This window comes from Paraburkholderia sp. BL10I2N1, from assembly GCF_004361815.1.
Lineage (GTDB): Bacteria > Pseudomonadota > Gammaproteobacteria > Burkholderiales > Burkholderiaceae > Paraburkholderia.
The window spans coordinates 2,005,816-2,062,425 of sequence record NZ_SNWA01000002.1 but is presented as its reverse complement, the minus strand read 5'-3'; the positions used below and the strand labels follow the sequence as shown (position 1 = coordinate 2,062,425).

Here is a 56,610-nt window from a genome sequence, read left to right as displayed (position 1 = left end):
CACCCCAGGTTACCAAACGACATGTCGGTCTCTGCTTGCGCAGACTCGTTGGCGTTCTGCTGCATCCTCGCATGAGCGGACCACTGCGAATCCGGCTGAAGTCCCTGCCCATTCACCTGCCCGGCCATCGCAAACAGCAAAACGCTTGCGAACGGCAATGCCAGATATGATTTCATGTCATGACTCCTTGAATCTGATGCCAGTTGCGCGGGTCCTCTTCCCGGCAATTCGCAAACCTGGATACCCGCCGTAGTACTCGCTCTGAAATGGACAGGCATGCGGCCGCGGCGAGCGGAACAGCCAGACTGGCCGTGTATAAGCGGCATCTGGCCTACCTGGTAATTAGTATGAGTAGGCACACGCCCCATCGATTTTGGGCGGGCGCTGGCGGCGCAGCGAAGGATTGCTCAGGCTGTCGCGTGGCGCCTCAGAGCAGATAACGTGTCGCGCTGCAACCTCTGTTATAGGTCGCGTGCGTGAGACTTCAACGAACTCCCGTGGGGTCGTATCGAACCGGTGAATTGACTGCCTGTGCTGCGTGGAACGTCAGAAATTCATCGCGGCAGATCAAAGCGCGATCGTCGTCCGCGTCTTCACATGGCGCCCGCGAAAGTCTGTTTCAAAGATCGCGCCTCCCACCGCTTGCCGCGTTTCGCGGCCTAAACAACAGCTTTCCACGGCCAGGACGGGTAGATCCGATCGCTGGTTTCAACGCTGTCCCGGGCGACGGCGGCCTGGCCGTCGGTACGCTCGACATCGGCAACGCTGGACACCTCGCTCGCCAGTTGGACTCCAGACTCTTCGGCCATCGAGTCGGCGCGCGCGTCTTCAGCGGATTGGGCCGGTGACAAGCCGACACCGAACCACACCACTTCCCTTCTCATATCTGCCACGTACGCCCGCCATCCTGCTGGATTGCCGGCATATAGATTCCTCTGGACTGCGGAGGCAAGAGCCTCGCGATCCAGTTCGAATTCGAGCAAGTCTTGCGGCCACGTCAGAAAAGCGTCGGCAGCGCGCTGTGCAAACTCTGTCGGCATCATGTGCCGCGAAATCTGGGTCAGTAACCGAAAGCTTCCCAGCGAATCGTTCGCCGCCAAAAGTTCGTGCACAGTTTTACGGGTATCGCCGTATTTCAGCAGACGGCTGACTGCCTGGATTACCTCTCCGAGGTGCAACAGCAACGCGCGGCGTTCAAATGCATCTTTCATCGGCTCAGTTCTCCGCGTAGTTCGAGCCGCAATTCTATCCCTCGCACGGGTCGCGACTCTGACCCCTTCCACACCATGCCGCCGCGATGTATCTGTGAACCGTTCAGACCGCATATGAAGAGCCACCATGAGGTGGCCACATCCCGACGGCCTAAGTTCAGGTACACAACCGGTTTGCGCCAACCGCGTCATGTATTTGACTTCGCACAAGCCTAATCTTCGCTAAAGGAATCGTGCGCTCTGCCAGCCGGGGTGCGTCTCGCGCTGACCGTCTGCGCTTACCGGGATGTCAGGTTTGCTGATTGACAGCGATCGTCGCCGCTTCGGTATCTTGATGAAATAGATTGACTTCCGGGGATTCGCCCGTAGAATGGGTTTTGTTGCAATGCAGCAATTGGCCCGTTTGGCCCTCGCGGCGCGTGTCTTCTGTCTTCGTCAGAGTCCTCTCGCACCCGCCGCTTCACCCCCTACCGGAGCAGTGATGAGCACTCTTACCCCCCAACAGTTGGTCGCCGCGCAGCAAGCAGGCGTGGAAACTTTTTTTGGCTTTGCGAACAAGGCCTTCGAAGGCGTTGAAAAGCTGGTCGCGCTCAACATGCAAGCTGGCAAGGCCACCCTGGCTGAAAATCAGGAAATCCTGACGAAAGCGTTCTCCGCCGGCAACCCGTCTGAACTGTTTGCGCTCCCCGCAAGCCTGTCGCAACCCGTAGCGGAAAAAGTGACTGCGTATGGCCGTCAGGTTCACGAAATCGTGTCGGGCGTGCAGGGCGAATTCCTGAAGTCCGCCACGGAGATGTTCCAGCAATCCCAACGGGATGGGCAGGCTTTCGTCGAGAACCTCGCGAAAAACGCTCCGGCTGGAAGCGAAGGGGCAATTGCAGCGTGGAATTCCGCCTTCTCCGCCATGAATGCGACCTACGAGTCAGCGAACAAGGCCGCAAAGCAGCTCGTGGCGACTGCATCGGCTGCCTGATAGAGATTCTTCGCCGGGCCGCGGCGTTTGGCGCCGCGCCTGGTAGCCGGTTTTCCACCCGGCTTTGTTATGTCTCAAATGCGAACTTCGGTTCGCATTTTTTTACCGGCCGCAAAAGCGCTCACGTCCGGAAATGCCGGCTTTTGTCACGTCGGCGCAAATACGACGGCCTGGCAGTCCCCAATATACCTGTGCGTTCGCTTGAAGCGATAAGTCTGGCCGTCGGCGGTTATCCGGTTTACACCCGGTTGCGTCAGCATAAGCATCTCGTCCGCGAGCGAGGCGGCGACCGTGCCGCTGCCGGACAATTCGTCCAGCGAGCCCTCAGGGTTGCCGATGTACACGAGGCGCTCACTCTCCCCGTACCGCATCACGAAGACGGCCTGGCCGGCGTCCAGCGCCAGTTCGAGATAGCTGGCCAGCTCTCGCAGTGATGCCGGCGTGTGTGACTGCGTCGCGTAAGCTGAACCCTGCGCTGCTGCCATAGCAACATCCCCCGTCAAATTCGTTCGTCCTGACGCAGAAGGCTCGCGTCACCGCTGACACGCCGCGCTTCTACTATAAGCTGCTGCCAGGGAATGCGAAACTCGCAAGGCGGCCTCTTTGTGCGCAAATCACGTGATGACAGGGCTCTGGTAGCGAGCGCCGAGTCGCCAGAAAGGATTGAACGCATAGAGACCGCCCGCATGGCTCTTTGCGTGGTCGCGATGGTCGACGCCGCGCGCGAGCAACGGTTCGAGCGCATTGAAGGGATGGTTGAAGCAGGCGATCAGTAAGGCGGGCGGAAGGCCGCTTCAAGCCCTGAAGCAATCAGCGCGAAGAGAACAAGGCGTCGGCACGCTGACTCGTCGACGAGGTCAGGCGAGCCTGATCTTTCCGGGCGAGGGATGCAGTCCCGCAGCGTGAAGTGTCCGCCAGCGTAGAAACATGCTGGCGGATATCCGCACCCCTACGCCGCCGCACTTAGTGTGGAGTAGCAGGTTTCGCTTTGTGCGCCTGCCGGGACTTCGTCGCGTGCTTCGCCGCCGGCTGCTCCGAAGGACGAGGCGCGACAGCAGGAGCCGGAGCCGGAGCCGCCGGCGAAGGCGGTGCAATTGCAGGTCCGCTGAACGTCGCCGAATCGGTGTCGAGAAGGGTCGACAACGTGGCTTGCTGGTTCAGCATCATCTGCTCGATGCGTTGCTGCTGCGCAGTGGTTTCGCGAGTGAGACGCATCAGAAGCATCGTTTGCGTGATGCCGATCGCGACCGTCACAAGCAGCGCCCCCACGACGATCGACAGCATCCACTTCATCCGCCGCGAGTGATCGGTCGCCGCGCGACGCTGGTCGGAAATCACGCCGTAAAGCGCATCGACGGTATCAGCGAAGGCCGTCGCCCGCGCACGGTCGAGTTCCGGAGCCGCGTGCGTCGCCGGCTGCGGTTGCGAAGCAACATAAGGGCGCGCCGACGTGCCGTCCGATGCGACCGACGAGTCAGGCATGTCAGTCGATAGCGCAGCAGACGCGCGTCCTGCAAATGGCGACCCCTTCGAGGTCACATCGCCAGCGGCCATTGCGTCTCCAGACGCGGTCGCTTCGCGCAAGGCCGTAGCCGTCTTTGCGACGCTCGTTGCAGAACGCTGCTGTGATGTGGCGGATTGCGCCGAGGCGGCCGCGTCGCTGGCGCGGGCAGCCGCGACACCGCGCAGCACCGAAGACGACATCGAAGGCGCAGCGGGCAAGACCGAAGCCACCCGCGAGACCGCCACACTCGAAGCGGAAGCGTCAACTGGCTCCGCTACAGCGGCTTCCTGCCCGGCCGCTGCCGTGTTCGCCGGTGCACTGTCCGCACCTTGCGCTGCATCTGCCGCCTTCGCCGCGACGTCATCGGTTGCCGGCATGGCCGTCGCAGCCGTCGCGCCCATTCCAGCGCCTGGGCCGTTCGCTACGCTCAGTGTCGGTTCCTCACGCTCATCCAGCACGCTCGTCTGCACCGAGGCCGAAGCCGTCTCGCCTGCTTTTGCCGCACGCGTCACGCGTCGCGCAGGCTTCGCGTCCTGCCCCTCCAGCAGTGGCTCGCCTCCGTCCGACAGCCCCACCGCCGCCAGCACTTCCGCGGGCAATTCGAAGCCCCTCAGCGTGCCTTGCCGCACGTCGATGGTCATGGCTTCCAGCGTCGCGCGCGTGGGATCGTCGGGGAACAGGTCGAGCGTGCTGCCGTCGCGCGCCACATCGCTCAGCTGCGCGAGCCGCTGCGCGGAGCGCGCGGCGCGGGCCAACTTGTTTTCAGTTTCGGTGGAGACGGTGGCCGTGCGCTGCTTCGTCGAACGGGAGCGGGGCACGCGGGTATTCGGGGATGCTGCGGAATCTGCCATAGGGAAAGGAGCGGTCGTCGTAGTCGTCAGACAGCGGTCGCCTGCCGCGGGTCGCCGCTGCAAAATGCCATCTTCGTTTTTCGAGACATCATTGTCTCATGGCCACACCCAGCCGCCGACGGGAATTCATGTAAGCGCCTACGCTGCTCGTGCTCCAGCGCCGTCAGGTCGATAACGTCCGGTCGGCCTGGCGATGTCCTCGTGCGCCCAGCAGAACCGCCGCAACGAATTCCGGCTTGCGGCTTGCGACGCATTCCGTGGTCGACGCCTGGCGCAACGCAAACGTCACGTTGTCCGACTTTGATGAGCCATCGAGCAACTGCATGACAGAACGCCTGGCTCACCCGCGGTCAAAATCCCGTGCGGCCGACAAAATCTGGTTTATCCTTGGACGCGCACAGGAACCCGCTATCGCTCCAGGCCGCCCGTCGTTGCCGTCTGGCCGCGTCGTCGCCCTGTCCGATGACCTTTTCTATCAGTAAGTACACGCAGCATGAATACATCCGCTTCCACGGCCACCCTCGCCGCCGAGCTACGTGAACACTTCACGCAGGTTGTTCTGCCGCTATGGCGAGGGCCGGGTTTCAACGCCGCGTTAAATCTGCCGTATGAAGCCGTGGACAGCGTGCATCGGCCGCTCCCAGTTGTGCGCTATCGGGCGATGGCCTGCGCTCGACAATTGTTCGTTTTCTCGCGGGCGGGCGATGCCGCCCATGCCGATACGCTGTTCGATGCACTACTCAGCCACTTTCACGACACGCTGAACGGCGGGTGGTTCTTTAGCGTCAATGCGGAAGGCGCGCCGCTCGATACCTCAAAGGATCTGTACACGCATGCGTTCATCGTGTTTGCCTGCGCGGAATATTTCGCGCGCTCGGGCAATCAGGATGCACTCGACGTGATGTACGACACGTCCGCGCTCATCACCGAACGCTTTGCGAACGCGCGCGACGGCTTGCTCAACGCGTCGCTCGATGCGGATTTCTCCACGGTCACCGGCACGCCTCTGCAAAACCCGCTGATGCATCTGACCGAAGCGTGGCTCGCCGCGCGCGAGGCGACGCAGGATGGTGCATTCGGCGACGCACTCACGCGCCTCGTTGAAGTGGTCGCGCGCAACTTCATGCATCAGCCGACAGGCTGTATTGCCGAGTTGCCGCTCGGCTCGGACGACAATCGCCTCGAACCAGGTCACCAGTTCGAATGGTTCTACCTGGTGCGCCGTGCGGCCGGCCTGCTGGGAACGTCAGGCCTCGACGAAGCGCTGACGCGCGCGTTCAGCTTCGCGCAGCAGCATGGTATCGACCCGACGACGGGCGGCGTGGCGGCCGCGCTCGACGAGGCTGGAACCATCAAGGACAGCGCCCAGCGCATCTGGGCTCAGACCGAATATCTGCGCGCGCTCGCCACACACGCCAGCGAAGCCGCACGCATCGCCTTGCCGCAGCAGATCGAGCGTTTTCGCGCGCGCTTCCTGCGCCCGCATGGATGGATCGAAAGCATGACGGCCACTGGCGAGATTACGCGTGCCGAGATGCCTTCGACCACGCCCTACCATCTCGCTACGGCATACGCGTCGTTACCGGCATAGACGCGCGCCGACGCTCGCGACAGATAACAAAAAGCCCGCGCAAGCGGGCTTTTCTGCATTCCAGCGAATCGCAACGCGTCAAAGCGCGGACATCCCAGCGAACGCTCCCGAAGCATGCTGGCCGGAATACACTCCGCCACGCAGCCCGGCCACGAGCACGGCATCCGAAATCTCGAAAGAGGAAACCGCCTGCTTCAGCTGCTGCGTCTGTTCGTGGAGCGAAGCCGCAGCGGCCGCAGCCTCTTCAACCAGCGCCGCGTTCTGCTGCGTCATCTGATCCATCTGCACCACGGCCTGATTGACCTGCTCGATACCCGTGCTCTGCTCCGACGACGATGCACTGATCTCCGCCATCATCTGGGTGACGCGCGAAATCGACCCGGACACATTGCGCATCGCGTCGCCTGCACGTTCAACGAGTTCCGAGCCGCCCTGAATCTCCGCGACCGACTCGCTGATGAGCGTCTTGATCTCCTTCGCCGACTGCGCGCTGCGCTGGGCGAGACCGCGCACTTCGCCCGCCACCACCGCAAATCCGCGCCCCTGCTCGCCGGCGCGCGCCGCTTCAACGGCAGCGTTCAACGCGAGGATGTTGGTCTGGAACGCGATGCCGTCGATCACGCTGATAATTTCCGCGATCTTGTCCGAGCTTTGCGCGATACCGCGCATCTTCTCGACCACTTCGTTCACCACGTCGCTGCCACGGGAAGTCGCATCGAGCGCCGTTTCCGCCAGGGCGTTCGCTTCGCGTGCGTGCCCGGCGTTCTGACGGACGGCAGCGGTCAGCTCTTCCATGCTCGAAGCGGTTTCCTCAAGTGAGGCGGCCTGATTTTCGGTGCGCGCTGACAGATCCGCATTGCCCGTCGCAATTTCGTCGGCGCCGATGTAGATCGAATCGGCGGACTCGCGCACGGTCTTGACGGTACGTGCGACGCTCGCCTGCATCCTGGCCAGGCCAGAAAACAGATGGCCGATCTCGTTCGTGCCGCGTTCGGCGATCGGCTGGTCGAGACGTCCTTGCGCGATGCGATCGAAGTGGCGCCCCGCTTCTTCGAGCGGCGCAACCACACCTCGCTTCAACGCGACGTACACCGCGATCGTCCCAGCCAGCAGCAGCACGATGATGGCAATCCCTACGCTGCGAAAAAGCGCGAGGCGGCCGTCGATCGAATCGAGCGAAGCGCGACTTGCGGCATCACCGAACTGCACGAAATTGCGCTGTTCCGCGAGATAGGCGTCCTGGAGAGATTGGGTCGGCTGGTCGAGAAAGGCCTGAATGTTGCCGGCGTCGAGGTATTGCACGAGTTCGCCGAGCGCTGTGTGCAGCTTGCGATATCGCTCGGTGAGCGCCGCCGCGCGGGCGCTGTTTTCGTCGTTCATCTTCGGCGCGTTCGTGAACACCTCGAATGAATGTTCCGCCGCCGTCAGTTGCTCGCGCGCGTGCTGAACGATGTCGGCCGGCTCGGCGCCGCCGCGCACCATCCGCGTGCCGGCACGCGACAGGTTGATGCGCGCGTCCATCAGATGCTGCGTCGTTTCGCTGACCGCGTCGACCTGCTTCAGCGCGACGTTCGACAGATCGCCGACGTCGTCATGCGTGCGGGTCAACGACCAGAATCCCAGGCCCGCCGTCACCAGTTGGAACACGCAGAAAGCGATGAGAACACACAACAGGCCGGAAGCGACCTTGATCTTGCTGAACATCGAAAACACCTGAATTGCTGAGAAGGGCAGGAACTACGTTCGGGTTAACGGCAGGTTCCGTCAGCCCTTGAGTCGAATTGAGTGAAAAAGCCCGACATCCGCGCCCTACAGCGCCTAACCCGCAAATTGCCGCTGTTTTTCACAATAATTAGAAGACAATCTTTCGAATTCACCTTGACGCGACGCACAGGCTCTTCCTAGAGTGGACAGGAACCAGTGCGGGTAACGCCCGAAGGAACCGAGATGACAGATCTACTGGATCGCGCACGCGGGGCCTTGCACGCCCAGCCGTTCAGCATGCTGCTTGGCGCCGAACTCATGAGTACGGGCACGCACGAACTCGCGCTGTGCCTGCCGATTCGGGACGAACTGAGGCAGCAACACGGCTTTGTACACGGCGGCGTCATCAGCTATCTGGCGGACAACGCGCTGACCTTCGCAGGTGCACTGGCGCTCGGGCCGCGCGTCGTGACCGGCGAATACAAGATCAACTTCCTGCGGCCAGCGATAAACGGCACGCTGATGGCGCGCGCCCAGGTCGTGCACGCTGGACGCAGCCAGGCGACGTGCCAGTGCAATATCTTCGTGATGGACGACGGCAAGGAAAAACTCGTCGCGGTGGCGCAGGGCACCATCAACCGCGTAGGAGAGGGCGCGGAAGGCGCGGCGCCGCCGGCCTGAGGAATGAAGCGAGATGACTTGAAGATGACGCACGCGACTGAAGAGCCGCGCGCGCCGCTCACTGCCTTGATCCAGCGTTATTCCGCTGCGTAAGTCTTCTGCTGCTGCTCGCCGAGACCCTGAATGCCGAGGCGCATCGTCTGACCCGGCTTCAGGAACACCGGGTTCGGCTTCACGCCCATGCCGACGCCCGGCGGCGTGCCGGTCGAGATCACGTCGCCCGGTTGCAGGCTCATGCACTGCGACAGATACGAGATCAGCTTCGCGACGGTGAACACCATCGTCTTCGTATTGCCGTTCTGGTAGCGATGGCCGTCCACTTCGAGCCACAGGCCGAGTTTCTGCGGATCGGCGACTTCATCGCGCGTGACGAGCCAGGGGCCGATCGGGCCGAACGTGTCGAAACCCTTGCCCTTGTCCCACGTGCCGCCGCGCTCGATCTGCCATTCACGTTCGGACACGTCGTTAATCACGCAATAGCCCGCGACGTAATCCAGCGCGTTGGCTTCGTCGATGTATTTGGCCGACTTGCCGATCACCACGCCCAGTTCGACTTCCCAGTCGCACTTCTTCGAGCCGCGCGGAATTTCTACATTATCGTTCGGGCCAACCACGGCGCTCGTCCACTTGTTGAAGACCACCGGCTCGCTCGGCACCGGCAGGTTCGATTCCGCCGCGTGGTCCGCGTAATTCAAGCCGATACAGACGAACTTGCCGATGTTGCCCACACACGGACCGATACGCGGATTGCCTTCGACCACCGGCAGCGAGGCCGGATCGACCGCGCGCAGTTTCGCGAGACCCGCGTCGGTGAGCACATCGCCGCCGATATCGGCGACCACCTTTGACAGATCGCGAATCTTGCCTTGCGCATCGAGCAAGCCCGGCTTTTCCTGACCTTTCGGCCCATAACGAAGCAGTTTCATCGTGGCACTTCCCAAATGTTCAGTGAAAAAAATGCTGCACTCAGTTCGACCAGCCGCCGTCGATCACATGCGCCTGGCCTGTCGTGAACGCCGATTCGTCCGACGCCAGATAGAGCGCAAGCGCGGCGATCTCTTCCGGCTTGCCGACACGGCCCATCGGCTGGCGCGCGACAAAGGCCGCCTGCACCGCATCGAGCGACGCGCCTTGCGCCTGCGCCTGCGCGGCGATCCGCTGTTCGAGCGACGGCGAGGCCACCGTCCCCGGACAGATCGCGTTGCAACGGATACCGCGCGTCACGAAGTCTGCCGCAACCGCCTTCGTCAGTCCAATCACCGCAGCCTTCGACGCACCATACACGAACCGGTTCGGCACACCCTTGATGCTCGACGCCGCCGACGACATGTTGATGATAGAGCCTGCGCCATTCTCCAGCATTGCGGGCAGAAACGCGCGAATCGTCCGGTACATCGCCTTCGCGTTCAGGTCGAAGGCAAAGTCCCAGTCTTCTTCGCTCGCTTCGAGAATCGAGCCCGCGTGCACGTAGCCCGCGCAGTTGAACAGCACGTCGATCGCACCGACTTCGGCAGCAAGCGCCTTGATCGCGGCATCGTCACGCACATCGAGCACACGCGCCTCGACGGGCTTGCTGGCGAGCGCATCGATGCGGATGTCCGTCGCGATCACGCGTGCGCCTTCGCGCGCGAAGAGCTCCGCGGTCGCAAGGCCGATGCCTTGTCCGGCAGCAGTGATCAGGGCCGTCTTGCCGGCCAGTCTTTGTATCATCTACGGCTCCAGTTGAAATGGCGTTTGAGTCATAACGGGTATTGCAGCGCCTGTTGAGTCAGTCGGATCAGCGCGCGAGGCGCATCGATCTTTCAGCGGCGTTACAGCCGGTAGAAGGCCGCAGCGTTGCCGCCGAAAACCGCCGCACGCTCCGCATCGGACAGTGACGCGAGCAACGCGTTCGCCACGGCGTGCCACAGGAGATAGTCACCGTTCAGGTTGAGCACCGGCCAGTCGCTACCCCACATCAGCCGGCGCGGTCCAAAGCAGGCCAGCAGATGATCGACATACGGCCGCAACGTGGCTTCGGTCCAGCCGGGTGCGGCCTCCGTCGCGAGCCCAGATAGTTTGCAGTGAATGTGCGGCAAGCGGGAGAGCCGCTCGATACCGTCAGCCCACAGTTGCCAGCCGGCAGCGCCATCGTGGATCGGCGGCTTGGCGCCATGGTCGACGACAATGCGCAGCCGTGGAAAGCGCTGCGCGAAGATTTCGAGCGCGTCGACGTGACGCGCGTAGATCAGCGCATCGAATGCGAGGTCGTGCGCGATGACCGCTTCGACAGCCGGCGCGAGTGCGGGATTCGCGATCCAGTTGTCGTCCGCGAGATCCTGAAGCATCGGACGCACGCCCTTGAATTTCGGATCGCGGGCAAGCTCGGCGATCAGCGCGGGCGCATCGTCATCGAGCATCGGCACCCAGCCGACCACGCCAGCAATCGATACCTCGCCGCGTGCGATATCCAGCAGATAGCGGGTTTCTTCGACCGTCGGCGCGGCCTGCACGACCACCGTGCGGTCGATTCCGGCGGCCGACCGAAGCGGCGCCAGATCGCCCGGACCGAACGTGCGGTAGAGCGACGTCATCTCCGGCGTGAGCCAGTCGTAGTCGCCCCGCTCAGGATTCCAGTAGTGCTGGTGTGCATCGATGCGCTGTGTCACGTCAATCCTTCGGCACGGGTGCGCGCGGGTCGAGCAAGCCTTCTCGCAGGGCCTTCCACAGCGCGGCCGGCAGCTTGCGTTCGAAAGACGCGACGTTCTCGCGCAACTCTGTGGCGCTACGTGCGCCTGTCAGCACCGACGCGACGGCCGGATGCGCATACGGAAACTGCAGCGCTGCCGCGGCAAGCGGCGCTTCGTGCACGCGGCAGATCGCCTCGAGCCGCGCGACGCGGTCGATGATTTCCTGTGGCGCGTCGGCGTAGTTGAACTTCAGATCGCCCTGCACGCCGCGTGCAAGAATGCCCGAATTGAACGCGCCGCCGAGCAGGATGCTCACGTGACGCCCTTCGCATTCAGGCAACAGGTCGTTCAATGTCTGCTGCTCCAGCAACGTGTAACGGCCCGCGAGCAACGCGCAGTCGATATCGAATTCCGCCATCGCTTCGAGAATCGCCGCACTCTCGTTCACACCCAGGCCCACTGCTTTCACCGCGCCGCTCGAACGCAGTTCGTCGAGCGCGCGAAACCCGCCGCCCTCGGTCAACTGCTTCCAGTAGTGCGCGTTGCGATCGCCATGCGTATAGCGGCCGATGTCGTGCACCAGCAGGATATCGATGTCGATCAAGCCGAGCCGTTGCTGGCTGTCTTCGAAGGAACGCAGGATGCCGTCGCGCGTGTAGTCGAAGATCGCTTCGAAAGGCAGCGGGTTCTGCCAGCCTTCGCTGCCGTCGTACGGATGGGTGCGCGGCACGAAATGGCGGCCGACTTTGGTCGACAGCACATACTCATTGCGCGGATAGCGGCGCAGCGCGTGACCTAACCGATGCTCGGCCTTTGTGTGACCATAGTGCGGCGCGGTATCGAAGTAACGGATGCCGGCGTCCCACGCGGCATCGATCGTCGCCTGCGCTTCCTCATCGGATAGATCGCGATACAGACCGGCGATTGGCGCCGTGCCGAGCCCCAGGCCGGTCACCTTCAGTTCGCGCCCGCCAATGCCACGTTGCAGGCTGACCTTCGGATTCACCGCTTCTGTCATCACACGTCTCCTTTTTTATCCGCGCTTCAAAGCAACGCGATTTCCATGACGCCACGCGGTATCGCGCTTGACGGCAGGCACGCCGGTCCGACCGGCTCGAAGCTCTTGTAGGTCAGGATGAACTCCTGGTGCCCAAGTGCCTCTGACTTCGACGCCGTGCCTTGCGCCACCGCCACCGTCTGCTCGAACACTTCGCGGCCGACATCGTCGAGTGTGGCGCGGCCTTCCAGAATACGTCCGGCATCGACGTCCATGTCGCCGGCAAGATTGCGATACGTCGCCGGATTGGCACATACCTTGATCACCGGGGAGATCGCCGAGCCGACCACCGAGCCGCGCCCCGTCGTGAACAGGATCACATGCGCGCCGCACGCGATCAGTTCGCCGATTTCCGCGTTGTCGCTGATATTCGGAAAGCCGAAGCGCGGTTCGCCATCGGGCACGACGTCGAGCAGATACAAACCGCCGGTAGGCGGAACATCGCCCGGTTTGATGATCCCGACTATCGGCGATGCGCCGCTTTTCGCATATGCGCCGAGCGACTTCTCCTCCTGCGTCGTCAGGCCGCCGTCCGCATTGCCGACGGCGAAACTGCCGTGTCCGAGAATGGAATAGTAGCGCGCCGCCTTCATGACGCAAGCGACGATTTCGTCGCCGAGGTCAGCGCTCGCCGCGCGGCTCTTCATATGGTATTCGCACCCGACCAGTTCGCCGGTTTCCTCGAAGATGCACGTCGCGCCCGCGTCGATCAGGTGATCGAACGCACGCCCCACGGCTGGATTCGCGGTGATGCCGCTCGTGCCGTCCGAGCCGCCGCAGATCGTTCCGATCACGAGTTCGTCGAGCGCCATCGGCACCTTTTGCTGCGCTGCAAGCTGCTTTCGCGCATCGCGCACCCAGTCGACACCGTATTGAATCGTGCTGCGCGTGCCGCCCTTCTCCTGGATGGTGAGCACCTCGACGGGACGGCCGCTCGCGCGCACGACCTCCACGAGGTAATGCTTGTTCATGCTCTCGCAGCCGAGCGACACGAACAGCACCGCGCCCACGTTCGGATGCGTGGTGAGCTGCTGCATCATTCTCTCGGCGTAGCTATTCGGGTAGCAGCCGGGAAAGCCGATCAGATGGACGGGCGGCTCGCGTTCGGCGGATGGATCATCGAAGGCGTCGAGCGGCTCGCGAAACTGCGTGACGATTTCGCGTGCGACGTGATGCGCACATTCGACGAGATACGCGACCGCAACGACATTGCGGATGCCCTTGCGGCCATCGCTGCGCAGATAGCCGTGAAGCATGGACCGCGCAGCGGCGGGTGCAACGGAAGATTCAGTCATGATCGTTGGTTCCAGCGCGGCGCGCGGGCCGCCTCAATGGTGCACAAATCAGTGGTGCACAAATTCGTGGCCGGCATCGTGCGTATAGGTCGGCAGATAGTCGCTTTCGAGGTTATGCGTGTGCAGGTGCGCGCCGCGGGCAACCGCTTCGGTTACGTGACCGATCGCGGCGCCGTAGCGCAGCACCTTTTCGTCCTTCACGAGCGCACGGCGCGCGACCTTGTGGCCGAGTTCGATGGTCTTCGCGAGCGTCACCTGCTCGCCTTCGATCTCGACCTGCGAACCCGACTCGAGCCGCGCCGCCGCGATCAGGCAGTTGTCCTGCGGACCCAGCAGGATCAGGCGCGGGTCTGTCTGAAGTGAACTGCTCAAAATGGGTCTCCGTAAAAGCGCAGATTCTTGTGGATGGCAACAGCGATCAGTTCTGGCCTTCGCCGCTCGCGAGCCGCGCCACCATCAGCGAGCCGAGAATGATCGCGCCGTAGATCGCCTGAATCCAGAATGACGGCACCTGGGCAAGCGTCAGCAGGTTCTGCACGACGCCGAGCAACAACACCCCGGACAGCGCGCCGAGCATCGTGCCCTTGCCGCCGTCGAGCGAAATGCCGCCAATCACCGCCGCCGCGAATACCGTGAAGATCATCCCGTTGCCCTGATTGGCATTGATCGCGCCCACGTAGCCGGTGACGATCAGCCCGCCAATCGAAGCAAGGATGCTGCCGAGCACGAACACGCCCCACGTGATGCGCTCCACGCGAATACCCGCCGCACGCGCCGCTTCCGGATTGCCGCCGATCGCGTACAACGCGCGGCCGATACGGTGATAGCGCAGCATGAATGCCGCCACGGCGAACGCGGCGGCCGCGAGCCACACGGAGATGGGCAGGCCGAGCACGATGGTGGTCGCGAGCGTGAAGAATGCCGGCGGCATGTCGAACAGCGTGCCGCCCTTTGTCGCGCCGACCAGCATGCCGCGCAGCACGATCAACATGGCCAGCGTGACGATGAACGCGTTCAGACGCAGCCGCACCACCAGAAAGCCGTTGATGAACCCGATCAGCGCACCGACGACGACGATCGCCAGTAAGCCCGCCGCTGTCGGCCATTGCAGCCCGAAGCCGGCGGACGCAGCCGGCATCACGAGCATCGCGCCGACCGCAGGAGCGATGCCCACCGTCGACTCCAGCGACAGATCGAACTTGCCGGTCAGCACGATCAGCGATTCGGCGAGCACGACGAGCGCGAGGGCCGCCGACGCGCCCAGCACGCTGATCAGATTCGCCTTCGTCAGAAAGCTCGGGCTGACGAACGCGCCGATCACCAGCAGAAGCACGAGCGCCGGCAACAGTGCGAGATCGCGCAGGCGGGCGAATTCGATGCGCGGGCGGCCACGCTGCGCGGCGGCGACGTTGGCCTGTCCCTGGTTCGTCGCGAACGCGGGGGTGGGCGCACTATTCTTCATGAAGACTGACTCCTTCAACTGAGGCGATGAGGTCGTGGTCCTGCCAGCCGGCCGGCAATTCGGCGGCGATGCGGCCACGGAACATGACGAGGACGCGGTCACAGGTACGCAGATCGTCGAGTTCCCCGGAAACGACGAGCACGGCCTTGCCGTCCTCGCGCACGCGATCCACGACGGACAACAGGGCTTCCTTCGATTTCACGTCGACGCCCGCCGTGGGGTCGATCAGAACCAGCACGTTCGGGTCGGTGGCGAGCGCGCGCGCCATGACGACCTTCTGCTGGTTGCCGCCGGAAAGCCCCGAAACGATATGCTCGGGACCCTGGGCGACGATGCCGAGCGCGGCGATCATCTTCTGCCCGAAGGCGTTTTTCTTCGCGGGCGGTGCAATTCCGAACCTGCCGAGCAGGCGCGCGATCGTCATCGACGCGTTTTCCGCTACCGACTGCGTGAGCACCAGCCCTTCATGATGGCGATCCTTCGGCACACAGCCGATGCCCGCAGCCAGCGCAGCGGGTACATCGCCGTGCGGCAAGCCGACACCTTCGACGCGGATCTCGCCACGCGCCGGCGAGCGAAGTCCTGCAATGGCCTCGGCAACGCTCGTGCGACCGCTGCTCGTCGCGCCCGTGAGGCCGATCACTTCGCCGCGCTTCACCGCGAACGACACCGCTTCGTAGTCTGCCCCCGCGAGATCCGAAACTTCGAGCGCGACCTTCGTATCCGCCGGAAGCGCGGCGCGCGCTGCGGCGTCAGCGACATTCAGACCGCCGCGCTCGCCGGTCATGGCTTCGATCAGTTGCTCGCGAGGCAAGGCGGAAACCGGCGCGCTGACGATATGCCGCGCGTCGCGCAACACCGTCACCGCCTGGCAGATCTCATACACCTCCTGCAGGTGATGCGAGATGAAGAGGAACGTCACGCCTTCGCGCTGCAGTTCCTGAATGCGTTTGAATAGACGCTTGATTTCGTCGCCGTCGAGTTGCGCGGTCGGCTCATCGAGAATGATGAAGCGCGCGCCGTACGACAGCGCCCGGGCGATTTCCACCAGCTGGCGCGCTTCCACGCTCAGGTCGCCAGCGCGCGCGTCCTCGCGCACATCGATCTTCCAGTGGTCGAGCAACGCGCGTGCGTCGCGCCGCATCGCGCGCCAGTCGATGACGCCGTGCCTGCCAGGCTGACGGTTGATGAACAGGTTCTCCGCGACACTGAGGTCACGGATGATCGTCGAATGCTGATAAACGCACGCGACGCGTTCGCGCCACGCGTCGCGGTCCGCGATCGGCGGTGCAGCTGCGCCGCCGAAGCGCACCTCGCCGGCATCCGGCTTGCGCAGGCCAGTGAGAATCGACACCAACGTCGATTTCCCGGCCCCGTTACGCCCGACGAGTGCATGCGACTCGCCGGGCATCACGCGGATGCTCAAGTCTTTCAGCGCGGCCGTCGAGCCGTAGCGCTTCGTGACTTCAAGCGCCTCCACGACCGAAGGAAGTCCCTGTGGGACGACCGAAGGAAGTCCCTGTGGGACGACCGAAGGAACGCCCTGCGGACCGACGGGCACGGCAGAAGACGTCACATCGCTCATTTGAGAGTGTTGCCCCAGAGGTTCTTGTCGTCGACATTGGCCTTCGTCACGAGCGGCGCAGGCAACTGGTCTTCGAGAATCCCCGGCGACAGCTGGATGATCGTGCTGTCGTGGTCCGTCGGGCCTGGCTTGAAGGTCTGCCCGGCAAGCGCGGCCTTGACGTAGTACAGGCCGTACTTCGCATACAGGTCGGCTGGCTGCGAAATGGTTGCGTCGATATCGCCGCGGCGGATCGCGTCGTATTCCTGCGGGATGCCGTCATTGCTGACGATCACGACATGCTTCGCGTCGCCCGTCGGATACAGCATCTGCTTGCGCCGCAGCGTCTGCAGCGTCGGCGACAGATACACGCCGCCCGCCTGCATGTAGATGCCCTTCACGTCCGGGTTCGCCGTCAGCAGGCTGTCGAGCGCCGTGGCCGCGACGTCGCCCTTCCAGCTCGCCGGAATTTCCAGCAGCGTCAGACCCGGGTACTTCTTCAGGCACGAACGGAACGCTTCCGAACGATCGCGGCCGTTCACCGAAGCCAGATCGCCCATGATCTGCACGACCTTGCCCGACTTCACATGCTCGCCGATATACGTGCACGCCTTCGCGCCGTACGCGTGATTGTCGGCGCGCACCACCATCGCGACCTTGCCCTGTGTCGGCGCGACGTCTACCGCGACGACCGGCACGTTCTTCGCCGCGGCGGCATCGAGGGCGCGGCTGATCGCAGCCGAATCGAGCGGCCCGACGACGATGCCCTTTGAACCCAGGTTCAGGAGGTTGTTCATGTCGGTGATCTGCTGGGCAGGATCGCCGTTCGAATTGACCGGCGCGAGGATATCGATGCCCATGTCCTTCGCGTACTTCGGCAGGTAGTTGTTGTACGACTGCCAGAACGGCGAAGTCAGTAGCGGCAGGCCGAGGCCGACCTTGCCGGCTTCCGCCGCCTGCGCGGTGCCGGCCAGCGCCGCCCCCGCCACGCATGCAACCGCGACGCCGGCGGATAAGCTCTTCTGGATGAAACGGCGAGCCGCGTGCGGCCGCTGTGCGAACGTCATGTCTGTCTCCTGGTCTGCGTTGTTGAATCAACCGAAACCGGTCTCAACGGTGTTGGCGACCGGAACGTCGTCCTGCGCTCCTCATTCTTATGAATTGGTGTGCGGTAATTCACCAATGAACGTATTATTCATATACGGATATTTCTAAGTCAAGGAATGTGCACTGCACCAACCGTCCGTGTTTTCCCTGGCCGATCGCGAGAAGGAACCCACTACACTCACCCGCCGGGCAAGATGAGAACTGAACAAGGGGACCCAACACCATGCCAATCGATCTGGAAGACAAGGACGACGCCGATCGCTACCGCGCGCCCGCGCTCGACAAGGGCCTCGACATCCTCGAACTGCTGGCCGAGCAGAAGGCAGGGTTGACGCGTGCGGAAATCACGAAGCTGCTTGGCCGCAACGCGAGCGAGATGTACCGGATGCTGGAGCGGCTGGTGGCGCGTCAGTATGTCGTGCGCTCAGCGGCCGGCGACCGTTATTCGTTGAGTCTCAAGCTGTATGCGCTCAGCCATCGCCATCCGCCGATGAACCGACTCATCTCCGAAGCGCTGCCGCTCATGCAGCGTTTTGCCGATACGGCCGAGCAATCGTGTCATCTGGCCGTGTACGACCGCGGCAATCTGCTCGTGATCGCCCAGGTCGACGGCCCGGGCACGTGGGGTATTTCGGTGCGGCTCGGCTCGCGCGTCGGCCTGATCGATACCGGCTCCGGGCGCGTGATGCTGGCGTTTCAAACACCCGAGCAGCGCGCGCACATGCTCGCGGAACATACGAAGGTGAAGGGCGAAGTGACGATCGACCGTGACGCACTCGAAGCCGTCTGCGAACAGACGCGCGCCGCAGGCTACTCGCAGAAGGACAGCCAGCAGACATTTGGCGTCACCGACCTGACGTTCCCGCTTCTTGGACCGTCGGGTCAGGCGATTGCGGCGATGACGTGCCCGTATATGCGACGTATCGACGAATACGTCGCGCCGACGCTCGAAGCCGTGACCGCGCTGTTGCGCGAGACGGTGGACGCGCTATCGATGTTTCGCGAACGGGCGGCATGATCAGGCGCGATAAGACGGAATCTGGAGCGGGGTCGCGCGAGGCGTTAGAATAGCGGCCCTTCCAAAAACCGCCGCACGGTTGATGCCGTGTGTGCTCTTCGTACACGTAATGGCGAAACTTCTGAACGACCACGAATTCCAGCGTTTTTCCGAACTTCAGCAGAAGCAGTCGAGCTTCACGATCACCAGCGAGGAAGCCGACGAGTTGCGCGATATCGTCGCCCGCGCGCAGAAAAAACGCGACGACCGCTCGGCTGCCATGCAGGCCATCGAAGCGCATATCCAGCAGTTCGAGATCACCCCGGACGAACTCTTCTCGCCCGAACAGATCGCCGACGCCGCACGTACCTACGGCCTGATTCCGGCTGCAAAGAAGGAACGCGTGCTGCCGCCGTCGTTCACGTTCAACGGCAAGCCGTATCAGTGGACCCGCACGCTGCCCGATGAAGTGCGCGTGCCGTTGTTCGAGGCATTCTCGAGTGGTCAGTCGGTGAAGAGCTTCATCGCCACGCCGAAGGACGCCGTGCGTTGCGCGGCGACGATCGCACGTCTGGAGAAGGAAACCGGCGCGGTGTATGCGGAGTCCTGGCTCGAGGAGCTGGCGGTTTCGCGCGCGCAGGTGGATGAACAGGCCTCGAAGCTGGCTGCCTGATTTTTCTGTCGGGCTGGGAGCGATGGCGCACCGTCGCTCTCAGGTGCGCGCTGCGTCATCCAGCGCGAGCCTGAACCCCACGACGGCGGGATCCTCCGTCCGCGCCGCGGTAAAGCCACATGCCTGCGCAAGCCGGATCATCGGTGCATTCTCGCGCAGCGCTTCACCCACCAGCCAATGTGTGCCGCGCGCCCGCGCGTAGGCAATGATCCGCTCCATCAGCAGGCGCCCGAGCTTGTGCCCCTTCTGATCCGAGCGCACCGCCACCGCGAATTCGGCCGTCTCGTTGTCCGGGTCTGAAATTGCGCGCACCACGCCCAGCGTGTGCTCCGAGCCATGTTCATCGGTGATCGTCGCGATCAGGGCCATTTCACGGTCGTAGTCGATCTGCGTCATCCGCGCGAGCTGGGAATGATCGAAGCCGCGCACCGCGCCAAAGAAACGCAACCGCAGATCGTCGGGCGTCATCGCTTTCACCAATTCGCTGTGCGCCGCCTCGTCCTCCGGGCGGATCGGGCGGATCGTCACATGCAGGCCGTTCCAGTCGAGCGTTTCTTCGAAGCGGCGCGGATACGGCATGATCGCGAGGCGGCTGCGCTTGCGTGCGAGCCGGATACAGGGCGCAACGACGACCGTTCGCGTCCGAAACACGCGCAGCGCAAGCGACAGGCCCACGATCTCGCGAACGTCGCAAACCGCCTGCGACAGCGCCGTCAGCGCAACGAGCGACGGCTCGGCAGGTACGCGTCGCGCGTACGGCGAGCGCGAGACGATGTCGCGCGCGAGGATCGGATTGAGGGGCGGCAAACCATAGGCGCGCATCGGCGGCGATACGTCGTCAGGCGACGGCGCGGTAAACAGGAAGACCGGGCCGAAGTTATCGTCGTCGTGCAGTTCCACCGTGATATCGACAACGATTTCCTCCGCCGTCTCCTTTGGCTCGACGGCCAGGCCGAAGTGACCGAAGAGGCGTGCGGCGGCTTCGCCCGTTAGCCGTACCGGGGGCGCCTCGCTTTTTGCTTCGGTTATGGCTTCGTTGCTGATGCCACTCGTCGCCTGATTGGACAACTCGCCCTCTGCCGCCGCGAGCGCCCCCTGCGCCTCTGCCTGCGCCGCCCCTATCGAACCCGGCAACTGCGCGGGCAAACCTTCCGGCGTCTGCATCAGCAGTTCGCGGCCCAGCCTGTAATCGACGAGACGCGCGAACGCGCTGGCAAGCCGTTGTGGCGTCGTGTGAACCGGAATGCCCTGCGCGTGCAGCGCATCGCGAGTCGCCGTGTCGACGCCGCCAAAGAAGCACGCCAGCAGCCCACGATAAGCGAACTTCTGATGCGCGATCAGCGCCTGCGCCACCTCGGCCACCGGCGCGCCATGCGTCGACGTATGAACCACGAACGCCGTCCCGGTCGCACGATGCGGCGCGAGCACTTCGAGCGCTTTGCCGAAGTGCTCAGGCCGCGCGTTGTCGCCGAGCAGCAGGGGATTGCCGGACACGGCTTGCGGCAACGCCTGTGCTAGCGCTTCGGTCACCTGCTCCGGCCAATGTGCGAGCGTGTCGCCGGCAGCGGTGAAGGCGTCACACGAGAGCAGCGCCACGCCCCGGTCGCTGGTGATGATCGTCGCGGTATCGCTGGCGGCAACGCGGCCTACGCCGAGCGTTTCGATTTCATCGAGCAGATCGTCGAGCGAATCGACACGCACCATCCCGGCACGACGGAAAGCCGCCGTGTAGAGCGCATCGGCGGGATCGGAGCGGCCGGCCCGCAAGGCAAGCACCGGCTTGTTGCGCGCAGCCGCGCGCGCCGCCGACATGAACTTGCGCGCAGCGCGCACCGAATCGAGTTCGAGCAGGATCGCGCGCGTACCGGGATCGCTCGCCAGATAGTCGAGCACGTCGCCGGCATCGACGTCCGCTTCATCGCCCAGCGCAACCGCGTGCGAGAAACCGAGTCCACGTGCATGCGCCCAGCCAAGCACGGCGTTCGTCAGCGCATTCGACTGCGACACCCACGCGACACCGCCTGCCTTCACCGTGCACAACGGCGCGCCAAGATGCGCCCGCAATGCAGGGCTGACGACGCCGAGACTGCCCGGCCCGACGATACGCAGCAGATGCGGCCGCGCCGCTGCAAGTGCATGACGCAGCCCGGTGCGATCGTCGTCCGTGCGCGCTTGACCGACGATGATCGCCGCGCGCGTCCCCATGCCGCCAAGACGGTGCACGATTGCCGCCCATGTGGCGGGCGGCGTGCAGATGAGCGCGACCGTCGGCGCTTCGGGCAGATCACCGGCATCGGCGAACACCGGGCGGCCGTCGAGTTCGTGGTGTTTTGGATTGACCGGCCACAGCGGGCCTTCGAAACCGCCTTCCAGCACGCGCGTCCAGACCATCGCGCCGATGCTGCCGGCCCGCTTCGAGGCGCCGATCACGGCGACAGACTTCGGTTGAAACAAGGCGTCGAGATTGCGAACGGTCACAGGCGCTCCGCGAGGCGAGGTCAGGTGGCGCGTTTCGGGAAACGGCAAACGGTAAACGCGCGCGCCATCATCAGGATAGGCGAAGTCTGGGGGATACGGGAGGGCGCAAACCGGCTTCATTGCGAGCACTTCACGCCCGGCAAGCTTGTTGAAAGCGCTGACTGTCGCTAGAATCGCCCGGTCACTGGGGAGTAGCCTTCCTCCTGCCCCGGAGGAGAACGCGTCAACACACCTGGCCTGGCGCCATGGCGCATTCGACCGAACGGTTTGGCGAGACCACTGGCGCACAGCTTCGTCCGGGTCGGACGGGAAGCGGCGCGTCATGGTTCGTATTCGTCCGACCCCGGAGACTCCCTTGAAGCTATACCGCTGCCTGCATCCCGCCGCTATGCCATTCCACTCACGCAGTGCAAAGGGGTGCGCATGACCTCGCTGCTCCTCGAACTTGCCGTCATGCTGCTCGTCATTCTCGTGGCGGCCGAACTCTTCACCAACGCGCTCGAACACCTCGGTGAACGGCTGAAAATCTCGGAAGGCGTCACCGGATCGCTGTTTGCTGCCGTCGGCACTGCATTGCCCGAAACCATCGTCCCCTTGCTGGCTATTGCTGGCGGCGCGACAAGCGGCAACGTCAACCAGGAGATCGGGGTCGGTGCAATTCTGGGGGCGCCGCTCATGCTGTCAACGCTTTCAACCTTTCTGATGACGCTCGCCGTGCTGCGTTCACGCGGCATCGCCGGACGGGTGACGCCGGAACGCACGGGATTTACACGCGACCTGAACTATTTCCTCTGCGCATTTTTCCTCGCCGCCGCTGCGATGTACGTACCGCATGAGCGGATGGCCGTACGGGTGCTGTTCAGCCTTGCGATGGTGGGTGTCTACGCTACCTATGTGGTGATGACGTTCCGCGCGTCGGACAAACTGGTCGCGGGTGGTCACGGCACCGAGGCGCCCGGCACCATGCTGCTGTCGCGCATCGGGCTGCCGACCCATCTCGCTACCATCGTCATCCAGCTGCTGCTTGCCGTGGCGCTGCTGGTCTGGGGCGCGGAGGGCTTCATTCACGGTGTGCGCGGGGTCTCGCAAGGACTCGGTGTTTCGCCGTTGCTGCTGTCGCTCCTGATCATCCCGATCGCGACCGAACTGCCCGAAAAGGTCAACAGCATCCTGTGGATCCGCCGCGGCAAGGACACGCTGGCATTCGGCAATATCACCGGCGCGATGGTCTTTCAGGGCACGCTGCTGCCCGCCATCGGTATTCTGCTGACGCCGTGGGAGCCGCGCGTCGAGGTCGTTACCGGGATCGTCGTCACGCTCGCAGCCGGCGCATGGATGCGCGTGAATGCGCGGGCGCAGGGGCTCCCGGTCTGGGCGCTGCTGATCAACGGCCTGCTCTACCTGGGCTATCTGATCGTCACCTTGAAGCGCTAGGTGCCAGGAATCAAAGGTATTCGTCGCACTGCGTCATGAAAAGTCAGCGCGCAGCGCTGAAACTTGCACGGACTGGCGGTAACATTCGCCCCGTGACCCGCTCTGCCTGCGTAACGCCTGCGGCATCGCAGGTCTACGCGACGGAAGGCCGCCGAACCATCGGGGCACACGCGGGTAGCGGAGACAAACCCATGCGGCGCGCCGCCGAAACTTCAGAAAATACAGAAGGACCAGAACATGCGGCGCTTGCCATCGCTGATCGCGTTGCGCTTCTTCGAGGAGACGGCTCGTCACCTGAGCTTCAACCGGGCTGCCACGGCGCTGTGCGTCACCCAGGGCGCGGTGAGCCGGCAGATCAAGATTCTCGAGGAGTCGCTCGGCGCGAAACTCTTCGAACGTGACCACAAAGGCATCAAACTGACCGCGGCGGGCCTGCAACTGCTGCCGTGCGTATCGGAGGCGTTCGACACGATCGAGCGCGGCACGCGGCAGCTCACCACCGGGCGCGGACGACGCCGGCTCGTGCTGTCGGTGCCACCCACGTTCGCCACGCAGTGGTTCTCGCCACGGCTCGGGTCGCTCGCCGTCGAGCTACCCGATGTGGAACTGTCGGTGCGCACCGAACCTACCGACGACTGTCACTGCAACATCCGCTTCGGTCGCGAAGGGTTACCTGACGCGCAGTCCGAGCTGCTGATGATCGAGCGCCACACGCTCGTCGGGGCGCCGAAACTCGCTGGGGAACCGCTGGAAGCACTGCTCGGCAAAATGCCGGCGCTGCACGTACTGCACAACGAAGCGCGACTCAACCTGTGGCCGGCGTGGCTCCAGACCGCTGGACTCCCGGCGCACTACGCGGAAGAAGGCATCGAGTTTTCGAACCTGCAGCAGGCGATCAACGCAGCACGCAAGGGCGTCGGCCTTGCGATCGTCGATCGCAACATGATCGTCGATGAGCTGGCGGATGAAAGTCTCGTGCGGATGTCGGAGATCGAGGTCAGCGGCCCGTTTGGCTACTGGCTCGATGTCGTGCAGCGGCATGCGGCGCTCGAACACGTGCAGGCGTTCGCTGGCTGGCTGCGCGAGGAAGTGCTGAAGATGGGTTGAAGCCGCCGGGCCGACCCGCGCCCGGCGTGGTACAGCGAGCGTCTACCTTACATCGCCTTCTTGAACGGCGCGCCGGAGTGCTCGCGCAATTCGTTGAAGACGATTTTCGGCCAGGCTTTCTGTGCAACCTCGATTTCGGAGATGTGCGAGGCGAGATACGTCGGCGCGTTGGATGCGTCGAGCGCGATCCGGGCGGCGTACGAATCCGTGAAGCGACGCAGTTCCGCGGCATCGTCGCAGGTGACCCAACGCGACATCCGGTAGCGTGCAGGCATGATCCGCACGTCCACCTTGTATTCCGTCGACAGCCGGTGCGACACCACCTCGAACTGCAGCTGACCGACCGCGCCGAGAATCATCGAGCCGCCGTGCGCCGGGCGGAACACCTGGATCGCCCCTTCTTCGCCGAGCTGCTTGAGCGCCTCGCCGAGTTGCTTGGCGCGCATCGGATCGACCACTTCGACGGTCTGGAAGATTTCCGGCGCGAAGAACGGCAAACCGACGAACTGCAGCATTTCGCCTTCAGTCAGCGTATCGCCGAGGCTCAGCGTGCCGTGGTTCGGAATGCCGATGATGTCGCCCGGATACGCTTCGCTGACCGTCTCGCGACGCTGCGACAGAAACGTCACAACGTTGTTCGCACGGAACGTCTTGCCGGAGCGTGTGACCTTCAGCGCCATGCCACGCTCGAAATGCCCCGAACACACGCGGATGAACGCCACCCGGTCGCGGTGCGCCAGATCCATGTTCGCCTGCACCTTGAACACCACGCCGGTGAACTTCGGCTCGTCCGGCTGCACCGGACGCTGGACCGTCATGCGCATCGACGGGGGGGGCGCCAGGTCGACCAGCGCATCGAGAATTTCCTTCACGCCGAAGTTGTTGATCGCCGAACCGAACAGCACGGGCGACTGCTCGCCAGCCAGGAACGCGTCGCGATCGAATGTCGGCGAGGCGCCCGTGATCAGCTCGACTTCATCCTTGGCGCGCGTCCACGCCATGCCGAAGCGCTTCTCGCCTGCTTCGTCGGTGATGTGCTGCAGCGTTTCCACCGCGCCGCCCGCCGTGTCCTGGCCCGCGCGGAACACACGGACCTGGTCGCGCTGGATATCGTAGACGCCCTGAAAGTCCTTGCCCATCCCGATCGGCCACGTGAACGGCACTGCCGCCACGCCGAGGTGCTGCTCGATTTCATCGAGCAGCTCGAGCGGCTCGCGCACTTCGCGGTCCAGCTTGTTGATGAACGTGACGATCGGCGTCTTGCGGCTGCGGCACACTTCCAGCAGCTTGAGCGTCTGCGCTTCGACGCCGTTTGCGCCGTCGATCACCATCACGGCCGCGTCGACCGCGGTCAGCACCCGATACGTATCTTCAGAGAAATCCTCGTGGCCCGGTGTGTCGAGCAGGTTGATCACGGCGTCGCCGTACTCGAACTGCATCACCGAACTCGCCACCGAAATACCGCGCTGCTTTTCGATTTCCATCCAGTCGGACGTCGCGTAGCGATTGCTCTTGCGGCCCTTCACGGTGCCCGCGATCTGGATCGCGCCCGAAAACAGCAGCAGCTTTTCAGTAAGCGTGGTCTTCCCTGCGTCGGGGTGGGAAATGACCGCAAAGGTACGGCGGCGTTTGAGTTCGGAGACTGACATCGGTGCTGGGAATCACGGTAGGGGTTCGAGCGCGCGCAAAGGCGGGCTGGTGCGTCGGCTCAGCCTGACGCGGGCGGCGAAGTGCGGGGGAATTCGGGGTCGACAGGGTCGAACCAGGTGGGAATTCCCGGCACAGAACAGCGCCGGGACGAATGATACACGTCATGGGCGCCCGCGTCGGGAAACGGGCGCCGGATTTCGGGCCGGCGCGGGGTTCGCACGGGGCGAGGGCGACGGCAGATCAACCTCGGCTGGCGTCGTTCAGCTCCTGTGTTTCGCCACTTTTGCTGACCTCTCAGACGGTCGAACGCGGCCGGTACAAGGCGACCGCCTGACGAGGCGCCGGCTTCGACCGCCCCTGAAGCCGACGCCTGTCCAGCGCGGGTCAGCGGCCAAGGCCACCCATCATCATGTACTTCAGTTCCGTGTACTCGTCGAGACCGTACTTTGACCCTTCGCGGCCGAGCCCCGATTCCTTCACGCCACCGAAGGGCGCCACTTCGGTCGACAGAATACCCTCATTGATACCGACCATGCCGCTTTCAAGCGCCTCCGCGACGCGCCACGCACGACCCAGATCACGCGTGTAGAAATACGCGGACAGGCCAAACGGCGTGTCGTTGGCGGCGGCGATCGCCTCTTCTTCAGTATGGAAGCGGAAGCACGCCGCGACCGGTCCGAACGTCTCTTCCGCGGCAATCAACATCGACTTCGATGCGTCCACCAGCACCGTCGGCTCGTAGAACGTGCCGCCGAGCGCGTGGCGTTTGCCGCCTGTCAACGTTTTCGCGCCTTTCTGCAAGGCATCGGCCACATGCGTTTCTACCTTTTTCAGCGCGGCCTCGTTGATGAGCGGGCCCTGCTCGACTTCGCCTTCCAGCGCATTGCCCACTCGCATCGCCTGCACGGCCTTCGTGAGCGCCTGCGTAAACGCATCGTAGATACCGTCCTGCACGTAGAAACGGTTGACGCATATGCACGTCTGGCCGGTATTGCGGAACTTCGAGGCCATCGCGCCCTGCACGGCGGCGTCAATATCCGCGTCATCGAACACGATGAACGGCGCGTTCCCGCCGAGTTCGAGCGACAGCTTCTTCAGCGTATCTGCCGACTGTTTCGCGAGCAGCTTGCCGACCCGCGTCGAGCCGGTAAACGACAGCTTGCGCACCACGGGCGATGCGGTCAGCACACCGCCGATCGCGACCGCGTCGCCCGATACGATGTTGAACACGCCCGCCGGAATGCCGGCCTGCTCGGCCAGCACTGCCAGCGCAAACGCGGACAGCGGCGTTTCTTCCGACGGCTTGAGCACCATCGTGCAGCCGGCCGCAATCGCCGGCCCTGCCTTGCGCGTGATCATGGCCAGCGGGAAATTCCACGGCGTGATCGCGGCGACCACGCCGACCGGCTCGCGCGTCACAATGATCTTCGCCTTCGGATTCGGGCTCGGGATCACATCGCCATAGCTTCGTTTGGCTTCTTCGGCAAACCATTCGAAGAAGCTTGCCGCGTAGCCCACCTCGCCGCGCGCCTCAGCGAGCGGCTTGCCCTGCTCGCGCGTCATGAGTTCGGCAAGCGCGTCGCGGTGTTCGAGCATCAGCTCGCCCCAGCGTTTCACGCGTGCCGAGCGTTCTTTCGCGGTCAGCGCACGCCACGCCGGCAATGCCTTCGCTGCCTCGGCAATGGCCTGCGCCGTTTCGGCCGCGCCGCCTTTCGCGACGTCCGCGATCAGCTCGCCGGTCGCCGGGTTGCGAACCGCATACGTGTTGCCCGGGGCGGCCTCATACCACTCGCCGCCGATGTAATGCCCAGTACGAAGAAATTGACTCATGCTGCCCTTCCCAATGTGTCGACAAACGCGCCCTGCGCGGCGCGCGGCTCACGCTCGATGCGCCGGCCTGCCGTGTAATCGTTGATCAGATCGCACGGCGTGTAGTTGCGTTCGAGTTCATGGAGTTCGTCGGCATCGAACTTCGTGTCGAGTGCCGCAAGCGCGCTGTCGAACTGCGCCGGCGTATCCGCGCCGACCAGCATGCTCGATACGCCGCCGTGATTCAGCACCCAGGCCTGCGCGATCTGCGCGGCGCTCACGCCACGCCGTGCCGCCACATGCGCCACCGACGCCGCGATTTCGCGCGATGTCGCATCGCCATACATCTGCGCGGTGAAAAAATCGGTCTGGTTGCGCGTGGAGTTCGGGTCGCTCGTCAGGAGGCCACGCGCAAGCGGGCTGAACACCGACACGCCGACGCCCTGATCGACACAGTACGGAATCATCTCGCGCTCTTCCTCGCGATAGGCAAGGTTCAGCTGCAGTTGCATGTTGATCGGCTTGTGCCAGCCGTTGCGCTCGCAGACCTGCATGATCCTGGCGAACTGCCACGTGTACATCGTCGACACGCCGATGTAGCGCGCCTTGCCCGCCCGCACGATGTCATTCAGCGCGCCCATCGTTTCTTCGACCGGCGTGTTCACGTCGAAGAAATGCAGCATGTAGATGTCGACGTAATCCATGCCCAGACGCGTGAGCGAGCCGTCGATGCCATCCATGATGTGCTTGCGCGAATGGCCGCCGGCATTCTGGTAGGTGCCCATGTCGTAACCGACCTTGGTCGTCACGACGATTTCCTCACGGCGCGCCAGCCGCTTGAGAATCCGGCCGACCACCTCTTCGCCCACGCCTGTCGAATAGAAGTCCGCGAGGTCGATAAAGTTGACGCCCGCTTCGAGCGCGTGACGCACGATCGGCTCGCTTTGCGCTTCGTCGAAAATCCAGGGCTTCCATTGCGGCGTGCCCATGTTCATCGTGCCGAGGCACAGACGCGAAACTTTGAGGCCCGACTGGCCCAGACGAATGTATTCCATGAAGCTGTCTCCTGTGTCCGCGACCGCGCTGCCGTTGCTACCCGCCTTGCACAGTGGCCGGGTAAGGCGCGCGATTCGCGCCGTGTCTGTTAGCGTTGTTTGGGGGTGTAGAACGGGTTCGACACTTCGCGTGCGGCGGCAAACACTTCGTCGCGATGCGGCAGGCCCTTCAGCGCGGCGAGAATCGCGTTCTTGCAGGCGCGGTAGTTGTTCTCGTAGACGGCGTCGAGATCGTCTGTCTTCGGATTGACCCAGTTCGCCGACACGACCACCCAGTCGTTTTCCGCTTCCGGCGGCAACGTGCCGTTTTCCAGCGACTCGGCGACCGCCTTTGCAATACCCGCCTGCGACGCGCCCCACGTTGCGTTGCCGTGGAAGTCGCCGTCAATCTGTGCCTTGTTCACATACAGCGTGAGCGGCTTGGTCGGCACACCCGGACGGGCGATCACGGCGAACGGCGCATGTCCGGCCGAAGGCGTCGCGAGCGCGGTCGCGAAGGCCTGGCCCGCCGGGCCGCTACGCGGGCCGACCAGCACGTTGATGTGCGCGAGGTTCACGCCCGGGCCTTCGAACCCTTCGCCGATATAGAGTTGCTTTTCCGTTGATGCGCTCATGTCTGTCCCGTCTTTGGGGGTGGTGGATGGCCGGATTGTGCTGCGCGCCATTCGGGACCATGAATCGATGTTTTGTGATCCGGGGTATGAGACGGGCTCATTTCCGGGTTTCCACTGAGTGCAGCGAAGGGCTCGTGGCGCGGGTGAGCGCAAAGGTGAGCGTTTTCGGGACCTTCAGGCCGACAGGCGTGCCAAGGTGCTTCAAAGGCAAAAAGTCATCGCGCTTTTCGGAACTGCCGCACGCGCATTTCAGCCGGGTACACCACGCTTCGCGACATTGCCGATGCCCGCCTTCGAGTCGCAGAACGTCATCGAACACACCCGGAAAGCCTTGTTTTATCAGGCTCTGCGGGTGTCACAAACTGAATGGAACCGTCATGCGCAGCGAAGGAATGCCATCCAGCGAGGTCGCTCGTTGCGACTACGGAGCTTTCCTTCGCCTTCGCGCAAATCATCAGGAATGCGTCGCGACGCGCGCTCGATGCGCGGATGCGCCGGACGAAAGGTGAGAGTTTTCGGGACTTCGGGAAGAGGTGCGGTAGAGCGCGTGTGAAGACTCACCCCGCACACAGGGGAAAAACGGCCGTTAGCCGCAGCCGCTCCATGAGAGATATCAGGTTTCGACCAGAAAGCGCTCGCGATTCTTGCCCGCGAGCCAGCCTGGCGCGCGCCCGCGTCCGCTCCATGTCTCGCCCGTCTTGGGGTTGCGGTATTTCGCCGGCAGCCCGGACTTGCGCGCCTTGCCTCTCGCGCCCTTCGTGCCTGCGGCCGGAAAACCCAGCTCTTCGGCGGTGATTTCGTAGTCGGCGATCAGTTGCTTGATCTCGGCGACTGCCTGCGCGACTTCCTTCTCCCGCGCGAGGGCAACCTCCTTGTGCAGCTTTTCGAGTTGCGCCGTCAATTGCTTGTAGCTGGCCATGAAGAAGAGCCTCCGTTCCGTTTCGATGACGACGGTGTGACTCTAACAGGCCTAAAAAGTGCCGGACAACTCCTGCGTCGCGGCGCGCGGAACCGGTGGATCCTCTCGGGATCAGTCATCGATGGCGTCGTACACGCGGCGCTCGAAGTCGACCACCATCGGAAACGGCTCGATCGAACGCCGCTGGATCAGCATGATCGCAATCATGTCCTCGACCGGATCGGCTAGCCAGCTGGTGCCGTACGCTCCCGGCCAGCTGAACGAGCCGACTGACCGGTAGCCGAGCGGAAGCTGCTGCGCGGCATCGTCGACGATGGAAAGACCGAGGCCGAAGCCCTGCCCCGCCCACAGGACGTGCCCGAAGGCCGGCTGCCGGCGCTGGTCACGGCTCAGAAAATTCGAGCGCATCAGGTCGACCGAGCGGTGCGACAGCAGCCGCGTGTCGTCCAGTCGCCCGCGCGCCAGCAGCAGCCGGGCGAACTGCAGATAGTCTTGCGCCGTCGACACCAGCCCGCCGCCGCCGCCCTGGAAACGCCGGGAATTGGCCCAGCGGCTGTTCGCCGGATGATCCTCGACGACGCGCTGCTTCGTCGCCGGATCGATCCCGTAAGCGGTGGCAAAGCGCCCAAGCTGCGCTTCGGGTACCCAGAAAGCCGTGTCCCGCATGCCTAGCGGCTCGAAGATGCGGGTGCGGAAAAAGTCGCCCAGCGACTGGCCCGTGATGCGCTGGATCAGCACGCCGAGGATGTCGGTTGCAATCCCGTAGTGCCAGCGCGAACCCGGCTGGAACATCAGCGGCAGCGTCGCGACGCGCGAGAGCCACGTGTCTGTGCTCACCTGCGATTCAAAGCCGTTGAAAACCGCCGAGTAGGCGTCGGCAAGCGGCCCCAGCGCGGTGAAGTGATAACAGAAGCCCGCGCGATGCGTGAGCAGATCGAGGACCGTGATCGGCGCGCGCGCCTCCACGGTCTCGTCGAGGGGTCCCGCGGGGTCGCGCAGCACCCGTGGTGCGGCCAGTTCCGGCAGCCAGCGGGCGACAGGCGCATCGAGCGCCAGCAAGTCTTCTTCGATCAGCATCATGATCGCCGCGGTGGTAACCGGCTTGGTCATCGATGCGATGCGAAACAGCGTGTCGCGCGCCATGGGCAACCTGTCGGCGTCGTCGCGATAGCCGAGGGCGTCGATCTGCGCAATTTCCCCGCGCCGCCAGACGAGCGTCACCACGCCTGACACTTCGCCTCGCTCGACATAGCCCTGCATGGCCGCCGTCACCTTCGCGAGCCGTGCGGCCGAAAATCCTGCGTGCTGCATGGGTCGTCCTCATTGGACGGCGTGTGCGTGGAGACACGACGGGCAATGCGGCACCGTCGTGACCCGGCTCGCGCCAGTGAACGGCGCCCGCGCGCCGCATGCCGGATTGTCACACGAGGAATACGTCGGGATGGGTGCGCCCGCGCGCATCGCCCGGAGCGTCGTCACTTCACCTGAATGCCGGTTTCCAGGACGCGCAGCGCTTCATTCAGGCGCCTCATCCGGCTCGCCTGCGACGGCACCAGCGACGCACTCAGCACGCGATCGATACGGTCGCGCCAGTACGACAGCGGAATGCGGTCTTCCCCTGAAAGCCGGGCAATGACATGCTCCAGATGTTCGATGTCTTTTTCAAGCTGGTGGTGATTCATTGTTTTTCCCCGGAAATGCGAACAAGACCATGTGTAGCGCATGAAACGTGCCGCTCAAGCTCATTTCTGCCGAAAGAGTAAATCCTGCTTCCCGCGTTCTTTTAAGTGCCGACCCGGGAAATTTACGCAGATACCGATTACACACGTCCTGGACGACGACTATAAGCCACACATTGTGACTGATCCGTTAGCCGCCGCACTGAAGCAGTCTGCTTGATGCGGCAAATTCCTGTCCATGAAATGCAAGATTAAGGACAGGTAATCCAGCTGTATATACCTCATCTGTGGAAAAGCAAAAAAGCGGAGCCCGCGGAATAATTCCTCGGCTGCGGTGGGCCGCGATATGACGGGGGCGTGGTGGACGAAGGCGAACAACGATACGACCGGCTTGTGCACAGGATTTACGATACCGTCATGGATTCGCAGGCCTGGCAGGCGCTATACGCGGAACTGGCGGCGCTCGTCGACGCGAAAAGCGTTCATGTAGTCGGTTTCGATAAACAGCATAACGCGTTGTCGTTTAGCGACGGATTTAATCTGGCCGCCGGCAGCGAACTCGGATACATCCGGCGTTATCACCGTATTGATCCACGACTTGCGTTGTGGTGGTCTCAACCGGTACTCAAGTGGTTACATTGCCACGAACATTTCGATGATGAATTCGTTCGCGGCAATCGATTTTTTCAGGAGTTTCTGTTACCCACCGAACGCCGTTATGCATCGTGCTGCAAACTCGTCGACGACGAGGCGGTTACTGTTTTTTTTGCCTGCCTGAGAAGCGCCGAACAAGGCCCTCTCGCTGAAGATGCAATTGCGATCCTTGAACGCCTGACGCCGCATCTTGCACGCGCGGTCAAACTGCAGGTTCAGCGCTACGTATTTTCAACCGATGCCCTCATTGGAGACGCGTTTATCAACCGTGGACTCCAGCCGGTGATTCTGTCAACCACCGAAGGCGAGTTGCTGCGGCTTAACGATGCGGCACAGCGGCTTTTGCAGAGCACGTCGATAGTGCGCGTCAGCGGCCGCAAGGTGCTGTTGCCGATGCCGTTTCAGCAGCGCTTCCTCGAAGACTGCGCGCAGACCGAAGCGCGCCTGCGGGTGGCCGATGCCAAAGTGCACGCCGACGCGTCGCGTTACCGGGTGATGCGCATCAACGACGACAACAGCCCCCCTCACGAGCACGCGCTGTTCGCCTTTTACAACCTGATCGTGCCGGGCAAGGTATCGGCCATGTTCGGCCTTCGGGCCATTGTCATGCTGGCCTTTTATCATCCGCCTTCGTCGCCCTCTGTCGACGAATCCCTGCTCGCCGCCGCCTTCGACCTGACGCCGGCAGAATGCCGGGTCGCCCATTTCCTCGCCGAAGGCATGTCGCCCAAGGAGATCGCAGCGCGTGTCGGCGTTCAGCACGATACCGTGCGCAAGCAGTTGCAATCGATCTACCAGAAGACGTCGACGAACCGGCAGCCGGATCTGATCCGGCTTCTGCTGCATCTGCCCGGAATAAGCAGCCTGTAGCGTCGCACAGGCGACTTCAGGCGGCCTCAGCCTGCCTTGCAGGCAAACAGCAGGGTGCGCACACCGCCGCCAGTAGTCTGACGCACGACGTCGAACGCGCCGCCGCACATGCCGCGCGCGTGCTGCATGCACGCGTCCCACGTGCCGGCTGCGGAACATTGGACCTGCGTCGTCGGCCGGCCATCCGGCGCGAAGAGCGGCGCGCTGCTGCGGCAGCCCGCGAGCGCAAGGGCGGCCATGACAGGCAAGACGCGCGCAGCGCGCCTGCCACCGGAAGAAAGAAAATGGTTGAGTTTCATCGAAAACCCGGATTGCTTTTTTGTTCTGTCGATCCTGCGATTTTGCCACGCGGCGGTGACATTGCGTCACTCCGGCGCGGCAAGCGTCTTGTAGGGAAGCGGCGCGTGCCGATCGGTCGTGACGCGCATGAAAACCTGTTCGACATCCGGGACCGCTTCAAGCCTCTGCTGTAGCGCGTGAGCATCGAAGGATGCCGGCGCGCAGCCCTCCGCGTACACGAAACGACGCTGCACCGTGATCCAGATGCTGGTGCCGTCGAGTCCTTTCGCGTCCTTGAACTGCGCATGGATCGCATCGGCGATCGGTGCGTCGTACATATACGAATTCGGCTTCGTGCATTTGTGCGCCAGCCAGCAGGTCGTGCCGCGCTCGACGCGGTAATGCGCATCGTCTTCCATCTGCACCTTCGTCATCAGTGGACCGAGCGGCAACGGACAATCGGCCATCGCATGCGACAGCGTAAGAAACGGATCGTTGTACCAGTTCTTGCGTTCGGTCGCCGATGTATCAGTCTGCTGCGCATGCAGCGATGCACTCATCACAAACAGCCCAGCCGCGGCACGCCAGCACTTCATGTGATTTCTCCGTTCGACGGGCAGCCCGCTTTGCCTTGCGGACAACCTGATGCGGCAACCGGCAAACAGCGCGCCTCGCTTTAAATCTCGATACCGTATGCCGCAACCTTCTTGTAAAACGTCGCGCGGCCCATGCCGATACGGGCGGCCGCTTCGGTCACGCGACCGCCGCTCGCGCGCAGGGCGTCACGCAAAAAGCGCCTTTCGAAGTCGGCCATCGCGTCGGTCCACGATTGCTGGCCTGGCGCTTCAGCAGCACCCATCGACGTAGCAGCAGGCTCGCGCGCCAGCGCCTGGGCGGGTCCGATGAAAGGCGCGAGTGCATGCGCGTCGATGCGCTCGCTGTCCGACAGCATCACCGCGCGCTCCAGCGTATTGCGCAATTCACGGACGTTGCCAGGCCACGCATACGAACACAATAGCCGCAACGCGTCATCCTGCAACTCGAAGTGACCGCCGGGCCCGCGCGATGACAGATCCTCGAGCGTCGCGTAGGCAAGCGATTCGATATCCGGGACCCGTTCGCGCAGCGGTGGCGCGTGGATCGTCAGCACGTTCAGGCGATAGAACAGGTCCGCACGAAAACGTCCGGCCGCGGCCAGCGCAGGCAGGTCTGCCGACGTAGCGGCGATGATCCGCACATCCGGGCGCACGATGCGGTTCGAGCCGAGCGGCTCGAACTCGTTATCCTGCAACACACGAAGCAATTTGCCCTGCAGCGGAATTGGCATCTCGCCGATTTCGTCGAGAAAGAGCGTACCGCCGTTGGCGAGCTCGAACTTCCCTACACGCCCCTTGCGATCCGCACCCGTGTACGCGCCCGGCGCCGCGCCGAAGAATTCGACTTCGAGCAGCGTGTCAGGAATCGCGGCCACGTTGACGGTGACTAGCGGTTTGTTGGCACGCGACGACGCTCCGTGGATCGCATGCGCAAGCAGTTCCTTGCCCGTACCGGTCTCGCCGAGCAGCAGCACCGGCGAGTCGAGCTGCGCCGCCCGCCGCGCCTGACGCTTCACTTCGAGACTGGCCGCACTGGTGCCGATGAAACTGGCAAACGTATATTTGGCGCGCCGCGCCTGCGCGAGCGACTGGCGCGTCGCAATCAACTCCTGCTGAACGCGCGAGTAATGTGAAAAGAGGGGCGTCAGCGCCTTGAGCTCGTCGAACAGCGCGAAACCGACCGCGCCCACCGTTGCGCCGGTGTCGTCCTTCAGCGGCAGACGCGTGACGACGAGCGGCTCGCGATCGGTCTCGAGAATATCGAGCAGGATCGGCTTGCCGGTCTTCACGACTTCGCGCATCAGGCTGTTGGGAATCACGGCTTCGCAGTCGCGGCCGATCGCCTGCTGCGGATCGGAGAAACCGAAGCGCGCCGCATAACGCTTGTTGATCCAGACGACGCGCGCATCGGCGTCGACGATAAACGTTCCTTCGCTGAAATTCTCGAAAGTCCTGAAAAGCGAATCCATCGCCCGGCGCAATACGTCGCCGTAGTTCTCGGGCAGGCCTGCCCAGTCGTTCATCATCCTGTCGCGGTCTCCGGATATATCTTCTTATCGTTCTACCTGTCTCAATCTGTGGACAGCTTATCTCAGTCTTGAGACCGGCGGCAAGCCCATCGATAAAGGCATCCGCCGAGATGAAGTGATTCATCAGGTCTTTTTCTGTCTCAAAACAAAGACGTTTCTGTACAATCGGTCGGATCGCGCGGCCGCCAGCCACCATCAGGACTTCGCAGCAGCGCGCTCAGGGCCCGTTTCACCGTGGGTCCCTGCTGCATGGCACAAAACCTGCGTACGCGAGCGCCGGCTCGCGGCGCTCCGTGTCTGGACCCGCGCGTACAACAACCAAGCTTTGGAGACTCAATGTCCTTTGTCATCGTCCTCGCCGCCCTGGCGTTCCTGATGTTCGCGGCGTATCGCGGCTACAGCGTGATTCTCGTCGCGCCGATCGCCGCCCTCGGCGCCGTCCTGCTAACCGATCCGGCAGCCGTTGCGCCCGTTTTCTCCGGCATCTTCATGGAGAAGATGGTCGGCTTCGTGAAACTCTACTTCCCGGTGTTCCTGCTTGGCGCCGTATTCGGCAAGGTGATCGAGCTGTCGGGCTTCTCCGAGTCGATCGTCGCCGCGGCGATTCGCTATATCGGACGCTCGCGCGCGAATGCGGTAATCGTCGCGGTGTGCGCGCTGCTCACCTATGGCGGCGTATCGCTGTTCGTGGTGGTGTTCGCGGTGTATCCGTTCGCCGCCGAGCTGTATCGCCAGAGCAATATTCCGAAGCGCCTGATGCCTGGCGCGATTGCACTTGGCGCGTTCTCTTTCACGATGGACTCGCTGCCGGGCACCCCGCAGATCCAGAACATCATCCCCACCACGTTCTTCAAGACGACCTCGTGGGCTGCGCCGTGGCTCGGCGTGATCGGCTCGCTGTTCATCATCGTGGTCGGCCTGACGTATCTGGAATGGCGTCGTCGCGCCGCGATGGCCACGGGTGAAGGCTACGGCACCGATCTGGTCAATGAACCGGAGCGCATCGAATCGAAGGCTCTGCCGCATCCGCTGCTGGCCATCGCGCCACTCGTGCTGGTTGGCGTGGCGAACTTCGTGCTGACGCGAATGATTCCCGAATGGTACGGCGCAAGCGTGACGGTCTCGCCGGACACGCTGCCGGGCATGCATACGCCGGTGACGACGTCGGTGAAGGCCATGGTCGCGATCTGGTCGGTGCAAGGCGCATTGCTGCTCGGTATCCTGATGGTCGTGGTGACGGCGTTTGGCCGTGTGAAGGAGCGGTTTGCCACCGGTACCAAGGCCGCCGTCTCAGGCGCATTGCTGGCTTCGTTGAATACCGCTTCCGAGTATGGCTTTGGTGGCGTGATCGCCGCGTTACCCGGCTTTCTGGTGGTCAGCAGTGCGCTCAAGAGTATTCCGAATCCGCTCGTCAACGCGGCTGTGTCGGTCAGTTCGCTGGCGGGGATTACCGGCTCGGCGTCAGGCGGCATGAGTATCGCGCTGGCAGCCATGTCGGATCTGTTCATCAAGGGCGCTGAAGCGGCCCATATTCCGATGGAAGTGCTGCATCGCGTGGTCGCGATGGCGAGTGGCGGGATGGATACCCTGCCGCATAATGGCGCGGTGATTACGCTGCTCGCGGTGACGGGGTTGACGCACCGGCAGTCGTATCGCGATATCTTTGCTGTCACCGTCATCAAGACATTGGCGGTGTTTTTTGTGATCGCGGTTTATTACACGACAGGGCTGGTTTAAGCGGGGTGGCCAGGGGCGGTGCCGAGACTGCGATCACCGCCCCGGCCGGGTAAATCCTCCAACCAGAGGGCCGTTCGGCAACCGGAGCCACAGCCCTATCGGCGAACTCAGGATGCCGGTAAGCGCAATAAAACCCGCTGCTCGATAACGGACGATACCGGCGCGCAGCCCGATGATTGCGCCCATTCCCGCAGACAGGCCGACAGCAAGTAAGGCTATCGGCGCAGCCTCGGCCACTTCGAGCCGAAGAACAAAGAGCAGCAAGGGGACTGCTACGATGGCGCCGCCAGCACCCGTCAGCGCCAGAATCAGACCGACAACACTTCCCAGGACCATACTGCCTGCAATCATGCTGTCCATTTGCCTGCCTTATAAAAACCACCGCACTTGCGCGGACGGCCCGCCAATCAGTGCGCAGCGAGTCAGGCCTGCTGCCGACTCAGTTTCGCGCGCTCGAGGAGCTCGAACACAATCATGCCGCCGAGCATCGCGGCCACAAAACCCCATGCCTTCGGAAAGCCAGCGCCCAGTGCGACCAGTGCGGGCCCCGGACAAAATCCTGCAAGCCCCCAGCCGACGCCGAACACCGCGCTTCCCAGTACAAGTCTCAACGTCACGTTGGTGCTGGCCGGAATCTGCATGGGCAGGCCTAGCAGGGATTTTTTGCGACGTTTTGCAAAGAGGAACGCGATAGAGCCGACCGCAATCGCACCGGCCATGACGAATGCGAGAGACGGGTCCCATCGTCCCGCGATATCGAGAAAGCCGAGCACCTTCGCAGGGTTGGCCATACCTGACACCATCAAACCGACGCCGAACAGCAGCCCGGAAATTAAAGCAGCGAGCAAACCCATCTCAGCCTCCCAGCAGATGTCTGGACACGAACACGGTCAGAAAACCGCTTGTCATGAATGTCGCCGTCGCAACAAGCGACCGGATGGCCCCCCGCGAGATGCCACAGACACCATGGCCGCTCGTGCAACCGCTCGCGTAACGCGTGCCGACGCCAACCAGAAATCCCGCGACAAGTATTTCGGTCCACCCAGCCTGGATATCAGGCGCTATCGGGCTGCCGACCAGACTTGCCAGCACAGCTGCTCCAATTAGCCCTGCAAGAAAAGCGACACGCCATCCCGCATCTTTCTGCGGCGCGCCTAGCAGGCCACCGAGAATGCCGCTGATACCAGCTATACGTCCGTTGAACAAGACAAGCACAGCAGCGGCGACGCCAATCACCAGGCCGCCAGTCAATGACAGGCCCGGCGTGAGACTCGCGATATCAATCGACATGAACCCTCCTCGTCTTCATTGGGCGCAAAACTGGTCGTACAGCACGTTCATGACCGCAATCGCTTCCTTGCTCGCGACGGAATAAAAGATGCTCTTTCCCTCTCGCCGTGTCGCCACGAGTTCGTTATCGCGAAGTACGCCGAGTTGCTGGGAGAGTGTGGGCTGACGTATCCCCAACTGCTCTTCCAGATCGCTCACACACGACTCGCCCTGGGATAACTGGCACATCAGCAGCAACCGGTCGGGATTGGCCAGCACCTTTAGCAGCGCACAAGCGTTCTCTGCAGAGGCCTGCATCACCGAGAGATCGATTGGGGCGGACTTCTTCCTCATCTCACCATCCTATGATTTGCACATACATATTATATTGAATTGTATATTATCTGTGAATATAATAAGTGACATCTAAGGAGGTCAGGATGCAGCCCATTGTTCAACCGTTCTTCGACCCAGCCACTGGCACGGTCACTTACGTGGTTTTCCAGTCCGGGCATCAGGAATGTGCAGCCGTTGACCCGGTTCTTGACTACGACCCCAAGGCAGGACGCACTTCAACGACGAATGCTGACAAGGTCATCGAGTTCGTTCGCCAGCGCGGCCTGAGAGTTTAGTGGATTCTGGAAACGCACGCGCATGCGGACCACCTGTCCGCAGCGCATTATTTGCGGGGTGAGCTTGGCGGCAGGATTGCGATTGGAGAGCACATTCGCACCGTTCAAGGCGCCTTCAAGAAGCTTTTCAATCTTGAGGCTGAATTCCGGCTTGACGGCTCCCAGTTCGACCATCTGTTTCGCGAAGACGAGACATTCTCGATTGGGGGCCTGACGGCGAGAGCGCTGTAGGTTCCCGGCCACACACCCGCGGACACGGCCTACGAAATTGGCGATGCGGTCTTCGTTGGCGACACGCTTTTCATGCCCGATGTCGGCACCGCGCGCTGCGACTTCCCCGGCGGCAATGCGCACACGCTCTACGGGTCGATTCGAAAGTTGCTGGGCCTGCCGGGCGACACCCGGCTCTTCATGTGCCACGACTATCCACCTGAGGGCCGACAACCCGAATGGGAAACCACAGTGCTCGCGCAGCGTGCGCATAACATCCATGTGCACGACGGCGTCACAGAAGAACAGTTCGTCAGCATGCGCGAAGCGCGTGATGCAACACTGGCGATGCCCGTTCTTATCCTGCCAACTGTGCAGGTGAATATTCGGGCCGGCGACTTTCCACCTGCCGAGGAAAACGGCATCCGCTATCTGAAGATTCCCCTAAACGCGCTCTGAGCATCCGATGCTTTAATCGCGTGCGTTTTTTTGTGCGCGGTGGGGGACACTGATTCCGGTGTCGAGTGAGCCTGGAGAGCGAGCGAGTTGGCACTCGTACAAATGCTTACAAAGCATCGTGCCGGCAGAGTACACCAGCTTCGCTGCTGCGACGTTATTGCAACTACATCCCAGCGGAGCTCGCAATGAACACGAACGTCACCTCGAACATGCCGCCGCGCGGTCGCATTCATCCCCTGGTCGCGGGTGCGGCGGTCGCCGTTATCCTCGCCAGTGCGACCGGCATCGCGGCGATGACCGGAATGCTGCCCACTTCACGAGCTATTACGGCGCCCACGACGCAAGCTGTACCGGCCGCCGCCCCAGTCGCCAGCGCGCCGGCAATTTCGCCGCAACCCTACGTTGAACAACGCGGGACGCAGGAGGCGCCGGCCCAGCCGCGCGTCCATCATCACCGTAGCGCTCAGATTGAGCAGGCTCCGAGGTACGCGAACAACGATACCTATCAAAGTCAGGCTCAACCCGCTCCAAGGCCAGTAGCAGTTGACCCGAATGCCGGGGAAGTTGTCGCCGTCAACGCAGTCCAGGAACCCGAGCCGACGACGGGGCTCGGTGCCGTAGGCGGCGCTGTCGCTGGCGGGCTGTTGGGAAACCAGGTCGGTGGAGGACGCGGTCGTGTTCTGGCAACGATTGCTGGTGCCGTCGGTGGCGGGCTTGCCGGCAATGGTATAGAGCATGCGGTGCGCAAGGCGACGACCTATCAGGTGCAGGTCAGAATGCAGGACGGCAGCTACCGGAATTTCACGTACCCGACGCAGCCGACGGTCCAGGTCGGCGAACGCGTCCATGTCTCGGGCGACTCCCTGACCGCGTCGTAATCGTTATCAGAACCGGCAGTACCTCATAGTGGGTTACTGCCAGTTACAGAATTGACATATCAGCCGCACCTGCTTTCGCGCGGCACCTCTAAAATCCGCGTCGTTCGCCATTGTCTGGCACCCGCCAGAAGTGAGCAGGGCAGGAGAACTCCATGAAACGCACTACCCTTTTTCTGGCAGTGGGCATTTCCGCTGCGTGCGCATCCAGCGCGGCTTTTGCTCATGCGGACATCGGAGTGTTTCTGGGTGTTCCGGGCCCCGTCTATGTCGCACCACCACCGGTCGTGTACCAGGCGCCGCCGGTGGTGTACGCGCCAGCCCCGGTCTACGGCTACGGTTACCGCTATGAAGGGGATTACGGTGACGAGCGCCGGTGGCATGACCACGGCCGCCACCGTGGATGGGAACACCATCATCATGGTGACGATGAGGACTGATTCACCGATGGCTGCGCCCCCTAGCGACTGAATGCTCGCGGACGGGATTCGACGCGCACCCAGATCGGGTGTTCATCCCGGCATCGACACGCTTTCCTGGGCAATACGGAGGGCGGTCGAAATGTGCATCTTTAATCTTCTTGATGGAAAGGTCACTCTGGGCAAGCGCCGCCCGCGTCAGAACCTTGACCGACGGAGTTGCCCAAAGCGTCTCGCCTGCCGCCAGACTTATCCACTATTTTTGTTGGCAAGGGTGTGGACAACCTGGTGACATAGGCAGCAACTGCTTGATACCACAGCGAAATCCGCACCCGTCTTCAGTAGCGGCAGCGCAGGCGTACAGTTGTCGCGGCACCGTCAGAAGTCCGCACACCAGCCGTGCAGAGCCGTAACGCCCGAGGAGACGAAAGACCCTGCCGGTGCCGAATTCGCCACGCGCGGCAAATCCAGTTCTGTTTCGCTTCCGCCGCTATCACTACCCGTCGCAGACGCATCGCCCGACACATCGCCAACACCTTGGTCGGCGCCCGTGGGCGGCTCGTCAAATCAGGCGCGGCCTGTAAAATCCCTCAGGATCGTGGCGTTTCGAGGTACTGGTTTTGACTGAGCTTCGGCAGGGGTTTCTTCTGACCCGGCATTGGCGGGACACGCCCGCGGGAACGGAGGTGGAGTTCTGGCTGGCAACCGACAGCGGGCCCCGGCGCATCCGGCTGCGTCCACAACCGTCGGTGGCGTTCATTCCCGCCGAACAGCGAGAGCGTGCGGAGACCGTGCTGCGCGGTGAGTCGCAGGTCGAACTGCGCCCGCTCGGCCTGCACGATTTCCATCATCGGCCCGTGCTGGGCCTCTACTGTCAGCAGTACCGGCAACTCACGGGAATCGCGAGAAAACTGAAGCAGGGTGGCGTCGATATCTACGAGGCGGACATTCAGCCGCCCGAACGCTACATCATGGAGCGCTTCGTGACGGCACCCATCTGGTTCGGCGGCGCCGAAAACGGCGAAGGCCCGCTGCTGAACAGCGAAATGAAACCCGCGCCGGACTATCGCCCCAAGCTGAAACTGGTATCGCTCGACATCGAAACGAGCGCACAGGGCGAACTGTATTCGATTGCGCTGGAGGGTTGTGGTCAGCGCCAGGTGTACATGCTCGGCCCGATCAACGGTCCCATCGACGGCGACGACAATCCGCCCGACTTCGATCTCGAGTACTGCGACACTCGCCCGCAAATGCTCGAGCGCCTGAATGACTGGCTGCGTCTTCATGACCCGGATGCGATTATCGGCTGGAACGTCGTGCAGTTCGATCTGCGCGTTCTGCAAAAGCATTCGGAAGAGTACCGCGTCCCCCTGCGTCTTGGCCGCGATGGCGCGGTGATGGAATGGCGGGAGCATGGTCAAAGCCAGGGCCATTTCTTCGCCTCCGCAGCGGGCCGGTTGATCATCGACGGCATCGAGGCGCTGAAATCCGCGACCTGGAGCTTTCCATCTTTCAGCCTGGAATACGTGGCGCAAGCGCTCCTGGGCGAAGGCAAGGCGAGCAGCAATCCCTACGACAGGATGGATGAAATCCAGCGCCGCTTCGACGAAGACAAACCGGCACTCGCGCGCTACAACCTGAAAGACTGCGAACTCGTGACCCGCATCTTCGCGAAAGCGGAGCTTCTGCACTTCCTGCTCGAGCGAGCCGCAGTCACGGGTTTGCCCGCCGACCGTAGCGGCGGATCGGTGGCTGCGTTCACTCATCGCTATATGCCGCTCATGCATCGTCTGGGTTACGTCGCGCCGAATCTCGGCGATGTGGCGGGAGCGCCGAGTCCAGGCGGCTTTGTCATGAACTCGCGGCCCGGCCTGTATGACTCGGTGCTGGTGCTGGACTACAAGAGCCTGTATCCGTCCATCATTCGCACCTTCCTGATCGACCCTGTCGGGTTGGTGGAAGGCTCGCGCGATCCTGAAGGTAGAGACTCTGTGCCGGGCTTTCTTGGCGCACGCTTTTCGCGCGGCAAACACTGCCTGCCGTCCATCGTGGGCCAGATCTCGGAGGGACGCGAAGCCGCCAAGCGCGAGCAGAACAAGCCGCTTTCTCAAGCGCTGAAGATCATCATGAATTCCTTCTACGGCGTGCTCGGCTCGACCGGATGCCGGTTCTTCGATCCGCGCCTTGCGTCGTCGATTACGATGCGGGGTCATGAAATCATGCACAGGACACGCGAGCTGATCGAAGCCGAAGGCTACGAAGTGATTTACGGCGACACGGATTCGACGTTCGTCAGGCTCAAGCACGCGCACAACGAAGAAGACGCTGCACTCATTGGCCGCGCCCTCGTTGAACGCATCAATCAGCGCTGGAAAAGCGACCTGCAGGAGCAATTTGGCCTTGAGAGCGCGCTTGAACTGCAGTTCGAGCGGCACTATCGGCGATTTTTCATGCCCACGATCCGCGGCACGGAAGAGGGAAGCAAGAAGCGTTATGCCGGACTCACCGTCCTGCCTGACGGCAGCGAGGACGTGGTCTACAAGGGACTCGAAACAGTCCGCACCGACTGGACTCCGCTCGCTCAGCGATTCCAGCAGGAATTGTATTTGCGCATCTTCAAAGAGCAGCCTTATCAGGAATACATCCGCGACTACGTCCGTCGTCTGCTGACTGGCGAATTCGACGAGTTGCTGGTTTACCGGAAGCAGTTGCGAAGGCCGCTTGGCGAATACGAACGAAACGTGCCCCCGCACGTACGCGCGGCGCGCGCCGCCGATGAGTTCAATCGCAGGCAGGGACGCCCTCTTCAATATCAACGAGGCGGCTGGATAAGCTACGTAATGACCGGTTCAGGACCGGAGCCGCTCGAAACGCTAAGCTCAGAGATCGACTACGAGCACTATCTGACCCGCCAGTTGCAACCCATTGCAGACGCGATCCTTCCTTTGTTGCGGGACGATTTCCTCACGCTGACGTCGGGCCAGCAGCAACTCTTTTGAAGCGGGGTACGCGCTGAGTCGTCAACAGCGCGTCGAGTCAGCGGAACAAGGCAGCCGTGAGTGGTATCGATATGATTTGGCTCCGCTATAGTCTGGGCTTTACCGCCAACATCGAAGCCCCATGTCCCTCTCACTCCGAAGCGTGCGCTATTTCATCGCCGTGGCCGAAGCGGAATCGATCACGGGCGCGACGCAATCGCTCAATATTTCGCAATCGGTGGTCACCGACGCCATCAAGGGCCTCGAAACCGAACTCGGTGCACAGCTGTTCGTGCGGCGAGCGCGCGGTATGGTGCTCACGCATGCCGGCCACCAGTTTCTGCGCCACGCGCATCAGATTCTGGCCACCGTGCGCAACGCGCAGCAGGCGATGTCATCACGGCCCGACACCGTGAGCGGGCGGCTGAATATCGGCGTCACCACAATGGTGACGGGCTATTTCCTGCCCTATCTGCTGGACCACTACCGGCGGGTGTTTCCCAAAGTCCAGGTCAACGTGATCGAAGACCAGCGCGAATATATCGAGCATCTGCTGGTGAACGGCGAACTCGATGTGGCCGTGCTGATCGTGTCGAACATCGAGAACACTCAGGCACTCGAAACCGAATCGCTTGTCACCGCTGCCTGGCGGCTCTGGCTTCCGGCCAATCACGCGTTGCGGGGACTCGGCAGCATTTCGCTGCGTGAGATCGCCGACGAAGCGATGATTATGCTCAAGGTCGACGAACTCGAAGACAGCACCACGGCCTGGTGGCGTGCCGCCGGCCTCAGGCCGAACGTGGTGATGCGCACGGCGTCGGTCGAGGCGGTGCGCAGCCTCGTCGCGACCGGCTCCGGACTGTCGATTCTTCCTGACGTGCTCTATCGGCCGTGGTCACTCGACGGCGACCGGCTCGAAGCGCGCAATATCATGGAGGAAATGCCCAGGGTCGATATCGGGATCGCCTGGCGACGCGGGCTCACACAGTCCGAAACGGCACAGAATTTCCTCATCGTGGCCCGCGAACACACCCGCGGACACGCGAAATCTGCAATCTAGAAACGCGATATAACGCCATTCGCGTTCTGTTTTATCGAATCGACGTGACTGCGTCGTGCCTGGCTACAGGGTAATCCCGCGGGTCTCAAGCATTTCTCAGAACGCTTCAATCTATGCCGGGTTCCGCCGCGTCAGTTGCATGGCGCCCCAAAGGCCTTACCCACATGACTTCGGTCGACAAACCGCGCGGCTGCGACCCGCATATGTGCACATCGATGCGCGCAAATGGTGCACATCGTTCGGATTTGCCGATGGCTCATATCTGCAATTCGGGCTAGCCGTCAAAAAAATCGCAACCCTAGAATCCATTCACGAACTCATCAATTGGCGCATGTCTCGATAGCCAATCCGGCAAACGGTTCTTGCGCACCGAATACGCGTTAGCACACACGCAGTACTTCACGACAGCGGCTGAAGCCTCGTTTCACTTCACGGCGATAACGCCACCAGGCGCCACCGTGGAGACAGCACTGACCGCGCAGTACCGAAGCACTCTGAAACAGCGAAAGGCACCAGCATGACCGGCAGCAAGACGCGCCGCCAAAGCGGGCGCGGCACTCATTTCACCCGTCAAGAGAGACAGATAGATGGAACACACCGTGCAGACCAGCCTCCTGATCGGCGGCGACTTCGTTCCCGGTGAAGGCGCAGTCGAAGACGTTCTAAACCCGGCGACCGGAGACACCATCGCGCGTATCGCCGAGGCCTCGGTGGAACAGGTGCAGGCGGCTGTCAACGCCGCGAACCGGGCCTTCCCCGCGTGGGCGAGGACCGTGCCCAGGGATCGGGCCAACCTGCTGCTCAAGCTCGCCGACGCCATCGAGGCGTGCTCGACCGAATTCGCACGGCTTGAATCGCTAAACTGCGGCAAGCCTTATCTGGCCGCCCTCAACGACGAAATCCCCGCTGTCGCCGACGTGTTCCGTTTCTTTGCAGGCGCGTGCCGCACGCAGCACGGTCAGCTTGCCGGCGAATATTTGCCAGGTTATACCAGCATGGTGCGACGCGATCCGCTTGGGGTAGTGGCGTCGATCGCGCCGTGGAACTACCCGCTGATGATGGCCGCATGGAAGCTTGCGCCAGCCGTTTCGGCCGGCAATACCGTGGTGCTGAAGCCGTCCGAGCAGACGCCGCTCACCACACTCAAGCTTGCCGAGCTCATCGCGACGATTTTCCCGGCTGGCGTCATCAATGTTGTCATCGGGCGCGGCGAAACGGTCGGCGCGCCACTGATCGCGCAGCCTCAAGTGCGCATGATCTCGATTACCGGCGATATCTCGACCGGCCAAAGAATTCTTGAGGCGGCATCGCGGTCGGTCAAGCGTACCCATCTGGAGCTGGGCGGCAAGGCGCCGGTAATCGTCTTCGACGATGCCGACCTCGTGCAGGTCGTCGAAGGACTCCGCACGTTTGGTTACTACAACGCCGGGCAGGACTGCACTGCCGCCTGTCGCGTGTACGCAGGACCCAGGATCTACGAGAAGCTCGTCGCGGATCTTTCCAGCGCGGTCAGCACGATCCGCTTTGGCGAGCAGCACATGGAAGGCGTCGAAATGGGCCCGCTCATTTCGGAGCGCCAGAGAAACCGCGTAGCCAGTTTCGTCGAGCGGGCCGCGAGCCAGAGCCATATCGAAGTCACGACAGGCGGCAAGGCAGCCAGTTCACGCGGCTTCTTCTATGAGCCCACGGTCATTGCGGGAGCACAGCAGACAGACGAAATCGTGCGGCGCGAGGTGTTTGGTCCCGTGGTCTCGGTGACCCGCTTCGACGACACCGAGCAGGCGATCGCATGGGCCAACGACTCGGACTTCGGGCTCGCGAGCTCCGTGTGGACCCACGACGTCAGCAAGGCGTACAAGGTCGCGTCTGAATTGCAGTACGGCTGCACATGGATCAACACGCATTTCATGCTGGTCAGCGAAATGCCGCACGGTGGGATGAAGCGCTCGGGCTATGGCAAGGACATGTCGGTCTACGCACTTGAGGACTACACCTGCGTGCGTCATGTCATGGCGAAGTTCGAGTGATGCTCGCGTAGCGTCCCCGGGATGATTCGACGGCGACGACAGCGAGTGCCCGTGTCGTTAGTCCGCAGCAATGGTGTTCCGCGCTCCGGTCGTTTTCGCCGGTGTGCTTTCTTGTTCTTCAACCTTTGCAGTCCAACCTGGCAAGAGGAAAATCATGGAACCAGTCTATAAGGCCGGCGATCTAGCCGCGCTTGATCATGACGCAAGGCAACTGCAAAGCATGGGCTACAGGCAGGAGCTCGCCCGCCGCATGAGCGGCTTTTCGAACTTCGCGATTTCGTTTTCGATCATCTGTATCCTCGCGGGCGGCATCACCGCCTTTCCGCAGGCACTGAGCGCTGCTGGTGGTGCGTCGATCGGCATCGGCTGGCCGGTGGGCGCACTCTTCGCGATGGTCGTCGCGGCTTCGATGGCGCAGATTGCTTCGTCCTATCCGACGGCCGGCGGCCTTTACCACTGGAGCTCGATTCTCGGTAACAAGGGCTGGGGCTGGGCGACGGCGTGGTTCAATCTGCTGGGTTTGATTTTCGTGGTCGCGTCGGTGAATTTTGGCGTCTACGATCCGTTCTTCAAAACCCTGATTGCGCCGCTTCTCGGTATTAATCCCGACTCGCTGACGTTCTGGCATCAGACCGCGTTCATTGCGGCGGTAACGCTTAGCCAGGCATGGCTTAACCACAGCGGCATCAAGATCACGACGCTCCTGACCGATATCTCGGGCTATCTGATCTTCGCGATCGCCGTGATACTGACGCTTGCGCTGCTCGGCTTTTCAAAGACGCCCTTCGATTTTGGCCGGCTTGTCGACTTCACCAACTTCACAGGCTTCGACGGCGGTGCATGGCCTAAGCAAGGCATGTTTGCAGCGTTTCTTTCCGGCTTGTTGCTGACGATCTACACCATCACGGGATTCGACGCCTCGGCGCACACCTCCGAAGAAACGCACAATGCCGCGCGCAACGTACCGAAGGGTATGTTGCGTTCGGTGTGGTGGTCGGCGTTGTTCGGCTACATCATGGTCTGCGCGTTCCTGCTCGTGATGCCGGACATCAAGGAAGGCGTCAAGGCTGGCGGCGGCTTCTTCAACGCGCTGCTGGGCACCTTGCCGACGTGGTTGCGCGTGCCGCTTGGTATCGGCATTTTCCTGTCGAACTATCTGTGCGGCCTTGCGTGCCTGACCTCGTGCTCGCGGATGATGTACGCCTTTGCCCGCGACGGCGGATTGCCGGCATCGAACTGGCTGAAGAAAGTCAACGACAGGCATTGCACGCCGGGCGCTGCAATCTGGACTTCAGCGATCCTCGCCATCGCGGCGACGCTTTATGGCGACGCGTTTGCGGTGCTCTCGACCGGCAGCGCGGTGTTCCTGTATGTGTCGTACGTGATGCCTGTCGCGGCTGGACTTGGCGCGGAAGGCAAGACGTGGGTGCGCAAGGGACCGTTCAACCTCGGCATGTGGTCGAAACCGATTGCGCTGCTTGCGGTGCTGGGTGGCGCGGTGCTTGTGTATGTCGGGATTCAACCGCCCAACCAGAAGGTGCTGTACATCAGCCTGATGCTGATCGCCGTGATGGCCCTCTGCTGGTATGGCCTTGGCGTGCGCAACCGCTTCGCGGGGCCGCCCCAGGTCAAGAGCGATATGGCGGGAAACGTGGAAATCGCCAACCCCTGAGGCAATTTTTGCCGGCGCCCGCCACGAACACATAGAGGGAGTGGCGGGCCGGTGGCGCCGGCCACCTCCGCAACAAGCCGTCTGTGTTTCTACTGCATCCAGGTCTCCACATCCCCCGTATATGCGGTCAGGGCAGCGCAATCACGCGTTGCATCTTCAGGAGATCTGCAATGAAAATCTCGACCCTATGCTCTGCCGTCGCGTTATCGATCGCCATGTCCAGCGCCTTCGCGGCCGGCGAGGCGGTGGTGGTGGGCGGACAGGCGATGTACCCCACGAAAGACATCGTAGATAACGCGGTGAACTCTGCCGACCACACGACGCTAGTCGCGGCGGTCAAAGCAGCGGGCCTTGTGGACACACTGAAAGGCGCTGGTCCGTTTACCGTCTTCGCGCCGACTAATGAAGCGTTTGCAGCATTGCCGCCGGGCACGGTCGAAAGCCTCGTCAAGCCTGAAAACAAGGCAACGCTGACCAGCATCCTGACCTATCACGTCCTCCCCGGGCGCTATGACTTTCGCAAACTGGACCAGGCGATCAAAGCCGGCGGCGGCAAAGCCGAGCTGAAGACGGTCAACGGCGAGACACTCACGTTCTCCGAAAACGGCCCGCACAACATCGTCGTCGCGGATGCAGCCGGACATACCGCCGCCATTTCCACCTACGACGTCTTCCAAAGCAACGGCGTCATCATGGTGGTCGACAAGGTGTTGATGCCGAAATAAGCCTGCACCTCCCATGAAGCCAGAGGTTAGCTTGCCGCACTGCGCTGTCATTTCGGGCATCGAAAGACGGCTGGACGGTACCTCCCGCAACGCGATCAAGTAGACGTTTCTTCTGTCTTCAGGGGCCTCGCTGCGCTTCGCCGCCGCGCAACGAGCCCTGCCCTGGCGGCGTATCAACCTTGACGCATGTTTGCGCGAGGTTCGCCGGAGAAGCATCATGGAAATGGTCACGTTTAAAGTCATGCTGGCCTGCGCTGCCGCTTTGCCCGTCTTCCTTTCGACGGCTGCATTCGCACAAGGTGGAGGAAACGGACAGGGAGGAACGGGTGGCGGAAACGCTCACGGCGCCGCGACGGCAGGCATGACCTACCACGGCGACCCTGTTTCGAGTCCGTGGACCGCGATGCCCGGCAAGATCACCGGCAGCGCATGGGAAACCGATACAGGTGCAAAAACGATGTCGCCTGACGATACCGCCAAACAGGCAAAAGTCAGTCAGTGAGATCCTGTGGATCCGCCGGGCCCGCCACTACGAAAAGGAAATCGAATTGCGGTCTTGCCCGGCATTGTGGTCTGGCGGGTGCGCCCGTCCTGTCATCCCGTGCGGCGATCCGTCGGCGACGCGATTCATGTGGATCGCGACAGTGCGCGCGCCGCTCGCCGCATGCGGGGCTCGAACGCTTCGACCCGCCTGTCGAATATTCCGAACCTACCGTAGTGCCGAATGGACGCTCCGCGCCTGTCCTACCCCATGCGATACTCACTACGCACGGCACCGCAGTTCCGGCGTTGGCCTGCGCGCGCAGGGATCTCACCCGAACAGCTTCAGACGATGATGCGTTCAGCTTCGCCACCCGTCATTCTGGACGCACGGCCGGAAGCCGTTCGAAATCAGCAGTCACGACAAATACCCGGCGCCTTACCTCTGGATCTGGGTTCGCCCGACAGGGTGAACGACGCGCTGCTCGCGCACGACATCGTTGTCTACTGCGTCTGCCCGAACGATGCGGCTGCAAGGGAAATCACCGAACAGATGTACCGCAAGGGCTTCAAACGGATACGCGCGCTGAAGGGCGGGCTGGATGCATGGCAGCGACGCGGATACCCTGTCGAGCCGTCGTGGCAGCCTGCGGGCAAACCTCCGGGCAGAGTGCGCGGAGCGCGGCCTGCCGATGAAAGCCGCGAGGAAGTGACGCTAAGAAGCTTTGCTCCCAGACAGGCTAAACCGCGCAGCGTAGAGTAGCGGCCCACGCGCTGCGTTTCGTCGGAAGTTGATGTCTGCAAGACCTACTGATAAGCCTTTCCGAGCCAAGGTCCCCAGCCGGTGCCTTCAACCCTGAAGCGCGAGTACGTTGCGCTTTGCCCCGTGGGCGTGTCCGACGTGTCGTCGAAGGCCTTTAGATCGGTCGTGTGAAGTACGAAGGCCTGCTGGTCGTCCGTGTCGATCGTCACGCGTCCGATGGGCTCCGCGCCGCCTTTGTGTTTCGACTCAAGTATTGCGAGGTAAGGGGTCAACCGCCCCCAGAATGAGGTTAGTTCTTCCTGCCGATAATCTGTCATGTAGTTCCTGGAAAGTGAGGCGCAGTGTACCCTACTGTGCCCCTCTTCCCGTCCTCGGGCAGAAAGACGGCGCAAATGCGGACTGCGCACTACCCGTAAACATGCTGATTGGCGTCTGTCACAAAGGCGTGGTACAACTCACGCTTCGCGATTCTGTCGTGCTGTGCGACAGGCTGTAAAACACGGTTTGTGAAACACGGCGCCCGCGAAAAACGCAAAACATTTACTGGATTAAAAATGGCAACAGGTATTGTGAAGTGGTTCAACGATGCAAAGGGTTTTGGCTTCATCACGCCGGACGGCGGTGGCGAAGACCTCTTCGCACATTTCTCTGAAGTCCAGGGAAGCGGCTTCAAGTCGCTGCAGGAAAACCAGAAAGTGAGCTTCGAAGTGAAGCAGGGGCCGAAGGGCAAGCAGGCCGCGAACATCCAGCCGCTGTAACCCGCCGAAACGCTCGTGTCAAAGCAGATGGCCCGCTTTTGCGGGCCATCTGCTTTTCACAATCTAGTGTATCGTTCGATTCTTGGTGGAACTTAAATGAATTGTGTCGCTCCAATGCTCTACTTCGGTTTGGATTGGAGAAAACAATTGCGAGTTGCGCCGGTTGTTGTGTTGAGCGAGGAGCAGGAAGCCGAGTTGACCAAGCTCGTTCGTTCCAAGCGGACGAGCGTGCGTCTGTCGCAGCGCGCACGAATTGTTCTACTGGCCGCACAGGGCCTGCAGAACAAGGACATCGCTGAGCAACTGGGCATTGGTCGCGTGCAGGTTTCGCGCTGGCGCGAGCGCTATGTTGAGTCTGGCCTTGAAGGCATCGAACGCGACTTGCCGCGCGGCGCCCCGCCATTGAAGGTAGACGTTCAGAAGCTGGTTGAACTGACCACGCAAAGCAAGCCCATGGCAGCCACGCACTGGAGCACGCGCAAGATGGCTGCCGAGCTGGGCGTCAGCGCCAGCACCGTGATGCGGCATTGGCAAGCCAATGGGCTGAAACCGCACATCGTTCGAGGCTTCAAGGTATCGCGCGACCCAAAATTCGTTGAGAAGCTCGAAGACATCGTGGGCCTGTACATGTCTCCGCCCGAGCACGCCCTGGTGCTGTGCTGCGACGAGAAGAGCCAGGTACAGGCGCTGGACAGGACGCAGCCTGGCTTACCTCTGAAGAAGGGGCGTGCGCAGACGATGACGCACGACTACAAACGCCACGGCACGACCACGCTGTTTGCAGCGCTCAACGTGCTCGATGGGCAAGTGATCGGCCAATGCCAGCAGCGACACACTCATGCCGAGTGGCTGAAGTTCTTGCGCCAGATTGATCGCCAAACGCCCAAGGGCAAGACGCTGCACCTGATTGCCGACAACTACGCCACGCACAAGCACCCGGCGGTACAGGAGTGGCTGGCCAGGCACCCGAGGTTCAACATGCACTTCACACCGACCTCGGCGTCGTGGCTGAACATGGTCGAGCGGTTCTTCCGAGACATCTCCGAGAACCGGTTGCGCCGCGGCGTGTTCACCAGCGTGCCCGAACTCGTGACCGCCATCGGCGAATACGTCGCCCATCACAACACCGACCCCAAGCCATTCATCTGGACCAAGACCGCGCGCGACATCCTGCAGAAGGTCATTCGAGCCAACTCGCGCTTAAGTTCCAAACAGAACGGAACACTGCACTAGATCTCTTCGCCCAATTGCCGGATACGCCGGCCGGGCACATGGGACAAAAGCGTTGCAATGATCTCCGCGGCCGTGCTCTCCGCCGGAACGACACGTCGACACGCGTCCGGCTCGGTCGGCAGCGACCATTCGACGACGCGGTACGGACGCCCCCAGGGCGGCTCAAACGCCTCGGATATCGTGCATGTCTGGGTCGCAAAACCGCGCTGTGCGCTGGACATCGCACGTAACTGTTTCCGCACATCGTCCTGAACCATCGTCGACCTCCGTTTGGCTACGCATCGTTTCACTTCGACCGCCCCGTGAAATGCGCGCGTTGGATGAAAGCGCCGCCGGTGGGCTAGCGGCTCAACAGGGACTGAGCGATGGTCGCCGTAAACAATTAAGCCAGCCTTAAAATCATGGCAAGGGAGGCTATCGACGGCGCTATGCGGGAGATGTTACGAATCGTGACTTCAGCGCGTGCGGGTAACTGCGCTATGCGGCCGCCTTGCCTGGTCAGGAGCACCCGCTTACCTGCGACCGGAAGGTCGTGGTTCAGGCGGCGACCATACATAAAGGGGCGTTGCACGGCGCGCCCTTCAGGTGGACGCGCCGCATACAGGACGACGCAGGTCAGGCCACCGAGGTGGCAGCCGCCTCCACCGAGCCCGAAAACTTGCCGCCAGCGGCCTTCTTCACGGCAGGCTTCCTGCCTTTTGCCTTGACTGCTGCTGTCGAGGGACCTTTCTTCGCAGCGGGCTGTTTCGCCATCGGTTTGCCAGCCGCGCTCTTTCCGGCTGCAGCCTTTTTGGCTGAAGCAACTTTCTTCGCTGCCACTTTCTTCACCGCGCTCTTCTTTGCAGCGCTCTTCTTTGTGGCAACTTTCGCCTTGGCAACAACTGCCGTATCGGCCGCAGCGCTTGCGGCATCAATCAGGAATTTTGACCTGTCCTTGACGTTCTTGATCCAGGCCGGGGGCCGGGCATGGCCACTCCAGGTAGCGCCCGACTTTGGATCACGGTACTTAGGCGGCAACTTGCCCTTGGTCGCCGCAGCCTTAACCTTGCCGTTGACAATGCGTCCGCTTGCGGCCTTTACGCGCTCCCTGCGGGCTTTTGCCTTTGCCTCGATGTCCTGTGTCGTCAAGCCATGCTTAAGCATGAGCTCGCGAATCTGGTCAAGGGCGGCCTGTGCGCGTCTGGCGATGAGAGCTTCGGCCTGAACCTGAAGCTTCTTCATGCGTGCCTGAATCTGTTCGAGCGTGGCCATATGCGCCTCCTTTTTGGGTTGAATGGACGCACTATGCCACGGGTAACGCTTAGGTAACAGAAAATCATCGAATTAATGGCGCCTTGACGCAACGGATTCGTGTCAATGTGCGTTGTGTCCAGCCTGATAAGACCTGCTTACGGCTCGCTCGCGCAGACCAATAAGGCATTCTGCTTTAAGGCCCACGAAGTTAAAGCGAATTCCCTTGAAGCCTGGCTTTGAATGAGAAAGACCCGGTAATAAAGTGCTGCGCGCCATCGAGTGCAGATAGCGCCGCCGCTACTCGCCGTCTGAGAGGTTCAGGCGATACGCAATCCGTGAGCGGGCAGGATCTCCTGCGTGACGACAAAGCGGTGCTCTTTCACTGCATCATGAAAGCGCCGGTAATCGCTATTTTCAAAGGCAGGCGTCCATGCCGGCGGAAAGTCACCGTCGTCATCGGACTGCAAGCCCGTCGCGATGAATTTCCAGGAATCGACTCCCTTGGCGACATAGTCGGGAATGCGCTCCTTCAGGCCGGGTATCGTACCTTCCAGCACGGACTCGCACACTTTGCGAAGCCGTAGCAGCTCGTCGTCGTTATTGTTATTTGCAAGCAGCTTATAAAGCGCTGCCTTTACATCCGCCGGCAGCCCCGCTTGAGACTCGAAATCTTCTCGTCCCTCGACGAATGACTGAACGGCGCGGCATGCCATATCGGCCGCGCTGATGAACTCTTCGGGATTGCTCCTCTCAATCAGATCGCCTTTGCCGTCGACGTAGCTCCACTTTGCCGAAGGCAGGTCGGGATAGTGCAGTGCAGCGCCGTGGCCCAAGGGCAATGCCCTCGCCAGCACGTCACGCTGGATATCTTCGATGAGATGCCGGGTCATCTGCTCAAGATGCGACAGCCACTTTTGATGGGTGCAGTTCTCGGCATTCAGGCTCTTAACGCGGTTGAGGTCGCTTTCGATTCCGGAAAACCCCTGATGCGCCCAGGTATCGACGTAGCTGTGCAGCGTCACGCCAAGGCGATGTAGCGCGTTATCCGCCTGCCTTTGTCGAATCGCGCGTCGAACCACATCGCGCGCAACGCTGCTATCGGGACGGCACACCGCCCGTTCTTTCAACGTATCGCCCTCGCCGGCGGGCAGGAAATGGAATGGCGTCCACACAAGGCGGTTCTTGTCATCTTCCGTATTGGAATAGTCGAAGAGCTTGTGAGCGGTCGCGAAGCGCTCAAAGATCTCGCCCCCGGAAAACCGCAGGATTCCCGGTGTGGTCGCGTCGTCGACGTACTGGCAGGCGTGGGCTACCGTCAAGGCCTGCCCGGCTGGCAAACCGCCGACACGCGCGACGATGTACACCACGCCATAGTGGAAATCGATGTTCACCTGGCGTCTCCTGATGCGGATGCGAGTTAACGTGAGACGTCGCACGCCCGCTGCGCGAGCATTCCTGCAGACGAATCGAAACCCGCCGCACTACGTCATATGAGTGAGACGATCAAGAACGTTCAGACTTGAAAACCCGCCTTTAGTCACCGTAGCGCTAACTGGATCTCGATGCATGTCATCCATGACCCGGGCATCGCTGCCCGATCAAAGCCGCAGTCCGCTCAGAAACTGATACCACAGGGTCCCGATGGGATTCGCGAAAGCCTTGTGCGGATGAGCGTCGCCCGTCGCGGAAGCGGTCGCCGGCTCCTGCGATACCTCAGCGACCGAAGCCGCAGGCGCGACGGCGGCTTGCCGCGACGCATGGAGGGCCAGCACGCTATCGGCGATCTGGGCCGCCTGCTGAACCTCGCAGTCGTGTCCGATCAGCACGCCGAACACCACATCGCGGTTGTAGCTCTCTTCGGCAAAGCGCATCGCCAGCGCGACCATTTCGGCATAGGCAGCCTCGGCGGCAGCCCGGGCGGCGGCCTCGCGTTCGGCCTGTTCGCGTTCGGCCTGCTGCCGCGTGCTCTCCCAGCCGCGCATCTGCTCGGCGAAAACCGCGTCATAGATCTGACGTTGCGACGCATCGGAAAGAATGGCGTACGCATCCTTGATTTCCTGAAACGCGG

55 protein-coding genes, 2 pseudogenes and 1 riboswitch (2 of these 58 cut by a window edge) are annotated in these 56,610 nt (G+C 62.3%); of the genes and pseudogenes, 22 read left to right on the top strand and 35 right to left on the bottom strand.

Translation table 11 applies throughout. The features are described 5' to 3' along the window. Together B0G77_RS31465 and B0G77_RS31460 are read right to left on the bottom strand one after the other, a co-directional pair. Positions 1-176, bottom strand: the 5' portion of a protein-coding gene (locus B0G77_RS31465) for a hypothetical protein (protein WP_133665779.1). 136 nt of this gene lie to the left of the window's left edge; 176 of the gene's 312 nt are visible here — the first part of the coding sequence; the start codon lies at positions 174-176; the stop codon falls past the left edge of the window. 483 nt (positions 177-659) lie between these two features. After that, positions 660-1,211: a hypothetical protein gene (locus B0G77_RS31460; RefSeq protein WP_133665778.1), complete on the bottom strand. Its 552-nt coding sequence runs from the start codon at positions 1,209-1,211 to the stop codon at positions 660-662. Between the two features lie 481 nt (positions 1,212-1,692). On the opposite strand from B0G77_RS31460, the gene phaP reads away from it, so the two are divergent. Further along, positions 1,693-2,184 (top strand): TIGR01841 family phasin, encoded by a 492-nt coding sequence (gene phaP / locus B0G77_RS31455; protein WP_133665777.1) that lies wholly within the window; start codon positions 1,693-1,695, stop codon positions 2,182-2,184. A 146-nt stretch (positions 2,185-2,330) separates the two neighbouring features. Here phaP and B0G77_RS31450 read toward each other — a convergent pair whose 3' ends face one another. Further along, complete coding sequence (locus B0G77_RS31450) at positions 2,331-2,669, bottom strand: hypothetical protein (RefSeq protein WP_133665776.1); 339 nt, start codon at positions 2,667-2,669, stop codon at positions 2,331-2,333. Between the two features lie 93 nt (positions 2,670-2,762). Between B0G77_RS31450 and B0G77_RS31445 the strand changes: the two genes are divergently transcribed. Further along, positions 2,763-2,960 (top strand): hypothetical protein, encoded by a 198-nt coding sequence (locus tag B0G77_RS31445; RefSeq protein WP_133665775.1) that lies wholly within the window; start codon positions 2,763-2,765, stop codon positions 2,958-2,960. A 187-nt stretch (positions 2,961-3,147) separates the two neighbouring features. Here the strand turns inward: B0G77_RS31445 and B0G77_RS31440 are convergent, their stop codons facing one another. Further along, complete coding sequence (locus B0G77_RS31440) at positions 3,148-4,506, bottom strand: hypothetical protein (RefSeq protein ID WP_347814196.1); 1,359 nt, start codon at positions 4,504-4,506, stop codon at positions 3,148-3,150. A 196-nt stretch (positions 4,507-4,702) separates the two neighbouring features. After that, complete coding sequence (locus B0G77_RS43530; protein ID WP_166656308.1) at positions 4,703-4,864, bottom strand: hypothetical protein; 162 nt, start codon at positions 4,862-4,864, stop codon at positions 4,703-4,705. 168 nt (positions 4,865-5,032) lie between these two features. On the opposite strand from B0G77_RS43530, the gene B0G77_RS31435 reads away from it, so the two are divergent. After that, the gene (locus tag B0G77_RS31435; protein WP_133665773.1) at positions 5,033-6,130 is read left to right on the top strand and encodes an AGE family epimerase/isomerase; all 1,098 of its coding nucleotides are present in this window, start codon (positions 5,033-5,035) and stop codon (positions 6,128-6,130) included. Positions 6,131-6,208: 78 nt separating this feature from the next. Here B0G77_RS31435 and B0G77_RS31430 read toward each other — a convergent pair whose 3' ends face one another. Then, positions 6,209-7,834 carry a methyl-accepting chemotaxis protein gene (locus B0G77_RS31430; RefSeq protein WP_133665772.1) on the bottom strand — a complete coding sequence of 542 codons (1,626 nt, stop codon included), beginning with the start codon at positions 7,832-7,834 and terminating at the stop codon, positions 6,209-6,211. A gap of 243 nt (positions 7,835-8,077) precedes the next feature. On the opposite strand from B0G77_RS31430, the gene B0G77_RS31425 reads away from it, so the two are divergent. Then, entirely contained in the window at positions 8,078-8,515 is a 438-nt protein-coding gene (locus B0G77_RS31425) for a PaaI family thioesterase (protein WP_133665771.1), read from the top strand. A gap of 77 nt (positions 8,516-8,592) precedes the next feature. Here the strand turns inward: B0G77_RS31425 and B0G77_RS31420 are convergent, their stop codons facing one another. The 9 genes from B0G77_RS31420 to B0G77_RS31380 all read right to left on the bottom strand — a co-directional run bounded on the left by B0G77_RS31420 (position 8,593) and on the right by B0G77_RS31380 (position 17,629). Continuing rightward, complete coding sequence (locus B0G77_RS31420) at positions 8,593-9,441, bottom strand: ureidoglycolate lyase (RefSeq protein ID WP_133665770.1); 849 nt, start codon at positions 9,439-9,441, stop codon at positions 8,593-8,595. A gap of 40 nt (positions 9,442-9,481) precedes the next feature. After that, positions 9,482-10,225 carry an SDR family oxidoreductase gene (locus tag B0G77_RS31415; protein WP_133665769.1) on the bottom strand — a complete coding sequence of 248 codons (744 nt, stop codon included), beginning with the start codon at positions 10,223-10,225 and terminating at the stop codon, positions 9,482-9,484. A 101-nt stretch (positions 10,226-10,326) separates the two neighbouring features. After that, complete coding sequence (locus B0G77_RS31410) at positions 10,327-11,163, bottom strand: amidohydrolase family protein (RefSeq protein WP_133665768.1); 837 nt, start codon at positions 11,161-11,163, stop codon at positions 10,327-10,329. A 1-nt stretch (position 11,164) separates the two neighbouring features. Beyond that, complete coding sequence (locus tag B0G77_RS31405; protein ID WP_133665767.1) at positions 11,165-12,202, bottom strand: aldo/keto reductase; 1,038 nt, start codon at positions 12,200-12,202, stop codon at positions 11,165-11,167. Positions 12,203-12,228: 26 nt separating this feature from the next. Then, the gene (locus B0G77_RS31400) at positions 12,229-13,536 is read right to left on the bottom strand and encodes a UxaA family hydrolase (RefSeq protein WP_133665766.1); all 1,308 of its coding nucleotides are present in this window, start codon (positions 13,534-13,536) and stop codon (positions 12,229-12,231) included. A 48-nt stretch (positions 13,537-13,584) separates the two neighbouring features. Further along, positions 13,585-13,908, bottom strand: coding sequence for a UxaA family hydrolase (locus B0G77_RS31395; protein ID WP_133665765.1), 324 nt, complete (start codon positions 13,906-13,908; stop codon positions 13,585-13,587). A gap of 46 nt (positions 13,909-13,954) precedes the next feature. Next, positions 13,955-14,998, bottom strand: a complete 1,044-nt coding sequence (locus B0G77_RS31390) for an ABC transporter permease (protein WP_133665764.1) — start codon at positions 14,996-14,998, stop codon at positions 13,955-13,957. Continuing rightward, positions 14,988-16,583: a sugar ABC transporter ATP-binding protein gene (locus tag B0G77_RS31385; protein WP_243751285.1), complete on the bottom strand. Its 1,596-nt coding sequence runs from the start codon at positions 16,581-16,583 to the stop codon at positions 14,988-14,990. Before B0G77_RS31385 ends, B0G77_RS31390 begins: the two co-directional genes overlap by 11 nt. Further along, positions 16,580-17,629 (bottom strand): sugar ABC transporter substrate-binding protein, encoded by a 1,050-nt coding sequence (locus tag B0G77_RS31380; protein ID WP_133665762.1) that lies wholly within the window; start codon positions 17,627-17,629, stop codon positions 16,580-16,582. Before B0G77_RS31380 ends, B0G77_RS31385 begins: the two co-directional genes overlap by 4 nt. Positions 17,630-17,898: 269 nt before the next feature. Between B0G77_RS31380 and B0G77_RS31375 the strand changes: the two genes are divergently transcribed. Both B0G77_RS31375 and B0G77_RS31370 read left to right on the top strand, forming a co-directional pair. After that, positions 17,899-18,687 (top strand): IclR family transcriptional regulator, encoded by a 789-nt coding sequence (locus tag B0G77_RS31375; RefSeq protein WP_133666958.1) that lies wholly within the window; start codon positions 17,899-17,901, stop codon positions 18,685-18,687. 109 nt (positions 18,688-18,796) lie between these two features. Continuing rightward, positions 18,797-19,339, top strand: coding sequence for a hypothetical protein (locus B0G77_RS31370; RefSeq protein WP_133665761.1), 543 nt, complete (start codon positions 18,797-18,799; stop codon positions 19,337-19,339). Positions 19,340-19,378: 39 nt separating this feature from the next. Here the strand turns inward: B0G77_RS31370 and B0G77_RS31365 are convergent, their stop codons facing one another. Then, positions 19,379-21,817, bottom strand: a complete 2,439-nt coding sequence (locus B0G77_RS31365; RefSeq protein ID WP_133665760.1) for a GNAT family N-acetyltransferase — start codon at positions 21,815-21,817, stop codon at positions 19,379-19,381. Positions 21,818-21,991: 174 nt separating this feature from the next. After that, positions 21,992-22,159: riboswitch (yybP-ykoY riboswitch) on the top strand. 81 nt (positions 22,160-22,240) lie between these two features. Here B0G77_RS31365 and B0G77_RS31360 point away from each other — a divergent pair. Further along, a complete protein-coding gene (locus B0G77_RS31360) occupies positions 22,241-23,251 on the top strand; it encodes a sodium:calcium antiporter (protein ID WP_133665759.1) in 1,011 nt (336 codons plus the stop codon). Positions 23,252-23,488: 237 nt separating this feature from the next. After that, positions 23,489-24,358: a LysR family transcriptional regulator gene (locus B0G77_RS31355; protein WP_133665758.1), complete on the top strand. Its 870-nt coding sequence runs from the start codon at positions 23,489-23,491 to the stop codon at positions 24,356-24,358. Positions 24,359-24,405: 47 nt separating this feature from the next. On the opposite strand, the gene B0G77_RS31350 is transcribed toward B0G77_RS31355, so the two are convergent. The 7 genes from B0G77_RS31350 to B0G77_RS31320 all read right to left on the bottom strand — a co-directional run bounded on the left by B0G77_RS31350 (position 24,406) and on the right by B0G77_RS31320 (position 32,087). Continuing rightward, positions 24,406-26,007, bottom strand: coding sequence for a peptide chain release factor 3 (locus B0G77_RS31350; RefSeq protein ID WP_133665757.1), 1,602 nt, complete (start codon positions 26,005-26,007; stop codon positions 24,406-24,408). A gap of 385 nt (positions 26,008-26,392) precedes the next feature. Further along, entirely contained in the window at positions 26,393-27,838 is a 1,446-nt protein-coding gene (locus B0G77_RS31345; protein WP_133665756.1) for an NAD-dependent succinate-semialdehyde dehydrogenase, read from the bottom strand. Continuing rightward, on the bottom strand, positions 27,835-28,872 hold the full coding sequence (locus B0G77_RS31340; RefSeq protein ID WP_133665755.1) for an aldo/keto reductase: 1,038 nt from the start codon (positions 28,870-28,872) through the stop codon (positions 27,835-27,837). The genes B0G77_RS31345 and B0G77_RS31340 overlap by 4 nt, the downstream gene beginning before the upstream one ends. A gap of 89 nt (positions 28,873-28,961) precedes the next feature. Next, entirely contained in the window at positions 28,962-29,486 is a 525-nt protein-coding gene (fae, locus tag B0G77_RS31335) for a formaldehyde-activating enzyme (RefSeq protein WP_133665754.1), read from the bottom strand. A gap of 613 nt (positions 29,487-30,099) precedes the next feature. Beyond that, a complete protein-coding gene (locus tag B0G77_RS31330; protein ID WP_133665753.1) occupies positions 30,100-30,405 on the bottom strand; it encodes an H-NS histone family protein in 306 nt (101 codons plus the stop codon). A 111-nt stretch (positions 30,406-30,516) separates the two neighbouring features. Continuing rightward, positions 30,517-31,716, bottom strand: a complete 1,200-nt coding sequence (locus tag B0G77_RS31325) for a serine hydrolase domain-containing protein (RefSeq protein WP_133665752.1) — start codon at positions 31,714-31,716, stop codon at positions 30,517-30,519. A 164-nt stretch (positions 31,717-31,880) separates the two neighbouring features. Continuing rightward, positions 31,881-32,087: a hypothetical protein gene (locus tag B0G77_RS31320; RefSeq protein ID WP_133665751.1), complete on the bottom strand. Its 207-nt coding sequence runs from the start codon at positions 32,085-32,087 to the stop codon at positions 31,881-31,883. Between the two features lie 414 nt (positions 32,088-32,501). Here B0G77_RS31320 and B0G77_RS31315 point away from each other — a divergent pair, with 414 nt between their 5' ends. Next, positions 32,502-33,608: a helix-turn-helix transcriptional regulator gene (locus B0G77_RS31315; protein ID WP_133665750.1), complete on the top strand. Its 1,107-nt coding sequence runs from the start codon at positions 32,502-32,504 to the stop codon at positions 33,606-33,608. 26 nt (positions 33,609-33,634) lie between these two features. Here the strand turns inward: B0G77_RS31315 and B0G77_RS31310 are convergent, their stop codons facing one another. The 3 genes from B0G77_RS31310 to B0G77_RS31300 form a co-directional block, all read right to left on the bottom strand. Beyond that, entirely contained in the window at positions 33,635-33,847 is a 213-nt protein-coding gene (locus tag B0G77_RS31310; RefSeq protein ID WP_133666957.1) for a hypothetical protein, read from the bottom strand. 126 nt (positions 33,848-33,973) lie between these two features. Continuing rightward, a complete protein-coding gene (locus B0G77_RS31305) occupies positions 33,974-34,447 on the bottom strand; it encodes a BON domain-containing protein (protein ID WP_133666956.1) in 474 nt (157 codons plus the stop codon). A gap of 116 nt (positions 34,448-34,563) precedes the next feature. Next, complete coding sequence (locus B0G77_RS31300) at positions 34,564-36,009, bottom strand: sigma 54-interacting transcriptional regulator (protein WP_133665749.1); 1,446 nt, start codon at positions 36,007-36,009, stop codon at positions 34,564-34,566. 339 nt (positions 36,010-36,348) lie between these two features. On the opposite strand from B0G77_RS31300, the gene B0G77_RS31295 reads away from it, so the two are divergent. Beyond that, entirely contained in the window at positions 36,349-37,749 is a 1,401-nt protein-coding gene (locus B0G77_RS31295; RefSeq protein WP_133665748.1) for a GntP family permease, read from the top strand. A gap of 63 nt (positions 37,750-37,812) precedes the next feature. On the opposite strand, the pseudogene B0G77_RS31290 reads toward B0G77_RS31295, so the two are convergent. The 4 genes and pseudogenes from B0G77_RS31290 to B0G77_RS31275 all read right to left on the bottom strand — a co-directional run. Continuing rightward, positions 37,813-38,109, bottom strand: a pseudogene (locus B0G77_RS31290) (sulfite exporter TauE/SafE family protein); the annotation flags it as partial. 62 nt (positions 38,110-38,171) lie between these two features. After that, positions 38,172-38,603 (bottom strand): YeeE/YedE family protein, encoded by a 432-nt coding sequence (locus B0G77_RS31285; protein WP_133665746.1) that lies wholly within the window; start codon positions 38,601-38,603, stop codon positions 38,172-38,174. A gap of 1 nt (position 38,604) precedes the next feature. Beyond that, on the bottom strand, positions 38,605-39,039 hold the full coding sequence (locus B0G77_RS31280; RefSeq protein WP_133665745.1) for a YeeE/YedE family protein: 435 nt from the start codon (positions 39,037-39,039) through the stop codon (positions 38,605-38,607). A gap of 15 nt (positions 39,040-39,054) precedes the next feature. After that, a complete protein-coding gene (locus B0G77_RS31275) occupies positions 39,055-39,372 on the bottom strand; it encodes a metalloregulator ArsR/SmtB family transcription factor (RefSeq protein ID WP_133665744.1) in 318 nt (105 codons plus the stop codon). 86 nt (positions 39,373-39,458) lie between these two features. On the opposite strand from B0G77_RS31275, the pseudogene B0G77_RS31270 reads away from it, so the two are divergent. From B0G77_RS31270 to B0G77_RS31225, 10 genes and pseudogenes are all read left to right on the top strand, one after another. Continuing rightward, positions 39,459-40,319: pseudogene (locus B0G77_RS31270) on the top strand (MBL fold metallo-hydrolase). A 185-nt stretch (positions 40,320-40,504) separates the two neighbouring features. After that, on the top strand, positions 40,505-41,197 hold the full coding sequence (locus tag B0G77_RS31265) for a glycine zipper 2TM domain-containing protein (protein ID WP_133665743.1): 693 nt from the start codon (positions 40,505-40,507) through the stop codon (positions 41,195-41,197). 152 nt (positions 41,198-41,349) lie between these two features. Continuing rightward, on the top strand, positions 41,350-41,634 hold the full coding sequence (locus B0G77_RS31260; protein WP_133665742.1) for a hypothetical protein: 285 nt from the start codon (positions 41,350-41,352) through the stop codon (positions 41,632-41,634). 599 nt (positions 41,635-42,233) lie between these two features. Continuing rightward, positions 42,234-44,612 (top strand): DNA polymerase II, encoded by a 2,379-nt coding sequence (locus tag B0G77_RS31255; RefSeq protein ID WP_133665741.1) that lies wholly within the window; start codon positions 42,234-42,236, stop codon positions 44,610-44,612. Between the two features lie 121 nt (positions 44,613-44,733). Then, positions 44,734-45,651, top strand: coding sequence for a LysR substrate-binding domain-containing protein (locus B0G77_RS31250; RefSeq protein ID WP_133665740.1), 918 nt, complete (start codon positions 44,734-44,736; stop codon positions 45,649-45,651). A gap of 587 nt (positions 45,652-46,238) precedes the next feature. Next, positions 46,239-47,678 carry a gamma-aminobutyraldehyde dehydrogenase gene (locus tag B0G77_RS31245; RefSeq protein WP_133665739.1) on the top strand — a complete coding sequence of 480 codons (1,440 nt, stop codon included), beginning with the start codon at positions 46,239-46,241 and terminating at the stop codon, positions 47,676-47,678. A 154-nt stretch (positions 47,679-47,832) separates the two neighbouring features. Beyond that, positions 47,833-49,350 carry an amino acid permease gene (locus B0G77_RS31240; protein WP_133665738.1) on the top strand — a complete coding sequence of 506 codons (1,518 nt, stop codon included), beginning with the start codon at positions 47,833-47,835 and terminating at the stop codon, positions 49,348-49,350. Between the two features lie 170 nt (positions 49,351-49,520). Continuing rightward, positions 49,521-50,075 carry a fasciclin domain-containing protein gene (locus B0G77_RS31235; RefSeq protein ID WP_133665737.1) on the top strand — a complete coding sequence of 185 codons (555 nt, stop codon included), beginning with the start codon at positions 49,521-49,523 and terminating at the stop codon, positions 50,073-50,075. Between the two features lie 223 nt (positions 50,076-50,298). Then, entirely contained in the window at positions 50,299-50,577 is a 279-nt protein-coding gene (locus B0G77_RS31230; RefSeq protein WP_243751411.1) for a hypothetical protein, read from the top strand. 222 nt (positions 50,578-50,799) lie between these two features. Next, positions 50,800-51,318 carry a rhodanese-like domain-containing protein gene (locus B0G77_RS31225; protein WP_133665735.1) on the top strand — a complete coding sequence of 173 codons (519 nt, stop codon included), beginning with the start codon at positions 50,800-50,802 and terminating at the stop codon, positions 51,316-51,318. A 44-nt stretch (positions 51,319-51,362) separates the two neighbouring features. Here the strand turns inward: B0G77_RS31225 and B0G77_RS31220 are convergent, their stop codons facing one another. Then, positions 51,363-51,635, bottom strand: coding sequence for a hypothetical protein (locus B0G77_RS31220; protein ID WP_133665734.1), 273 nt, complete (start codon positions 51,633-51,635; stop codon positions 51,363-51,365). Positions 51,636-51,872: 237 nt separating this feature from the next. Between B0G77_RS31220 and B0G77_RS31215 the strand changes: the two genes are divergently transcribed. Together B0G77_RS31215 and B0G77_RS31210 are read left to right on the top strand one after the other, a co-directional pair. After that, complete coding sequence (locus B0G77_RS31215) at positions 51,873-52,076, top strand: cold-shock protein (RefSeq protein ID WP_133665733.1); 204 nt, start codon at positions 51,873-51,875, stop codon at positions 52,074-52,076. A 147-nt stretch (positions 52,077-52,223) separates the two neighbouring features. Then, positions 52,224-53,309 carry an IS630 family transposase gene (locus B0G77_RS31210; RefSeq protein ID WP_133666955.1) on the top strand — a complete coding sequence of 362 codons (1,086 nt, stop codon included), beginning with the start codon at positions 52,224-52,226 and terminating at the stop codon, positions 53,307-53,309. Here B0G77_RS31210 and B0G77_RS31205 read toward each other — a convergent pair. From B0G77_RS31205 to B0G77_RS31190, 4 genes are all read right to left on the bottom strand, one after another. Continuing rightward, positions 53,306-53,566, bottom strand: a complete 261-nt coding sequence (locus tag B0G77_RS31205) for a DUF2866 domain-containing protein (RefSeq protein WP_133665732.1) — start codon at positions 53,564-53,566, stop codon at positions 53,306-53,308. The two genes, B0G77_RS31210 and B0G77_RS31205, sit on opposite strands and share 4 nt — an antisense overlap. Before the next feature lie 358 nt (positions 53,567-53,924). Next, a complete protein-coding gene (locus B0G77_RS31200) occupies positions 53,925-54,560 on the bottom strand; it encodes an H-NS histone family protein (RefSeq protein ID WP_133665731.1) in 636 nt (211 codons plus the stop codon). 299 nt (positions 54,561-54,859) lie between these two features. Further along, positions 54,860-55,933, bottom strand: coding sequence for a DUF6765 family protein (locus B0G77_RS31195; protein ID WP_133665730.1), 1,074 nt, complete (start codon positions 55,931-55,933; stop codon positions 54,860-54,862). A 207-nt stretch (positions 55,934-56,140) separates the two neighbouring features. Then, positions 56,141-56,610, bottom strand: partial view of a J domain-containing protein gene (locus B0G77_RS31190; protein ID WP_208116568.1) — the 3' portion only. It continues 130 nt past the right edge of the window; 470 of the gene's 600 nt are visible here — the last part of the coding sequence; the start codon falls outside the window, past its right edge; the stop codon is at positions 56,141-56,143.

Bases quoted from the DNA above. Each gene is read 5' to 3' on its own strand.
- B0G77_RS31460 (WP_133665778.1), bottom strand. From the start codon at position 1,211: ATGAAAGATGCATTTGAACGCCGCGCGTTGCTGTTGCACCTCGGAGAG.
- phaP (WP_133665777.1), top strand. From the start codon at position 1,693: ATGAGCACTCTTACCCCCCAACAGTTGGTCGCCGCGCAGCAAGCAGGC.
- B0G77_RS31450 (WP_133665776.1), bottom strand. From the start codon at position 2,669: ATGGCAGCAGCGCAGGGTTCAGCTTACGCGACGCAGTCACACACGCCG.
- B0G77_RS31445 (WP_133665775.1), top strand. From the start codon at position 2,763: ATGCGAAACTCGCAAGGCGGCCTCTTTGTGCGCAAATCACGTGATGAC.
- B0G77_RS43530 (WP_166656308.1), bottom strand. From the start codon at position 4,864: ATGCAGTTGCTCGATGGCTCATCAAAGTCGGACAACGTGACGTTTGCG.
- B0G77_RS31435 (WP_133665773.1), top strand. From the start codon at position 5,033: ATGAATACATCCGCTTCCACGGCCACCCTCGCCGCCGAGCTACGTGAA.
- B0G77_RS31430 (WP_133665772.1), bottom strand. From the start codon at position 7,834: ATGTTCAGCAAGATCAAGGTCGCTTCCGGCCTGTTGTGTGTTCTCATC.
- B0G77_RS31425 (WP_133665771.1), top strand. From the start codon at position 8,078: ATGACAGATCTACTGGATCGCGCACGCGGGGCCTTGCACGCCCAGCCG.
- B0G77_RS31420 (WP_133665770.1), bottom strand. From the start codon at position 9,441: ATGAAACTGCTTCGTTATGGGCCGAAAGGTCAGGAAAAGCCGGGCTTG.
- B0G77_RS31415 (WP_133665769.1), bottom strand. From the start codon at position 10,225: ATGATACAAAGACTGGCCGGCAAGACGGCCCTGATCACTGCTGCCGGA.
- B0G77_RS31405 (WP_133665767.1), bottom strand. From the start codon at position 12,202: ATGACAGAAGCGGTGAATCCGAAGGTCAGCCTGCAACGTGGCATTGGC.
- B0G77_RS31400 (WP_133665766.1), bottom strand. From the start codon at position 13,536: ATGACTGAATCTTCCGTTGCACCCGCCGCTGCGCGGTCCATGCTTCAC.
- B0G77_RS31390 (WP_133665764.1), bottom strand. From the start codon at position 14,998: ATGAAGAATAGTGCGCCCACCCCCGCGTTCGCGACGAACCAGGGACAG.
- B0G77_RS31385 (WP_243751285.1), bottom strand. From the start codon at position 16,583: ATGAGCGATGTGACGTCTTCTGCCGTGCCCGTCGGTCCGCAGGGCGTT.
- B0G77_RS31380 (WP_133665762.1), bottom strand. From the start codon at position 17,629: ATGACGTTCGCACAGCGGCCGCACGCGGCTCGCCGTTTCATCCAGAAG.
- B0G77_RS31370 (WP_133665761.1), top strand. From the start codon at position 18,797: ATGGCGAAACTTCTGAACGACCACGAATTCCAGCGTTTTTCCGAACTT.
- B0G77_RS31360 (WP_133665759.1), top strand. From the start codon at position 22,241: ATGACCTCGCTGCTCCTCGAACTTGCCGTCATGCTGCTCGTCATTCTC.
- B0G77_RS31355 (WP_133665758.1), top strand. From the start codon at position 23,489: ATGCGGCGCTTGCCATCGCTGATCGCGTTGCGCTTCTTCGAGGAGACG.
- B0G77_RS31350 (WP_133665757.1), bottom strand. From the start codon at position 26,007: ATGTCAGTCTCCGAACTCAAACGCCGCCGTACCTTTGCGGTCATTTCC.
- B0G77_RS31345 (WP_133665756.1), bottom strand. From the start codon at position 27,838: ATGAGTCAATTTCTTCGTACTGGGCATTACATCGGCGGCGAGTGGTAT.
- B0G77_RS31340 (WP_133665755.1), bottom strand. From the start codon at position 28,872: ATGGAATACATTCGTCTGGGCCAGTCGGGCCTCAAAGTTTCGCGTCTG.
- fae (WP_133665754.1), bottom strand. From the start codon at position 29,486: ATGAGCGCATCAACGGAAAAGCAACTCTATATCGGCGAAGGGTTCGAA.
- B0G77_RS31330 (WP_133665753.1), bottom strand. From the start codon at position 30,405: ATGGCCAGCTACAAGCAATTGACGGCGCAACTCGAAAAGCTGCACAAG.
- B0G77_RS31325 (WP_133665752.1), bottom strand. From the start codon at position 31,716: ATGCAGCACGCAGGATTTTCGGCCGCACGGCTCGCGAAGGTGACGGCG.
- B0G77_RS31320 (WP_133665751.1), bottom strand. From the start codon at position 32,087: ATGAATCACCACCAGCTTGAAAAAGACATCGAACATCTGGAGCATGTC.
- B0G77_RS31315 (WP_133665750.1), top strand. From the start codon at position 32,502: ATGGATTCGCAGGCCTGGCAGGCGCTATACGCGGAACTGGCGGCGCTC.
- B0G77_RS31310 (WP_133666957.1), bottom strand. From the start codon at position 33,847: ATGGCCGCCCTTGCGCTCGCGGGCTGCCGCAGCAGCGCGCCGCTCTTC.
- B0G77_RS31305 (WP_133666956.1), bottom strand. From the start codon at position 34,447: ATGAGTGCATCGCTGCATGCGCAGCAGACTGATACATCGGCGACCGAA.
- B0G77_RS31300 (WP_133665749.1), bottom strand. From the start codon at position 36,009: ATGATGAACGACTGGGCAGGCCTGCCCGAGAACTACGGCGACGTATTG.
- B0G77_RS31295 (WP_133665748.1), top strand. From the start codon at position 36,349: ATGTCCTTTGTCATCGTCCTCGCCGCCCTGGCGTTCCTGATGTTCGCG.
- B0G77_RS31285 (WP_133665746.1), bottom strand. From the start codon at position 38,603: ATGGGTTTGCTCGCTGCTTTAATTTCCGGGCTGCTGTTCGGCGTCGGT.
- B0G77_RS31280 (WP_133665745.1), bottom strand. From the start codon at position 39,039: ATGTCGATTGATATCGCGAGTCTCACGCCGGGCCTGTCATTGACTGGC.
- B0G77_RS31275 (WP_133665744.1), bottom strand. From the start codon at position 39,372: ATGAGGAAGAAGTCCGCCCCAATCGATCTCTCGGTGATGCAGGCCTCT.
- B0G77_RS31265 (WP_133665743.1), top strand. From the start codon at position 40,505: ATGAACACGAACGTCACCTCGAACATGCCGCCGCGCGGTCGCATTCAT.
- B0G77_RS31260 (WP_133665742.1), top strand. From the start codon at position 41,350: ATGAAACGCACTACCCTTTTTCTGGCAGTGGGCATTTCCGCTGCGTGC.
- B0G77_RS31250 (WP_133665740.1), top strand. From the start codon at position 44,734: ATGTCCCTCTCACTCCGAAGCGTGCGCTATTTCATCGCCGTGGCCGAA.
- B0G77_RS31245 (WP_133665739.1), top strand. From the start codon at position 46,239: ATGGAACACACCGTGCAGACCAGCCTCCTGATCGGCGGCGACTTCGTT.
- B0G77_RS31240 (WP_133665738.1), top strand. From the start codon at position 47,833: ATGGAACCAGTCTATAAGGCCGGCGATCTAGCCGCGCTTGATCATGAC.
- B0G77_RS31235 (WP_133665737.1), top strand. From the start codon at position 49,521: ATGAAAATCTCGACCCTATGCTCTGCCGTCGCGTTATCGATCGCCATG.
- B0G77_RS31230 (WP_243751411.1), top strand. From the start codon at position 50,299: ATGGTCACGTTTAAAGTCATGCTGGCCTGCGCTGCCGCTTTGCCCGTC.
- B0G77_RS31225 (WP_133665735.1), top strand. From the start codon at position 50,800: ATGGACGCTCCGCGCCTGTCCTACCCCATGCGATACTCACTACGCACG.
- B0G77_RS31220 (WP_133665734.1), bottom strand. From the start codon at position 51,635: ATGACAGATTATCGGCAGGAAGAACTAACCTCATTCTGGGGGCGGTTG.
- B0G77_RS31215 (WP_133665733.1), top strand. From the start codon at position 51,873: ATGGCAACAGGTATTGTGAAGTGGTTCAACGATGCAAAGGGTTTTGGC.
- B0G77_RS31205 (WP_133665732.1), bottom strand. From the start codon at position 53,566: ATGGTTCAGGACGATGTGCGGAAACAGTTACGTGCGATGTCCAGCGCA.
- B0G77_RS31200 (WP_133665731.1), bottom strand. From the start codon at position 54,560: ATGGCCACGCTCGAACAGATTCAGGCACGCATGAAGAAGCTTCAGGTT.